48 protein-coding genes (2 of these 48 cut by a window edge) are annotated in these 57,671 nt (G+C 72.0%); 23 read left to right on the top strand and 25 right to left on the bottom strand.

The features are described from left to right. Both L3i22_RS37720 and gsmA read right to left on the bottom strand, forming a co-directional pair. A protein-coding gene (locus L3i22_RS37720; protein WP_221322241.1) for an ATP-binding protein crosses the window boundary here: on the bottom strand, positions 1-2,331 show its 5' portion. It extends 24 nt beyond the left edge of the window; the window shows 2,331 of its 2,355 coding nt (coding positions 1-2,331); it begins with the start codon at positions 2,329-2,331; its stop codon lies off the left edge, out of view. A 63-nt stretch (positions 2,332-2,394) separates the two neighbouring features. Beyond that, entirely contained in the window at positions 2,395-3,540 is a 1,146-nt protein-coding gene (gsmA, locus tag L3i22_RS37725) for a sporangiospore maturation cell wall hydrolase GsmA (RefSeq protein WP_221322242.1), read from the bottom strand. A 165-nt stretch (positions 3,541-3,705) separates the two neighbouring features. Between gsmA and L3i22_RS37730 the strand changes: the two genes are divergently transcribed. Further along, positions 3,706-4,608 carry a phosphatase PAP2 family protein gene (locus tag L3i22_RS37730; protein WP_221322243.1) on the top strand — a complete coding sequence of 301 codons (903 nt, stop codon included), beginning with the start codon at positions 3,706-3,708 and terminating at the stop codon, positions 4,606-4,608. Continuing rightward, positions 4,605-5,222 carry a general stress protein gene (locus tag L3i22_RS37735; RefSeq protein ID WP_255657472.1) on the top strand — a complete coding sequence of 206 codons (618 nt, stop codon included), beginning with the start codon at positions 4,605-4,607 and terminating at the stop codon, positions 5,220-5,222. The genes L3i22_RS37730 and L3i22_RS37735 overlap by 4 nt, the downstream gene beginning before the upstream one ends. A 241-nt stretch (positions 5,223-5,463) precedes the next feature. Here L3i22_RS37735 and L3i22_RS37740 read toward each other — a convergent pair whose 3' ends face one another. Further along, on the bottom strand, positions 5,464-6,237 hold the full coding sequence (locus tag L3i22_RS37740; RefSeq protein ID WP_221322244.1) for an RNA polymerase sigma factor SigF: 774 nt from the start codon (positions 6,235-6,237) through the stop codon (positions 5,464-5,466). 241 nt (positions 6,238-6,478) lie between these two features. Here L3i22_RS37740 and ppgK point away from each other — a divergent pair, with 241 nt between their 5' ends. Then, complete coding sequence (ppgK, locus tag L3i22_RS37745) at positions 6,479-7,321, top strand: polyphosphate--glucose phosphotransferase (protein WP_221322245.1); 843 nt, start codon at positions 6,479-6,481, stop codon at positions 7,319-7,321. Then, a complete protein-coding gene (locus L3i22_RS37750; protein WP_221322246.1) occupies positions 7,321-7,788 on the top strand; it encodes a PPOX class F420-dependent oxidoreductase in 468 nt (155 codons plus the stop codon). The genes ppgK and L3i22_RS37750 overlap by 1 nt, the downstream gene beginning before the upstream one ends. A 157-nt stretch (positions 7,789-7,945) precedes the next feature. On the opposite strand, the gene L3i22_RS37755 is transcribed toward L3i22_RS37750, so the two are convergent. After that, positions 7,946-8,551 carry a hypothetical protein gene (locus L3i22_RS37755; RefSeq protein ID WP_221322247.1) on the bottom strand — a complete coding sequence of 202 codons (606 nt, stop codon included), beginning with the start codon at positions 8,549-8,551 and terminating at the stop codon, positions 7,946-7,948. 654 nt (positions 8,552-9,205) lie between these two features. Between L3i22_RS37755 and L3i22_RS37760 the strand changes: the two genes are divergently transcribed. The 4 genes from L3i22_RS37760 to glgB all read left to right on the top strand — a co-directional run bounded on the left by L3i22_RS37760 (position 9,206) and on the right by glgB (position 16,424). Then, the gene (locus L3i22_RS37760) at positions 9,206-11,170 is read left to right on the top strand and encodes an alpha-1,4-glucan--maltose-1-phosphate maltosyltransferase (RefSeq protein WP_221322248.1); all 1,965 of its coding nucleotides are present in this window, start codon (positions 9,206-9,208) and stop codon (positions 11,168-11,170) included. A gap of 11 nt (positions 11,171-11,181) precedes the next feature. Beyond that, a complete protein-coding gene (treS, locus tag L3i22_RS37765; RefSeq protein ID WP_221322249.1) occupies positions 11,182-12,939 on the top strand; it encodes a maltose alpha-D-glucosyltransferase in 1,758 nt (585 codons plus the stop codon). Further along, positions 12,936-14,249, top strand: a complete 1,314-nt coding sequence (locus L3i22_RS37770) for a maltokinase (protein WP_221322250.1) — start codon at positions 12,936-12,938, stop codon at positions 14,247-14,249. Before treS ends, L3i22_RS37770 begins: the two co-directional genes overlap by 4 nt. Positions 14,250-14,318: 69 nt before the next feature. Continuing rightward, on the top strand, positions 14,319-16,424 hold the full coding sequence (gene glgB / locus L3i22_RS37775; RefSeq protein ID WP_221330362.1) for a 1,4-alpha-glucan branching protein GlgB: 2,106 nt from the start codon (positions 14,319-14,321) through the stop codon (positions 16,422-16,424). Positions 16,425-16,600: 176 nt separating this feature from the next. Here the strand turns inward: glgB and L3i22_RS37780 are convergent, their stop codons facing one another. Both L3i22_RS37780 and L3i22_RS37785 read right to left on the bottom strand, forming a co-directional pair. Beyond that, positions 16,601-17,173: a DUF4240 domain-containing protein gene (locus tag L3i22_RS37780; protein ID WP_221322251.1), complete on the bottom strand. Its 573-nt coding sequence runs from the start codon at positions 17,171-17,173 to the stop codon at positions 16,601-16,603. Between the two features lie 12 nt (positions 17,174-17,185). Beyond that, positions 17,186-17,734 (bottom strand): GNAT family N-acetyltransferase, encoded by a 549-nt coding sequence (locus L3i22_RS37785; protein ID WP_255658743.1) that lies wholly within the window; start codon positions 17,732-17,734, stop codon positions 17,186-17,188. A 42-nt stretch (positions 17,735-17,776) separates the two neighbouring features. On the opposite strand from L3i22_RS37785, the gene L3i22_RS37790 reads away from it, so the two are divergent. Beyond that, positions 17,777-18,025, top strand: a complete 249-nt coding sequence (locus L3i22_RS37790) for a hypothetical protein (RefSeq protein ID WP_221322253.1) — start codon at positions 17,777-17,779, stop codon at positions 18,023-18,025. Continuing rightward, positions 18,019-18,336, top strand: coding sequence for a type II toxin-antitoxin system PemK/MazF family toxin (locus tag L3i22_RS37795; protein ID WP_221322254.1), 318 nt, complete (start codon positions 18,019-18,021; stop codon positions 18,334-18,336). Before L3i22_RS37790 ends, L3i22_RS37795 begins: the two co-directional genes overlap by 7 nt. Here L3i22_RS37795 and L3i22_RS37800 read toward each other — a convergent pair whose 3' ends face one another. After that, positions 18,337-19,056 (bottom strand): PP2C family serine/threonine-protein phosphatase, encoded by a 720-nt coding sequence (locus L3i22_RS37800; RefSeq protein WP_221322255.1) that lies wholly within the window; start codon positions 19,054-19,056, stop codon positions 18,337-18,339. It abuts the gene before it with no gap. A 234-nt stretch (positions 19,057-19,290) separates the two neighbouring features. Here L3i22_RS37800 and L3i22_RS37805 point away from each other — a divergent pair, with 234 nt between their 5' ends. Further along, positions 19,291-21,771 (top strand): Tex family protein, encoded by a 2,481-nt coding sequence (locus tag L3i22_RS37805; RefSeq protein ID WP_221322256.1) that lies wholly within the window; start codon positions 19,291-19,293, stop codon positions 21,769-21,771. Positions 21,772-21,815: 44 nt separating this feature from the next. On the opposite strand, the gene L3i22_RS37810 is transcribed toward L3i22_RS37805, so the two are convergent. Next, a complete protein-coding gene (locus L3i22_RS37810; RefSeq protein WP_221322257.1) occupies positions 21,816-23,657 on the bottom strand; it encodes a serine/threonine-protein kinase in 1,842 nt (613 codons plus the stop codon). Between the two features lie 71 nt (positions 23,658-23,728). After that, positions 23,729-25,288 carry a hypothetical protein gene (locus L3i22_RS37815; RefSeq protein ID WP_221322258.1) on the bottom strand — a complete coding sequence of 520 codons (1,560 nt, stop codon included), beginning with the start codon at positions 25,286-25,288 and terminating at the stop codon, positions 23,729-23,731. Between the two features lie 214 nt (positions 25,289-25,502). On the opposite strand from L3i22_RS37815, the gene L3i22_RS37820 reads away from it, so the two are divergent. Together L3i22_RS37820 and L3i22_RS37825 are read left to right on the top strand one after the other, a co-directional pair. Next, positions 25,503-25,751: a PspC domain-containing protein gene (locus L3i22_RS37820; RefSeq protein ID WP_221322259.1), complete on the top strand. Its 249-nt coding sequence runs from the start codon at positions 25,503-25,505 to the stop codon at positions 25,749-25,751. A 34-nt stretch (positions 25,752-25,785) separates the two neighbouring features. After that, positions 25,786-26,058: a hypothetical protein gene (locus L3i22_RS37825; RefSeq protein WP_221322260.1), complete on the top strand. Its 273-nt coding sequence runs from the start codon at positions 25,786-25,788 to the stop codon at positions 26,056-26,058. A gap of 16 nt (positions 26,059-26,074) precedes the next feature. On the opposite strand, the gene L3i22_RS37830 is transcribed toward L3i22_RS37825, so the two are convergent. The 3 genes from L3i22_RS37830 to L3i22_RS37840 are packed head-to-tail and all read right to left on the bottom strand — an operon-like array spanning position 26,075 to position 29,827. After that, positions 26,075-26,596, bottom strand: coding sequence for a redoxin domain-containing protein (locus tag L3i22_RS37830; RefSeq protein ID WP_221322261.1), 522 nt, complete (start codon positions 26,594-26,596; stop codon positions 26,075-26,077). A gap of 55 nt (positions 26,597-26,651) precedes the next feature. Next, positions 26,652-28,130, bottom strand: a complete 1,479-nt coding sequence (locus tag L3i22_RS37835; RefSeq protein ID WP_221322262.1) for an NADH-quinone oxidoreductase subunit NuoF family protein — start codon at positions 28,128-28,130, stop codon at positions 26,652-26,654. After that, positions 28,127-29,827, bottom strand: a complete 1,701-nt coding sequence (locus L3i22_RS37840) for a translation initiation factor III (protein ID WP_221322263.1) — start codon at positions 29,825-29,827, stop codon at positions 28,127-28,129. The genes L3i22_RS37835 and L3i22_RS37840 overlap by 4 nt, the downstream gene beginning before the upstream one ends. Before the next feature lie 376 nt (positions 29,828-30,203). On the opposite strand from L3i22_RS37840, the gene L3i22_RS37845 reads away from it, so the two are divergent. Together L3i22_RS37845 and L3i22_RS37850 are read left to right on the top strand one after the other, a co-directional pair. After that, positions 30,204-31,004, top strand: a complete 801-nt coding sequence (locus L3i22_RS37845; protein ID WP_221322264.1) for a hypothetical protein — start codon at positions 30,204-30,206, stop codon at positions 31,002-31,004. A gap of 113 nt (positions 31,005-31,117) precedes the next feature. After that, positions 31,118-31,723, top strand: a complete 606-nt coding sequence (locus tag L3i22_RS37850) for a DUF3455 domain-containing protein (RefSeq protein WP_221322265.1) — start codon at positions 31,118-31,120, stop codon at positions 31,721-31,723. 162 nt (positions 31,724-31,885) lie between these two features. On the opposite strand, the gene L3i22_RS37855 is transcribed toward L3i22_RS37850, so the two are convergent. The 4 genes from L3i22_RS37855 to L3i22_RS37870 form a co-directional block, all read right to left on the bottom strand. Then, entirely contained in the window at positions 31,886-32,758 is an 873-nt protein-coding gene (locus tag L3i22_RS37855) for a PP2C family serine/threonine-protein phosphatase (protein ID WP_255657475.1), read from the bottom strand. A 282-nt stretch (positions 32,759-33,040) separates the two neighbouring features. Further along, entirely contained in the window at positions 33,041-33,652 is a 612-nt protein-coding gene (locus tag L3i22_RS37860) for a hypothetical protein (RefSeq protein ID WP_221322266.1), read from the bottom strand. Further along, positions 33,649-34,113, bottom strand: coding sequence for a MarR family winged helix-turn-helix transcriptional regulator (locus L3i22_RS37865; RefSeq protein WP_221322267.1), 465 nt, complete (start codon positions 34,111-34,113; stop codon positions 33,649-33,651). The genes L3i22_RS37860 and L3i22_RS37865 overlap by 4 nt, the downstream gene beginning before the upstream one ends. Before the next feature lie 99 nt (positions 34,114-34,212). Continuing rightward, entirely contained in the window at positions 34,213-35,991 is a 1,779-nt protein-coding gene (locus L3i22_RS37870; protein WP_221322268.1) for a glycoside hydrolase family 6 protein, read from the bottom strand. Between the two features lie 199 nt (positions 35,992-36,190). Between L3i22_RS37870 and L3i22_RS37875 the strand changes: the two genes are divergently transcribed. Together L3i22_RS37875 and L3i22_RS37880 are read left to right on the top strand one after the other, a co-directional pair. After that, positions 36,191-36,724: an RNA polymerase sigma factor gene (locus L3i22_RS37875; RefSeq protein ID WP_221322269.1), complete on the top strand. Its 534-nt coding sequence runs from the start codon at positions 36,191-36,193 to the stop codon at positions 36,722-36,724. After that, the gene (locus L3i22_RS37880) at positions 36,721-37,572 is read left to right on the top strand and encodes a hypothetical protein (RefSeq protein ID WP_221322270.1); all 852 of its coding nucleotides are present in this window, start codon (positions 36,721-36,723) and stop codon (positions 37,570-37,572) included. The genes L3i22_RS37875 and L3i22_RS37880 overlap by 4 nt, the downstream gene beginning before the upstream one ends. Positions 37,573-37,577: 5 nt before the next feature. Here the strand turns inward: L3i22_RS37880 and L3i22_RS37885 are convergent, their stop codons facing one another. Further along, a complete protein-coding gene (locus L3i22_RS37885; protein WP_255657476.1) occupies positions 37,578-39,011 on the bottom strand; it encodes a sensor domain-containing diguanylate cyclase in 1,434 nt (477 codons plus the stop codon). A 260-nt stretch (positions 39,012-39,271) separates the two neighbouring features. Between L3i22_RS37885 and L3i22_RS37890 the strand changes: the two genes are divergently transcribed. The 4 genes from L3i22_RS37890 to L3i22_RS37905 all read left to right on the top strand — a co-directional run bounded on the left by L3i22_RS37890 (position 39,272) and on the right by L3i22_RS37905 (position 45,673). Further along, positions 39,272-39,778 (top strand): hypothetical protein, encoded by a 507-nt coding sequence (locus L3i22_RS37890; RefSeq protein ID WP_221322272.1) that lies wholly within the window; start codon positions 39,272-39,274, stop codon positions 39,776-39,778. 430 nt (positions 39,779-40,208) lie between these two features. Next, on the top strand, positions 40,209-40,874 hold the full coding sequence (locus tag L3i22_RS37895) for an HAD family phosphatase (RefSeq protein WP_221322273.1): 666 nt from the start codon (positions 40,209-40,211) through the stop codon (positions 40,872-40,874). Between the two features lie 437 nt (positions 40,875-41,311). Next, positions 41,312-42,454 carry an acyl-CoA dehydrogenase family protein gene (locus tag L3i22_RS37900; protein ID WP_221322274.1) on the top strand — a complete coding sequence of 381 codons (1,143 nt, stop codon included), beginning with the start codon at positions 41,312-41,314 and terminating at the stop codon, positions 42,452-42,454. 279 nt (positions 42,455-42,733) lie between these two features. Beyond that, the gene (locus tag L3i22_RS37905; RefSeq protein ID WP_221322275.1) at positions 42,734-45,673 is read left to right on the top strand and encodes a glycine--tRNA ligase; all 2,940 of its coding nucleotides are present in this window, start codon (positions 42,734-42,736) and stop codon (positions 45,671-45,673) included. Positions 45,674-45,776: 103 nt separating this feature from the next. On the opposite strand, the gene L3i22_RS37910 is transcribed toward L3i22_RS37905, so the two are convergent. The 4 genes from L3i22_RS37910 to L3i22_RS53965 all read right to left on the bottom strand — a co-directional run bounded on the left by L3i22_RS37910 (position 45,777) and on the right by L3i22_RS53965 (position 48,429). Next, entirely contained in the window at positions 45,777-46,448 is a 672-nt protein-coding gene (locus L3i22_RS37910; protein ID WP_221322276.1) for a DUF2306 domain-containing protein, read from the bottom strand. A gap of 165 nt (positions 46,449-46,613) precedes the next feature. Beyond that, positions 46,614-47,264 (bottom strand): response regulator, encoded by a 651-nt coding sequence (locus tag L3i22_RS37915; protein WP_221322277.1) that lies wholly within the window; start codon positions 47,262-47,264, stop codon positions 46,614-46,616. Then, complete coding sequence (locus L3i22_RS37920; RefSeq protein ID WP_255657477.1) at positions 47,261-48,067, bottom strand: sensor histidine kinase; 807 nt, start codon at positions 48,065-48,067, stop codon at positions 47,261-47,263. The genes L3i22_RS37915 and L3i22_RS37920 overlap by 4 nt, the downstream gene beginning before the upstream one ends. Further along, complete coding sequence (locus L3i22_RS53965) at positions 48,061-48,429, bottom strand: hypothetical protein (protein WP_255657478.1); 369 nt, start codon at positions 48,427-48,429, stop codon at positions 48,061-48,063. The genes L3i22_RS37920 and L3i22_RS53965 overlap by 7 nt, the downstream gene beginning before the upstream one ends. A 56-nt stretch (positions 48,430-48,485) precedes the next feature. Between L3i22_RS53965 and L3i22_RS37925 the strand changes: the two genes are divergently transcribed. Together L3i22_RS37925 and L3i22_RS37930 are read left to right on the top strand one after the other, a co-directional pair. Beyond that, complete coding sequence (locus L3i22_RS37925) at positions 48,486-51,035, top strand: DUF6493 family protein (RefSeq protein WP_221322278.1); 2,550 nt, start codon at positions 48,486-48,488, stop codon at positions 51,033-51,035. A gap of 137 nt (positions 51,036-51,172) precedes the next feature. Then, a complete protein-coding gene (locus L3i22_RS37930; protein WP_221322279.1) occupies positions 51,173-52,270 on the top strand; it encodes a glycerophosphodiester phosphodiesterase in 1,098 nt (365 codons plus the stop codon). A gap of 129 nt (positions 52,271-52,399) precedes the next feature. Here the strand turns inward: L3i22_RS37930 and L3i22_RS37935 are convergent, their stop codons facing one another. From L3i22_RS37935 to L3i22_RS37950, 4 genes are all read right to left on the bottom strand, one after another. Beyond that, positions 52,400-52,708, bottom strand: a complete 309-nt coding sequence (locus L3i22_RS37935; protein ID WP_221322280.1) for a hypothetical protein — start codon at positions 52,706-52,708, stop codon at positions 52,400-52,402. A 12-nt stretch (positions 52,709-52,720) separates the two neighbouring features. After that, positions 52,721-54,085: an inorganic phosphate transporter gene (locus tag L3i22_RS37940; RefSeq protein ID WP_255657479.1), complete on the bottom strand. Its 1,365-nt coding sequence runs from the start codon at positions 54,083-54,085 to the stop codon at positions 52,721-52,723. A 193-nt stretch (positions 54,086-54,278) separates the two neighbouring features. Beyond that, positions 54,279-55,706, bottom strand: coding sequence for a hypothetical protein (locus tag L3i22_RS37945; protein WP_221322281.1), 1,428 nt, complete (start codon positions 55,704-55,706; stop codon positions 54,279-54,281). Positions 55,707-55,777: 71 nt separating this feature from the next. Continuing rightward, positions 55,778-57,671, bottom strand: the 3' portion of a protein-coding gene (locus L3i22_RS37950) for a PQQ-dependent sugar dehydrogenase (protein WP_255657480.1). It continues 140 nt past the right edge of the window; only the last 1,894 of its 2,034 coding nucleotides appear in the window; its start codon lies beyond the right edge, outside the window; the stop codon is at positions 55,778-55,780.

Genomic DNA, 57,671 nt, shown 5'->3' on the forward strand with positions numbered 1-57,671 from the left:
CACCGGGGCGCGCAGGCGGGCGGCCGCCGGGTCGTGGGAAGACGGCTCGGCGGCCGGGAGCGCGGACAGCCCGGGCAACCGGCTGTCCATGATCGCGGCCCGCTCGGCGAGCGCCCGGTCCAGCGCGGCGCGCACCTTCGCGTCGTCCTCTTCCACGGGTTCGGTCGGGATGTGCCTCATGTCGAGCTCCTCCTGGTTAGCGGCGACCGGCAGGGTGAAGTGGAACCGGGTGCCCCCGCCGGGGTTGTCCTCGACACCGATCTCGCCGCCGTGCCGCTCCACGACGCGGCGGCAGATGGCCAGGCCGAGCCCGGTGCCGTCGTACCCGGCCGAGCCCGGTGCCCGGTGGAACGAGTCGAAGACCCGGGGCTTGTCCGGGTCCGGGATGCCGATGCCGGCGTCGGCCACCACGATCCGCACCCAGCCCGGCGCGGCGTCGGCGGCGGTGACGTCGGCGTACGGCGCGGCGCCCGGCCGCACGTACTTGAAGGCGTTGCCGATCAGGTTGTCCAGCACGTGCCGGAGCATCGCCGGGTCGGCGCGGACCCCGGGCAGCGGGCCGACCGTCCACGACGGCCGCGGCCCCCCGGTGCTGCGCAGGCTCGCGGCCCGCTCCTGCAGCGCCTCCCGGACCAGCGGCTCCAGCGGCAGGTCGGCGAGGCTCAGCGCGGCGTCCCGGGCGGTGCTGTACGCCAGCAGCGTCTCGATCAGCGCGTCCATCCGGTCCACGGCCCGCATGATCCGCAGCAGCGAGCTCCGCACCTCGGCCGCGTCGCCGGGGTCGTCCAGGGCCAGCTCGCAGTGCCCCCGCACGATCGCCAGCGGTGACTTCAGGTCGTGCGCCACCACGCCCGCGAAGATCGCCAGGTCCTTCTCGTACTGCCGCAGGTCGGTGATGTCCCGGAAGACCGCGACCGCGCCGCGCAGCCCGGCGCTCGGGTCCAGCGGTCGCGCGTCGACCCCGAGCAGCACCCCGTCCGGCCGGTTGGCGTTGCGGATGAGCACCTCACCGGTCACGTCCGGCTCGCCGCGCATGGCCCGGATCAGCGGCATCTCGTCGACCGGCATCGGCGTGCTCCCGTCGGCCCGGAACGCCCCGTAGTGCTCCTGCCAGGCCCCCGGGTCGTCGTTGGACTCGGTGACCCCCATCAGCCGCTTGGCCGCCGGGTTCTCCAGCAGCACCCGGCCGGAGCCGTCCACGACGCTGACCCCGTCCCCGATCGTCGTCATGATCGCGCCGAGCAGCCCGGCCTGCCGGCGGCTCTCCGCCTCGGCGCCGCGCAGCTCGGCGGTGGCCTGCTCGACCCGTTCGCGGGCCCGGGTGCGGCCGGTGGCCAGCACGTAGACCAGCCAGGCCAGGATGCCGGTGAGGATCAGGCCGCCGGCCAGGACGGTGACCGGCAGGTGCCCGCCGGCCCCCGGGAGGCGGCCCGAGTCGGCGCGCAGGCCCAGCTCCCAGACGTGGTCGGCGACCGGCAGCGTCATCGACCGGGTCAGGTCCGGGTCGCCGGGCACCGGCTGCCGGGCGACCCGGGCGCGGCTGCCGTCGCTGTTGACCGCGACCAGGGTGCCGTCCAGCTGGCCCTGGCTGACCGTGGCCAGTACGCCGGAGAGGAAGTCGCCGCCGCGCAGGCCGAGGACCAGCCAGCCGCGGAAGACCGGATCGTTGGCGCGGGTCCGGACCGGGGCGGCGAAGACGAACGACTGCTGGCGCTCGGCGGCCGGCACCTTGCGGTCGCGGAGCAGGACGTACGTGTCGGACACCGTGCTGCCGCCGATCTGCCGCGCGGTCCGCAGCGCGTCGGCGGGCTGCGCCACCCCGCTCAGGTCGGTGCCGGCCGAGCCGGTGGCGGTGTCGTGCTCGTTCAGGATCCGGCTGAAGACCGGGAAGTAGTGCTCACTCGCGCCCGCCCGCGGGTGCAGGGTCAGCCCGCTCGCGCCGGCCGCCCGCCAGCGCTCCTGGGCGGCGGGCACGTCCGCGGTGGTGACCGGGACGACGTAGGCGATCGCCACCACCCCGAGCAGCCCGGCGCTGTCCAGCGGCGCGCTGGCCTGGTCGAAGTCGTCCCAGGTGACGGTCTCGTCGGTGGCCAGCCCGGCGGCGACGGCCTCCAGCAGGTCGCGGTACCGGTCGGTCTCGGCGTGCACCGCGGACAGCGCCATCTCGGCGCGCTGGTCCATCACCCGGCGGGTGTTCTCCCGCTGGGCGGCGCGCAGGCCGGCCACGGTGAGCAGGGTGGCGAGCAGGCCGCAGAGCACGACGGCGGCCGCCAGCGCCGGGCCGGTGTACCGGCTCCGAACAGGTCCCGCCGCCGACCGTCCCCCCACCATAAAGAGCGTAAGCCGCAAAACGCCCCCATCGACCGGCATTCGGCCAATGGGGGCGGGCGGTTGCTATTTCCAGGTGTCGTAGGCGTACAGGTTGTACGCGGTCATGATCCCGGTCACCTTGGTGTAGTAGTTCGGGTCGGTGGCGTACCCGGCCTTCCACACCTGCCAGATGAAGTTGTTCGCGTCCCTGGTGTAGGCGAACGCCGGCGTGTACCGCTTGTTGACCTTCAGGAAGTTCCCGTGGTCGCGGAACGAGTGGGCCATCGTGGCGTACGTCCGGAACGCGTCCGACATCGGGAAGCAGTTCCCGGCCTTGTCGCACTCGGTCGTCGCGTAGACGTGACAGCCGTTGGCGAGCGTCCCGTACGCGCCGTTCTGGCACTTGATCCCGAAGAAGTTCCGATCGGCCGCGGCCAGCCCGCTCCGGCCCCAGCCGGACTCCAGGATGGCCTGGGCGATCGTCACCGACGGCGGGACGCCGTACTGCCGCCAGCCGAGCTGGGCGCCGGCCACCGCGGCCGCGATGAACTGGGCCTGGGTCATGCTGGGCGTGGCCGGCGCGGTGGCCGAGGACGGCGCGCACGGCTTCAGGGCGGCGGAGACGACGTAGGCGTGCGCGAGGTACCGCCCGTCGGTCAGCTGGTCCCACAGGTTCGTGGTCCGGACCGTCCCGCGGACGCTGGACCCCGGCACGGAGCAGACCAGCTGCACCGCGCCGCCGTTCGCGACCTTGCGCACCGGCACGCCGCTGGCCGACGGCGTGGTCCGCACGTTCACCGGTCCGTCCGCGGTCTTCACCCGGCCGGCGACGTACGCCGGAGTGGTCTCGGTCTTGGGTTTGGGTTTGGTCTTGACCTTCTCGGCGACCGGCGCGGCGCCGCACGCGGGCGCCTTCCCGACCGTGGTCAGGTACGAGTCGGACACGTAGTACCCGCTGGACAGCTTGTCCCAGACGGCCGTCGTGCGCAGCTTGCCGCGCACGCTCTGCCCGGTCACCGTGCACGCCACGGTAACCTTCTGCCCGTCGTGCAGGGTTCCCTTGATCTCGGCCGCGAGCGACGGCCTGGCACGGACCTTGAGCTGGCTGTTGACGTCGACGACGGCGGTCACCCCGGCCGCCTGGGCGGCCGACGGGGCTACGCCCAGCCCGGCCCCGGCGGCAAGCACCAGCAGCGTGCCGGTGAGCAGTCGTCGGGAGCTGTGCCTCATGTAAACGTCCCCTTCGTTCCGGTCGGCATCGGTACGAAGATCCACGCCGCCCGGTGCGCGGGCGGAACGCAAACGGGAGCACGTGGGTTGCCAGGCATCAAAAGTCGCGGGACTGGGAAAGGGCGTGTCCACATCAGGAGCAACGGACAAGATCAGGGAGAGGCGATGACGGCGGTCACCACACGTCGCGTACGGCCCCGCGAGAAATCCACAACCGGCGGATGGCACGCGATATCTCCGCTGGTCATCGCGCTGCTGGCGGCCGGGGCAGCGTTCCTCGTCTATCGAATCTTCATTCGTACGGGGCTCGGCCAGACGATAGATAGCGTCTCGATGCGCGGCGGTGATATAAACCACCCGCAGGTCAACGAGGTGCTCAGCCGTACGCTCAACGCCACCCAGCTGGTCGTGCTCGGCATCGTCTGCCTGATCGCCGTCGTCGTCGGCATCCTGCGCCGGCGCTTCGACCTGTCGGTCGGCGCGGCCCTGCTGGTGATCTCCGTGAACGTCGCGGTGCAGCAGCTCAAGTCCCACCTGGACCGGCCCGACCTGGACGGCACGTCGATGCCGAACTCGTTCCCCAGCGGGCACACCGCGGCCGCCGCGTCGGTCGCGTTCGTGCTGATCCTGGCGTTCCCGCGGGCCATGCGCGGCGCGATGGGCCTGCTCGGCGCCGCCTACGTGGCGATCGTCGCGGTCGCCACCGTCTGGGCCGAGTGGCACCGCCCCAGCGACACCGTCGCGGCGCTGCTGATCGTGCTGGCCCTGGGCTCGCTGATCATGTGGGTGATCCGGCTGCGCCGCTCCGGCCCGCGCGCCTCGATCACCCCGGCCCGGTTCGCCACGCTGCCGCTCGCCCTGGTCGGCACCATCTGCACCGCGGCTTGCCTGTTCGGCCTGGCTTCGGTAGCGATGTCCGAGCGCGTCATGCCGGATCTGGTCTCCGGCCGGTTCGCGTTCCTGACCGGTGTGGCGGGGATCATGGCCGCCGTCGCCGGAACGTTCTATTTCTGGGTGCGGATCACCGCTGGTGACCCGTTGCCCGAACAGGGAGGCAAAACCCGATGACCACCCCCGACGACCAGTCCACCCCCGCCCCGGTGCCGCCGGTGCCGCCGGTCGACGACCCGGCCGCGGCCGCGCCGCAGGCCACCGGCACCGTTCCGCCCGGCCCGGCCGGCGTCCCCCAGCTTCCGGCGCAGACTCTCGGCGACCCGAAGCACGCCGGCCCCACCGTCGTGGTCGGCAGCTACCCCGAGTACGCCCTGGCCCAGCAGGCCGTCGACTACCTCTCCGACAACAAGTTCCCGGTCGAACGCACCTCGATCATCGGCACCGACCTGCGCCTGGTCGAGACGGTCCTGGGCCGCCTCACCACGGCCCGGGCGGCGGCGGCCGGCGCGGCCAGCGGCGCCTGGTTCGGCCTGTTCATCGGCGTGCTGTTCGGCCTGTTCAGCGACTCGAACTGGTTCGCGGTCATCCTGACCACGGTCCTGGTCGGCGCGGTCTGGGGCGCGGTCTTCGGCGCCATCGCGCACGCCGCGACCGGCGGCCGCCGCGACTTCACGTCCCGCAGTTCGCTGCAGGCCGCGCAGTATGCGGTGCTGGCCGACGCCGAGGTCGCCGACGAGGCCAAGACCCTGCTGATCCGCCTCAACTGGCAGGCCAGCGGCGCCCAGTAGCCCGCCGACCGCGCCGAGACGCCCGGAAACGACGCCGGGCCACGCTGCCGCTCATCGCGGTGCCGCGGTCCGGCGTCGTCGTTCCCGAAGATCAAATTCTTTTTTGCCTACGCTGCGGCCAATAACTGATCGTCGCTCCCGCGGGGACCCTTCCGGGCCTCGCAGGGCGCTGGCGCGCCCAGAACGCGAGACCCTCCAGGGCGACGTCCGCGGGTGGTCCCGGTTTAAAAGGACCAGAAGATCAGAGCTGGGCGTCGAGCTGGTTGCGGAGCTTGGCGAGGGCCTTGGTCAGCAGCCGGGAGACGTGCATCTGGGAGATCCCGATCTGGTCGGCGATCTGCGACTGCGTCAGGTTCCCGTAGAACCGCAGGGTCAGGATCCGCTGCTCACGCTCGTCCAGCGTGGCCAGCGCCGGCCCCAGGGCCACCCGGGTCTCGGCCAGTTCGTACTCGTGGTCCTCGCCGCCGAGCGTGTCACCCAGCTCGGTCGAGCCGTCGGCGCTGATCGGCGTGGAGAGCGACGTCGCGTTGTAGGCGCGGGCGCCTTCCAGGCCCTCCAGCACCTCCTCCTCGCTGATCCCGAGGTGCCCGGCGATGTCCGGCACCGTCGGCGACCGGCCCAGCTTGTGGGTCAGCGTGCTGTTCGCCTCGGTGATCGCCAGCCGCAGCTCCTGCAGCCGGCGCGGCACCCGCACGGACCAGGTCCGGTCCCGGAAGTGCCGCTTGATCTCGCCGATGATGGTCGGGATCGCGTAGCCGGCGAAGTCGACACCGCGCTCGGGGTCGAACTTGTCGACCGCCTTGATCAGGCCGACCGTCGCGGTCTGGACCAGGTCGTCGGTCGGCTCGCCGCGGCCGGAGTAACGGTTGGCGAGGTGGCGGGCGAGAGGCAGCCAGGCCTCGATCGCACGGTCCCGGATCCGGGTCCGGTCCCGGCCCGGGGTCATCACCGCCATCGCGTCGAGCAGTTCGGTCGCGGTGGTCTCGGGTGCGCTATGAACCTCGATCACTGTCATGGGTGGTCCTCCATCAGCGGGCAGAGAGCCGTGCCCGCACGCGGCGACCGTTCTGTAAAGCTGTCCTGACAAGCCACGCTAGCCGACAAGACTAGCTCTGACTAGCCGAAAGTATGAGTGACTCTACGTGAATGCGGGAACTACGGACTGAATTCACTCGTGGGAGCGCGGAGGATTCGGCGTGGAGCCTTCGTGGTAAACAGCACGGGCGAGTGACCAGCGGGAAGACGGGAAGACACGGATGACCATCCTCGGCATCGACATCGGCGGCTCGGGCGTCAAGGGAGCGCCGGTCGACACGGTGCTCGGCGAGTTGCTCGAAGAACGTTTCCGGGTGCCCACCCCACAGCCCGCCGACGTGGAGCGCGTCGTGGACGCGGTCGCCGAGGTGGCGGCCAAGTTCGACGGGTACGACAGCGTCGGCGTCACGTTCCCGGGCGTGGTCGTCGACGGCGTGACCCGGACCGCGGCGAACGTCCACAAGTCCTGGATCGACGCGCCGGCGGCGCAGCTGTTCACCGAGCGGCTGGGCAAGCCGGTCACGGTGCTCAACGACGCCGACGCGGCGGGCGCGGCCGAGGTGGCGTTCGGCGCCGGCCGCGACCAGTCCGGTCTGATCATGATGGTGACCCTGGGCACCGGCATCGGCACGGCGCTGTTCCTGGACGGCGTGCTGCTGCCCAACACCGAGCTCGGCCACCTGGAGATCGACGGCAAGGACGCGGAGCTGATCGCGGCCGACCGGATCCGCGAGGCCGAGGACATGAGCTGGGAGAAGTACGCCGGCCGGGTGACCAAGTACCTGCGGCACGTCGAGATGCTGCTCTCCCCGCGGCTGTTCATCATCGGCGGCGGGGTGAGCAAGAAGGCCGACAAGTACTTCCCGCTGCTGGAGATCCACACGCCGGTGGTGGCGGCCACGCTGCTGAACAACGCCGGCATCATCGGCGCCGCGGTCTCCGCCGGGCAGGCCGGCTCCGGGCACGGCCGGCCGCACCCGGGCGCGATCCCGGTCGACGCCGGCCGCCCCGGTGACCCGGCCGCGGCCGAGGCGCACACCGTGAACGCCGAGGAGGCGCACTGATGGCCCGCACGATCGCCACGAACACCCGGGCGAGCCGGGACGAGCTGGTCGCGTTCCTGCGCCCGCGGCACCACGCGATCCTGATGACGGTCCGCAAGGACGGGACCCCGCAGTCGTCGCCGAACACGTGTGGCGTCGACGCCGAGGGCCGGATCGTGATCTCCAGCTATCCGGAGCGGGCCAAGGTCGCGAACATCCGGCGCAACCCGCGGGTGACGCTCTGCGTGCTCTCCGACGAGTGGAACGGCCCGTGGGTCCAGGTCGACGGCACCGCCGAGGTGATCGACCTGCCGGACGCGGTCGAGCCGCTGGTGGAGTACTTCCGCTGCATCTCCGGCGAGCACTCGAACTGGGACGAGTACCGGCAGGCCATGCGTGACCAGGGCAAGTGCCTGATCCGCGTGACCGTCGACGCCTGGGGCCCGATCGCCACCGGCGGCTTCCCGGCCCGCCTCGCCGAGGACTAGAGAAGCCAAAAAAGGCCATACGGCCGGCACCCCCCAGGAGGTAAAGGGGTGCCGGCCGTACGGTTTCCCTACCCTCTTCGCAGGGGGTCAGGTGCGCTGTCCGGCGGGCGTCGGGGGACGCCCCAGCACACCGGAACGAAGAGGGCTCAACAAGTCATCAGGCGGTGCGGTCCCCGCCGAGCTGGGCGAGGCCCTCGGAGCCGGCGACCTCCGCGTCCAGCAGGTACAGGAGCGTGTCGCGGTGCATCGCGGCGATCGGCTCCAGCAGGTCGGGGTGGCGCAGCAGCGTGGCGGCCTCCCGGTCCCGGACGTCCGGCTGCAACAGCCGGCGGAACTCGCTGGGCAGCCCACCGGTGCGGCGAGCGTGCGGCCGAGGCCGCGGGTCCGACATCGGCACCGCGGCGATCACCGCGTCCACCCCGCGGCGGGCCAGCATCGGGTCGGCGAGCAGGCACGCGGCCCAGCTGACGACGACCTCGTCGACCCAGGTACGCCAGCCCTCGCCGTCGGCGTACTCGTCCTCGGGCTCGCTGCCGGCCTTCCAGTCCAGCAGCGCGGACCCGCCGGGCCCGGCGATGGCGACCAGCGCGGCGTCGATCTCGGTCGGGTAGCGCAGCCAGGCGGCGACCGTCACGGCCTGCCGGGCCTGCAGCTCGGAGAGCGTGTGCGCGACCGTGTTCGACTCCCCACCGGGGTACGCCCGGGCCAGCCAGTGGGTGCTGGCGGCGATCACCGGGGACAGTGCGGTCGACGGTCCGGCCACGACGTTCTCCTTACCTCAGGCGCCGGGCCGGTGTTCGGCTGGCGTCGAAGGGATAACTCGGTCGCGCGGGCGGCCCCTTGAGCCAGGTTCCTCGATGGCAACGCACGGCAACCGAGGCACACCCGAGGGCCGGGAGGACACCCGATCGGATGTACGTCGTGATCGCCGTGGCCGTCCGCGCCGCGCCGCGCCGCCCGCACGTCTCGGCCCGGTGCCGTTCTCGCGACATCCGCGGCGGGCGCCGTGACCGGGCGGACCGCGCGTGACCGAGGTGACGGATGGGCCCCCGACGACCCGCACGGGGATCAGGACAGCCACGGTGGCCAGCGCGTTCACCGGGACGGCCGGGTCCGCGGCGACGGCAGCGCGCGACGGGAACCCGATCTTGCTCGCTGGAGCGGTTCCCTCGCTGCGGGTGAGGCGCACTCGGAGCCTGTTGCCGGAAGGTGAACTTGTCGTGTTTTCCAGCAGCGCGCGGCCCCGTACGGATGCGAAGCGGTAGGGGTTCTCCGGTAGGTTTGGCGCATCGGCGATCGGCCGGTTCGCGGAACCCCCAGCGTTTCAGAATCTCCACTCCGGAGAAGTCATAGGACGACCGCGACGGTTTTTTCGGTCGCCGGGTCCTGCTGAGCCCCTCTGACTACGGTGGAGATCATGACCGGTCGCTTCCCCATCGAAGACGTGACACCGGCTGTGTCCGGTGGCCGCTACCCCGCCAAGGCGGTGGTCGGTGAACTCGTACCGGTTTCCGCGGTGTCCTATCGCGAAGGTCATCACGCACTGGGTGTGAACGTGGTATGGCGTGGCCCCGACGGGCTGACGCAGGCGTTCACGCGGATGACCCCCGGCGCGCCGGGCCTCGACCAGTGGCACGCGACGATCCGCCCGGACGAGGTGGGCCGGTGGACGTTCACGGTGGAGGCGTTCGACGATCCGTACCGGACGTGGCGCGACGCCGTGGTGAAGAAGATCGGCGCCGGCCAGGGCGCCGAGGACCTGGCGAACGACCTCGCCGAGGGCGCCGACGTGCTGGAGCTGGCGGTCAAGATCGTGCCGGCCGACCAGGAGGAGCGGGTCCGCGACGCGGCCGCGGCGCTGCGCGATCAGCAGCGGTCGCTGTTCTCCCGGGTCACCCCGGCGCTGGACCTGGAGGAGCTGCTCTGGCACAACCCGGTGCGGCAGCTGGTCACCACCACCCGCTCGTTCGCCGTCTGGGTCGATCGCGAGCGCGCCCTCTACTCGGCGTGGTACGAGTTCTTCCCCCGCTCCGAGGGCGCCGAGATCGGGCCGGACGCCACGCCGATCAGGCACGGCAACTTCCGGACCGCCGCGGAGCGCCTGCCGGCCGTCGCCGAGATGGGCTTCAACGTCGTCTACCTGCCGCCGATCCACCCGATCGGCAAGATCAACCGTAAGGGCCGCAACAACACCCTGGTGGCCCGTCCCGAGGACGTCGGCTCGCCCTGGGCGATCGGCTCGGACGAGGGCGGCCACGACGCGATCCACCCGCAGCTCGGCACGCTGGAGGACTTCGTGTTCTTCCGCGAGCGGGCCGAGGAGCTGGGCATGGAGGTGGCGCTCGACCTCGCGCTGCAGGCCGCGCCGGACCACCCGTGGGTCACCGAGCACCCGGAGTTCTTCACCACGAAGGCCGACGGCACCATCGCGTACGCCGAGAACCCGCCCAAGAAGTACCAGGACATCTACCCGATCAACTGGGACAACGACTACCGCACGCTGCGCGACGAGGTCTACCGCGTGGTGATGCACTGGGTGAACAACGGCGTGCGGATCTTCCGCGTCGACAACCCGCACACCAAGGCGGTCAACTTCTGGCAGTGGCTGATCCCCAAGGTCAAGGAGTCGCACCCGGACGTGCTGTTCCTGGCCGAGGCGTTCACCCGGCCGGCCATGATGAACGGGCTCGGCAAGATCGGCTTCACCCAGTCGTACACGTACTTCACCTGGCGCACCAGCGCCGCCGAGATGCGCGAGTACATGGAGCAGCTGCTCACCTCGCTGGACTGGATGCGGCCGAACTTCTGGCCCAACACGCCGGACATCCTGCACGAGTCGCTGCAGCACGGCGGCCCGGCGATGTTCAAGATCCGCGCGGTGCTGGCCTCGATGCTCACCCCGTCCTGGGGGATGTACTCCGGTTACGAGCTGTTCGAGCACGTGCCCCGGCCGGGCTCGGAGGAGTACCTCGACAACGAGAAGTTCGAGCTCAAGCCCCGGGACTACGCGGCCGCCGAGCGGGCCGGGCGCTCGCTCGCGCCGTACCTGACCAAGCTGAACCGGACCCGCGAGCGGAATCCTGCCCTGCACTGGCTCCGTAACCTGCGATTCCACGAGATCGACAACGGCGCGCTGCTGTGCTTCTCCAAGCGCGACGCCGAGACCGGCAACACCGTGCTGGTCATCGTCTCCTTCGACGCCACGAATGTGCAGTGGGGCAACACCACACTCGACATGCCCGCCCTCGGGCTCGACTGGCACGACCGCTTCACCGTGGTCGACCAGATCTCCGGGGCGACGTACGAGTGGGGGCAGTACAACGCGGTCCGGATCGACCCCTATGTCGAGCCGGCGCACATCTTCATCGTGCAGGCGGGGTAGGGGGAACAACTGTGGAGCTGACTGGCGAGCACGACCCGGCTGAGGGAAGTCACACCGAGGACGGGGTGGTCGAACACCCGGACTCGTCCGACTTCGGTCATGCCCGGGCGCTCCCGGCCGACCGGACCTGGTTCCAGCGTGCGGTCTTCTACGAGGTGCTGGTCCGGGCGTTCTACGACTCCGGGTCGGACGGCGGCGGCGACCTGCGCGGCCTGATCGAGCGGCTGGACTACCTGCAGTGGCTGGGCGTGGACTGCCTCTGGCTGCCGCCGTTCTACGACTCGCCGCTGCGCGACGGTGGCTATGACATCCGGGACTTCTACAAGGTGCTGCCGGAGTTCGGCACGGTCGAGGACTTCGTGGCCCTGCTGGACGCGGCGCACAAGCGCGGCATCCGGGTGATCACCGACCTGGTCATGAACCACACGTCGGACTCGCACCCGTGGTTCCAGGCGTCCCGGCACGAGCCGGACGGGCCGTACGGCGACTTCTACGTCTGGAACGACACCAGCGAGAAGTACCAGGACGCGCGGATCATCTTCGTCGACACCGAGGAGTCGAACTGGACGTTCGACCCGGTGCGACGGCAGTTCTACTGGCACCGGTTCTTCTCCCACCAGCCCGACCTCAACTACGAGAACCCGGCCGTCCAGGAGGCCATGCTCGACGTGCTCCGGTTCTGGCTGGACCTGGGCATCGACGGCTTCCGGCTGGACGCGGTCCCCTACCTCTTCGAGGAGGAGGGCACCAACTGCGAGAACCTGCCGCAGACCCACGCGTTCCTGAAGCACTGCCGCAAGGTGATCGACGACGAGTTCCCCGGCCGGGTGCTGCTGGCCGAGGCGAACCAGTGGCCGGCCGACGTGGTGGAGTACTTCGGCGACGCGAAGTCCGGCGGCGACGAGTGCCACATGGCGTTCCACTTCCCGCTGATGCCGCGCATCTTCATGGCCGTACGCCGGGAATCCCGTTTTCCGATCTCGGAGATCCTGGCCCAGACGCCGGCCATCCCGGAGAACACCCAGTGGGGCATCTTCCTGCGGAACCATGACGAGCTCACGCTCGAGATGGTCACCGACGAAGAGCGCGACTACATGTACTCGGAGTACGCCAAGGACCCGCGGATGAAGGCCAACGTCGGCATCCGCCGCCGGCTGGCCCCGCTGCTGGAGAACGACCGGAACCAGATCGAGCTGTTCACCGCGCTGCTGCTGTCGCTGCCCGGTTCGCCGGTGCTCTACTACGGCGACGAGATCGGGATGGGCGACAACATCTGGCTCGGCGACCGGGACGGCGTGCGCACCCCGATGCAGTGGACGCCGGACCGCAACGCCGGCTTCTCCACCGCCACACCGGGCCGGCTCTACCTGCCGGTCAACCAGGACCCGGTGTACGGCTACCAGGCGGTCAACGTGGAGGCCCAGCGGGACAGCGCGACGTCGCTGCTGAACTGGACCCGGACGATGCTCGCGGTACGCCGGCGACACGAGGCGTTCGCCGTCGGCACGTTCCGTGAGCTGGGCGGCAGCAACCCCTCGGTGCTGGCCTACCTGCGGGAGTACGGCGACGACGTGGTCCTCTGCGTCAACAACCTGTCCCGTTTCCCGCAGCCGATCGAGCTCAACCTGCAGCACTGGAACGGGTACACGCCGGTGGAGCTGACCGGTCACGTCAACTTCCCCCGCGTCGGACAGTTGCCGTACCTTCTGACCCTTCCGGGACACGGCTTCTACTGGTTCCAGTTGTGCGGGTCTGAGGAGAAGCAATGACGCTGCCTTATGCCGAGTGGTTACCGAAACAACGCTGGTACGCCGGGCGCAGCCGGGTGCTCGCGGACGTCAAACAGGCGTCCGCCACCCCGCTCGGCGACGATCTCGAGCTGGTGCTGATCGACGTCTCGTACACCGACGGCAGCTCGGAGCGCTACCAGGTGGTGGTCGCCTGGGGTTCGCTGCCGATCCCGGAGTACAGCGCGGTCGCCACGATCGGCGCCGACGACGAGGGCCGGACCGGCTACGACGCGCTCTACGACGCCGAGGCCGCCCGGTTCCTGCTGGGTCTGATCGACCGGTCCGAACCGGTCGGCGACCTGACCTTCGAGAAGGAGCCGGACGTCGAGCTGCCGCTGGAGAGCTGGCCGCGGGTGTTCGACGCCGAGCAGAGCAACACCAGCGTGATCTTCGAGCAGGACGCGATCCTCAAGCTGTTCCGCCGGGTCACCTGCGGGATCAACCCGGACATCGAGCTGAACCGGGTGCTCGGCCGGGCCGGCAACCCGCACGTGGCCCGGTTGCTCGGCTCGTTCGAGGCGTCCGACAACGGCGGCCAGTGCGCGCTCGGCATGGTCACCGCGTACGCGGCGAACTCGGCCGAGGGCTGGGCGATGGCCACCGCGTCGGCCCGCGACCTGTTCGCCGACGCCGAGTTCCGCGCCGACCAGGCCGGCGGTGACTTCCAGGGCGAGTCCTACCGGCTCGGCGAGGCGGTCGCCTCGGTGCACCTGACCCTGGCCGAGGAGCTCGGCGCCGGCCCGGCGCCGTTCCCGCTCGACGCGGTGCTGGCCCGGCTGCGGACGGCCGCCGACGCGGTGCCCGAGCTGCAGCAGTACGTGCCGGCCATCACCGAGCAGTTCACCGCCCGGACCGGCGAGCAGGTGATCGTCCAGCGGGTGCACGGCGACCTGCACCTCGGGCAGGTGCTACGCACCCCGGAGGCCTGGCTGCTGATCGACTTCGAGGGCGAGCCGGGCCAGCCCCTGGACGAGCGGCGACTGCCCGACTCGCCGCTGCGGGACGTCGCCGGCGTGCTGCGCTCCTACGAGTACGCGGCGTACCAGTTGCTCGTCGACCAGGACGACGACGAGCACCTGGCGGCCCGGGCCCGCGAGTGGGTGGACCGCAACCGGGCGGCGTTCTGCGACGGGTACGCGCACGCCTCCGGCGTGGACCCGCGCGATCAGGGTGCGCTGCTGGCGGCGTACGAACTGGACAAGGCGGTCTACGAGGCCGCCTACGAAGCCCGACACCGCCCCGGCTGGCTGCGGATCCCCCTCCGCTCCATCGCCCGGCTGGTCGGCTGACCCCCTATGTCAGAGGAAGCGAAGATGATCGGGCACACCACCTCCCGCCTGGCCGCCGACGAGCGCGCCATGAACGCCGTGATCGCCGGCGACACGCACGATCCGCACGCCGTCCTCGGGGCGCACCCCGGCGGGGGCCACACCGTCATCCGGACCCTGCGCAAGGGCGCGAAGGCCGTCACCGTCCTGCACGAGGACGAGCGGTACGAGACGACCCTGGTCCACCCGGACGGGATCTTCGCGGCCGAACTGCCCGGGCTGGTCCTGGACTACCGCCTCGACGTGGACGGGACGCAGGTCGACGACCCGTACCGGCATCTGCCCTCCCTGGGCGAGCTGGACCTGCACCTGATCGGCGAGGGCCGGCACGAGAAACTGTGGAAGGTGCTGGGCGCGCAGCCGCGCGGCGCCGGCGTGGCGTTCGCGGTGTGGGCGCCGAGCGCCCGCGGCGTGCAGGTGGTCGGCGACTTCACCGGCTGGGGGCCGTTCGACGGGTGGCCGATGCGGTCGCTCGGCTCCAGCGGGGTGTGGGAGATCTACGTCCCGGCCGCGCACGTCGGCTCCAAGTACAAGTTCAAGATCCTGGGCCGGGACGGGCAGTGGCGCGAGCACGCCGACCCGCTCGCCCAGCACACCGAGATCCCGCCGGCCACCGCCTCGGTGGTCTTCGAGTCGTCCTACGAGTGGCACGACGAGCAGTGGCTGCGCGAGCGGGCCGGCAAGGCCTGGCACCAGGAGCCGACCAGCTGCTACGAGGTGCACCTGGGCTCGTGGCGGCCCGGCCTCTCCTACGTCGAGCTGGCCACCCAGCTGGTCGACTACGTGGTCGAGACCGGCTTCACGCACGTCGAGCTGATGCCGGTGATGGAGCACCCGTTCGGTGGCTCGTGGGGCTACCAGGTCACCGGGTACTTCGCGCCGACCTCCCGGTTCGGGAACCCCGACGAGTTCCGCTACCTGGTCGACAAGCTGCACCAGGCCGGGATCGGCGTGATCCTGGACTGGGTGCCGGCCCACTTCCCGAAGGACGAGTGGGCCCTGGCCCGCTTCGACGGCACCCCGCTCTACGAGCACGGCGACTGGCGGCGCGGCGAGCACCCCGACTGGGGCACCTACGTGTTCGACTTCGGCCGCAAGGAGGTCCGCAACTTCCTGGTCGCCAACGCGCTCTACTGGTGCGAGGAGTTCCACGCGGACGGCCTGCGCGTCGACGCCGTCGCGTCGATGCTCTACCTGGACTACTCCCGCAAGGACGGGGAGTGGACCCCGAACCAGTACGGCGGCCGGGAGAACCTCGACGCGATCAGCTTCCTGCAGGAGATGAACGCGACCGTCTACAAGAACCACCCCGGCGTCGTCACCATCGCCGAGGAGTCCACCGCGTGGCCGGGCGTCACCCGCCCGACCCACCTCGGCGGCCTGGGCTTCGGCTTCAAGTGGAACATGGGCTGGATGAACGACACCCTCTCCTACATGGAGAAGGAGCCGATCTACCGGCAGTGGCACCACCACCAGATGACCTTCGCCACCGTGTACGCGTGGAGCGAGAACTACATCCTGCCGATCAGCCACGACGAGGTGGTGCACGGCAAGGGCTCGCTGACCGGCAAGATGCCCGGCGACCTGTGGCAGAAGCTGGCCAACACCCGGGCGCTGCTCGGCTTCATGTGGGCGTTCACCGGCAAGCAGCTGCTGTTCATGGGCGCCGAGATGGGCGACCTGCGGGAGTGGAGCGAGGAGCGCGGGCTGGACTGGGCGCTGCTCGACGACCCGCAGTTCGGCGGGATCAAGGGCCTGGTCGCCGACCTGAACCGGGTCTACAAGGAGACGCCGGCGATCTGGACGCAGGACACCTCCCCGTCCGGCTTCCGCTGGATCACCAGCGACGACTCGCAGCACAACACGTTCTCGTTCGTCCGGTTCGCGCCGAACGGCGACCCGATGGCGTGCATCGTCAACTTCGCCGCGGTCCCGCACGAGAACTACCGGATCGGCCTGCCCCGCGGCGGCCGCTGGCTGGAGGCGGTCAACACCGACAGCGAGCTCTACGGCGGCTCGGGGGTCGGCAACCTGGGCGCGGTCCAGTCCGACGACATCCCGTGGCACGGCTTCGACCACTCGGCCGCCCTGCGCGTGCCGCCGCTCGGCGCGCTCTGGCTCAAGCTCGAGAAGTGACCGTGTGATCGGCGGGGGACGGGCTCCGGCCCGTCCCCCGCCGCCGTCCAGTGGCGGCGCGCCCGCCCCGACAGCCCGGCCGGCCGGGCAACCGCTGCCGGACGGGGAAGCGCTGCCGGGCGGGGAAGCGCTGCCGGGCGGGGAAGCGCTCGCTCAGCGCGGAAAAGCCGGCGCGACTAGCGGTGGCGGCCGGGCGGGAACAGCTCGCTCAGCCGCGGAAAGCGCCGCCGCATCTCCGCCGCGTCGTCGAAGTCCCACTCGGGATCCACCGGCCCGGGGTCGAACCGCAACGGCCGGCCCCGCTCCCGCAGCAGGTCCCGAAGCTCCTTCACCCCGGTCCGCTCGTGGTAGACCGGACTCGCGACGTAGGCCAGGCTCTCCCACTCCGGCCACTCGTCGTCGGTCCAGTGCCGCGTCGTGCGACCGCCCAGCCGCTGGATCGCCGGCAGCCCGGCCAGCGTGTCCGGATCGGCGGCGGCCGCCTCGAACGCGGCCCGGCCCTGCCCGACCAGCCAGGGCTGGAAATACCAGAACCCGTCGCCCGAGCAGAGCCCGCCACAGATCAGGTAGGCCGCGCCCCACATCAGGTTGGTGTCGACCCGGTCGCGCAGCTCCTGCAGGCGGACCTCGAAATCCTCGATGTCCGCCGGGTCGAGCCCGCGCAGCGCCCCGGCCAGCCGCCCGTCACGATCGCCGGGACCCTCGCGCCCGCTGTCCTCGATCAGCCGCCAGAACCCGTCCATGTCCATGCGACGATCCCATCACGCCGGTACGACAGTTTCCCGGGCCAGCCACTCCGGGGCGAGAATCCCGAACAGCAGGTCGTCGGTCCACTCGCCCTTGATGAAGGTCTGCTGCCGCAGCAGCCCCTCCCGGGTGAACCCGAGCCGCGCCATCAGCGCCGCCGACGGCGTGTTCCGCGCGTCGCACTCGCCCATCACCCGGTGCAGCCCCTGCAGGCGGAACAACCGGTCCAGGACGGCGCTCACGGCCTCGGTCGCAAAACCCTTCCCCTGGTACGGCGTAGCCAGCGTGAACCCGATCTCGGCCTGCTTGTGGTTGTCGTGCAGCCGGACGGCCACGTCCCCGATCAGCTCCCGGGACGCGGTCAGCTCGATCGCGTACTGGAACCAGCCGGGCTGGTCGGGCGAGCCGGCCGCGAAGTTCCGCACCGCGGTCTCGGCCTTCCCGATCGGGAACGGCGCGTCCCAGGACTGGTAGCGCGCCACCGCCGGATCCGACCGGTACGCCGCCAGCGGCACCGCGTCCGCCGCCCGGAACCTCCGCAGGACCAACCGTTCCGTCGCCATCAGCACCCGCCGAGCCTACCCAAGCCTCGGTAGGATCAAAGTATGACCGTCAAACTCAGCATCAGCGTGCCCGACGACGTGGCCGCCTATCTGCAGAGCCGGGGCAACGCCTCCGCCGCGGTGACCGAGGCGGTCCGCCGCGTGCTGCCGGACGCCCGTCGGGCTCGCCAGCGCGCCGCGGCGCACGCGTTCGGCGAGTTCCTCCGCTCCCGCACGCCGGAGCAGGCCGACGCCGCCCGTGACCTGATCGAGAGCAGCAACGACATCGCGCTGCGCGACGCCGAATGGTGAACCGCGGCCAGATCTGGACGCTGCTGCGCGGTGGCGCCCAGCACCGGGTGCTGGTGATCAGCAACGACGAGTACAACGCGGTGGACGAACTCGCGATCTGGGCGCTCGCGGTGGTCCGGGACGTGCCGCACCCGAATCACCTGGCCGTCCGGCTGGAGCCCGGCGATCCGCTGGCGGGCGCCTTCGTCCGGATTCACAGCGTGGTCCAGATCCTCGACCGGACCGCGCTGCGCGACAACCACGGCTACGTCTCGCACCGGACCATGAACGCCGTCGAGCACGCCGTCCGCGAACTCCTCGACCTGCCGTGATCAGACCTCGACCACGTCCGCGATGATCACGGTGACGTTGTCCGGGGCGCCGTTCTCCAGCGTCCGGTTGATCAGCTCGGCCGCGCAGGTCCGCCGGTCCGGGTTGTCCCGCAGCGTCTGGGCGATCACCGCGTCCTCCACGTAGTCGGAGAGGCCGTCGCTGCACAGCAGGTACCGGTCGGCGACCCGGGCCGGGATCATCCGGCCGGCCGGGCGGAACGGGCCGCCCTGCACGGCCTGGGTGACCAGCGCGCGCTGCGGGTGCCGGCGGGCGTCGTCCGGCGTCAGCACGCCCTGGTCGACCAGCGCCTGCACATACGTGTCGTCCCGGGTGAGCTGCTGGAACTCGCCGTCGCGGAGCAGGTAGCAGCGGGAGTCGCCGACGTTGAGGGCGGCCAGCCGGTCCCCGGAGAGCAGCAGCGCGGTCACCGTGGTGCCCATGCCGTCCCGGGCGTCGTCCTCGGCGACCGACTTCTCGATCTGCTTGTTCGCCACCTGGAGCGCCTCGATCAGATCCTGCAGCGGCTCCCCGGTGTCCGGTTTCTGGTCGACGCCGCCGAGCACCTGCACCAGGATGTCGCTCGCCAGCTCACCGGCGGGCAAACCGCCCATGCCGTCCGCGACCACGAAGAGGCGATTTCCGACGAAAACCGAGTCTTCGTTGTTGGACCGGACCAGGCCCTGATCAGTGGCGGCGACCGCCCGGACAGCAAGCGTCATGCAGCAACAATGCCAAAGCCCCGAAGGGTTGTCTCTAGTAAACGTCCCACTCCACGCCGGCCGCGTCCGCCCGGAACGCGTTTCCGCAGGTCGCGACGGGGCACCCGGTCGGGCGGTTCACTCGGGAGCCAGACATCGGCTGGGCGCGTCGCGGGCGCCCTACGGGTGATCATCTACCGCCGGGTGTGCGGGGCGGCGCGACAAGCCGCCGCGGGCTCGGTAACAATCGTCGTCGTGACGACAGCGATCCATCAGCGCATTGCCTCCGAGCTCGGGGTCCGCGAAGGGCAGGTCACCGCCGCGGTCGAGCTGCTCGACGGCGGCGCCACCGTGCCGTTCATCGCCCGCTATCGCAAGGAGATCACCGGCACCCTCGACGACACCCAGCTGCGCACCCTCGAGGAGCGCCTGGGCTACCTGCGGGAGCTGGAGGACCGGCGGGCCGCGGTGCTGGAGTCGATCAGCTCGCAGGGCAAGCTGGACGACGCGTTGAAGCAGCAGATCCTCGAGGCGGACACCAAGGCCCGGCTGGAGGACATCTACCTCCCGTTCAAGCCGAAGCGCCGCACCAAGGCACAGATCGCCCGTGAGGCGGGCCTGGAGCCCCTCGCGGACGGTCTGCTGGGTGACCCCACCGTCGACCCGAAAGCGGCCGCTGAGGCGTTCGTGGACGCCGAGAAGGGCGTCGCGGACGGCCAGGCGGCGCTGGACGGCGCCCGGTCCATCCTGATCGAGCGGTTCGCCGAGGACGCCGACCTGATCGGCGAGCTGCGCGAGCAGATGTGGACGCGGGGCCGGCTGGTCGCGAAGGTGCGCGACGGCAAGCAGACCGACGGGGCGAAGTTCTCCGACTACTTCGACTTCGCCGAGCCGTACGCCAAGCTCCCCTCGCACCGCATCCTGGCGATGCTCCGTGGCGAGAAGGAGGAGGTCCTGGACCTCACCATGGAGCCGCACCCGGAGGAGGACGAGGGCTACTTCGAGGGCCGCATCGCCGGGCGCAACCAGATCACCGACCTGAAGCGTCCCGGCGACAAGTGGCTGGTCGACACGGTCCGCTGGGCCTGGCGCACCCGGATCCTCATCCACCTCGGCGCCGACCTGCGGGTCCGGCTGCGGGAGTCGGCCGAGGACGAGGCGGTCCGCGTCTTCGCGGCGAACCTGCGCGATCTGCTGCTCGCGGCTCCGGCCGGGACTCGCGCCACGATGGGCCTGGACCCCGGTTTCCGTACGGGCGTGAAGGTCGCCGTCGTCGACGCCACCGGCAAGTGCGTCGACACCGCCGTGATCTACCCGCACGTCCCGCAGAACAAGTGGGACGAGTCGATCCACAAGCTGGCCGCGCTCGCCTCCAAGCACAACGTCGAGCTGATCGCGATCGGCAACGGCACCGCCTCGCGGGAGACCGACAAGCTCGCCACCGAGCTGATCAAGAAGCACCCGGACGCGAAGCTGACCAAGGTGGTCGTCTCCGAGGCCGGCGCGTCGGTCTACTCCGCCTCCGCGTACGCCTCGCAGGAGCTGCCCGGCATGGACGTGTCGCTGCGCGGCGCGGTCTCCATCGCCCGCCGCCTGCAGGACCCGCTGGCCGAGCTGGTCAAGATCGACCCGAAGTCGATCGGCGTCGGGCAGTACCAGCACGACCTGTCCGAGGTGAAGCTGGCCCGCTCGCTCGACGCGGTCGTCGAGGACTGTGTGAACGGCGTCGGCGTGGACGTCAACACCGCCTCCGCGCCGCTGCTCACCCGGGTCTCCGGGATCACCGCCGGCCTGGCCGAGAACATCGTGCTGCACCGCGACCAGAACGGCCCGTTCAAGAACCGCAACGAGATCAAGAAGGTCGCCCGGCTCGGCCCGAAGGCGTTCGAGCAGTGCGCCGGCTTCCTCCGGATCCGCGAGGGCGAGGACCCGCTGGACTTCTCCAGCGTGCACCCCGAGTCGTACCCGCTGGTCCGGACGATCGCCGCGGCGGCCGGCTCGGACGTCAAGACGATGATCGGCAACAGCCCGCTGCTCAAGGGCATCCGGCCGGACCGGTTCGTCACCGACACGGTCGGCCTGCCGACCATCACCGACATCCTCAAGGAGCTGGAGAAGCCGGGCCGGGACCCGCGGCCGGCGTTCACCACCGCCACCTTCGCCGAGGGCGTCGAGAAGATCGCCGACCTCAAGCCCGGCATGGTCCTGGAGGGCCAGGTCACCAACGTGGCCGCGTTCGGCGCGTTCGTCGACATCGGCGTCCACCAGGACGGCCTGGTGCACGTCTCGGCGCTGTCCGAGAAGTTCGTCCAGGACCCGCGCGAGGTGGTCAAGTCCGGCGACGTGGTGAAGGTCCGCGTGCTGGAGGTCGACCCGGTCCGCAAGCGGATCTCGCTGACCATGCGCCTCTCCGACGAGCCGAACCGGAACCGCCCGCCGCGCGAGGACCGCGCCCCGGGCGCCCCGGCGGGCCAGGGCGGCGGCCAGGGTGGTCAGCGCGGCGGTCAGGGTGGCGGTCAGGGCGGCCAGCGCGGCGGTCAAGGCGGTGGCCAGGGCGGTCAGCGCGGCGGCCAGCGCGGTGGTGGTGGCCAGGGCGGCGGCGGTCAGCGCGGCGGCCAGCCCCGGCAGGGCGGCGGCGGCCAGGGCGGTCAGCGCGGCGGCAGCAGTGGCGGTGGCAACTTCGGCAACGACGCGATGGCCGACGCCCTACGCCGGGCCGGCCTCGCCAAGGACTGAGGACGGGGAGCCCGCGCTGTCGTGGACGGCGCGGGCTCCGTACGTCAATCCCAGATTTTGATGTCGCTGAAAGCGACCTCGAACGGCCCGGTCCGGGCCGGCGTGGCCAGGTCGTTGCTGACCCCGAGCACGACCCGCCCGCGGGCCAGCTCCGGCTCGGTCAGCGGGAACGTCCCGGCGGACTGCCCGTCCTGGAGCACCTCGACCGAGTCGCCCCGGACCCGCACCCCGATCCGGACCGGCTTGCCGTAGAGCGCGATCGGCCGGCTCAGCACCAGAGTGTTCTTCAGAACGATGTCGCTGTCGGTGTGCACGCTCAGGTACGCGTGCTTCTCGCACACCCGCAGCTGGTAGCCGCCCGGCTTCCCGGCGAACGCCTTGTCGTCGAAGTGGAACCAGATCGCGGCGCAGCTGTACTCGGTGTCCAGGCGCACGCCGACCTCGGCGGTCATGTCGGTCACCGCGTCACGCGGGCCCCGGCACCGGTACGTCCCCGCGGTCTCCCGCCGGGCGACCAGCACCCCGCCGGCGAACGCGCAGCTCGCCTGGGCGTCCGACTGCGCGGTCGCCTGCCAGAGCCCGGCCGAGGCCAGCCGGTCGGTGAGCCGGGGCGCCGCGGCCGACGTCGTGGCCGACTCCGGGGTGGCCGGCGCGCCGCCGTCCGCCGCCGTGCCCCCGTGGTTGAACCGGTCCCGCAGCAGGTAGCCGATCATCCCGACGCCGGCCGCGATGACCAGCACGGTGACCGCGGCGAGCAGGGCCGGCAGCACCCGGCGGCGGGGGCGCCCGGCCGGCCGCGCGCCGAGCAGCGTGGTGTCCCGGACCGCCTCGATCGGCACCGTGACGATCGAGTTCTCGTTGTAGCCGACCAGGCCGGGCGGAATGTCCAGGGCGGAGGCCGGGGCGAGCGCGGCGGCCGCCACCCGGGTCGACGGGCCGGTGTCCGAGGGCAGCGCGAACCCGGTCACCGCCTGGGCCTCGGCCGCGGCGGCGCGCAGGTCGGGCTGGTCGGCCAGGGCGGCCGCGACGGCCACCGGCCGCTCCCCGGAGATCAGCAGGTCGAGCAGCTCCCGGGCGCTCGGCCGGTTCGCCGGATCCTTCTCCAGGGCGTGCGCGACCAGGTCCCGCAGCGGCTGGGAGAGCCCGTCGAGGCGGGGCGGCTTGGTCAGGATGCGGGCCGCGGTCGCGGTCGGCGAGTCGGCGTAGAACGGGGTCTTGCCGGTCCCCGCGTACGTCACCACGCCGCCCCAGGCGAACACGTCGGCGGCCGGCGTGACCTCCGGGGCGTCGTCGGTGTCGAACCGCTCCGGCGCCATGTAGGCCACCGTGCCGACCATCTGGTCCGGGCGGGTGTTGCCGCTGGTCGCCGACATCGCCCGGGCGATCCCGAAGTCGATCACCTTGGGGCTGCCCGGCGCGAGCAGCACGTTGCGCGGCTTGAGATCGCGGTGGATCACGCCGGCGCCGTGGATCGCGGTCAGCGCGGTGGCCACCCCGATCGCCACGCTGTGCAGGTTCGCCGAGGTCAGCGGGCCGCGCTCCTCGACCACCTCGGCCAGGGTCGGGCCGTCGACGTACTCCACCACCAGATACGGCTGCTCGTGGTCCGGGTCGGCGTCGAGCACCTCGGCGGTGCAGAACGGCGGCACCTGCCGGACCCGTTCCACCTCGCTGCGGAACCGCCGGCGGAACTCGTCGTCGTGCGCCAGATCGACCCGCACCACTTTGACCGCGACCAGGATCGTGCTGTTCCGCTTGCGGCCCAGGTAGACCGTGCCCATGCCGCCCTCACCGAGCCGGCCGAGCACCTCGTAGTCGCCGAGCTCGCGCGGATCGTGGGGACGCAACGGTTGCGTCCGTTCGCCCGGCACCGTGCTGTCGACCATGTTCTTCCTGCCCCCCAGGTTCCCGCTCGCAGCACTGTATAGGGCAGGTTCGACATCAAGTTGCCCCGGTGTCATGGACAACCGTTCCTATCCAGCGCGCCCATGAGTACGTCTTGGGTGCTGGGCCTGTCCCGAACGGTGTTGGACAGGCTGGTTGCCCGCTTTCGCTGGCCCGGCGGCTGTACCGATCGTGTCGGTGCAGCCGGTCGGGCCGGGCGGGGTCCCTCGCGCTCAAGGTGGGCTGTGGCCGGGGCTGGGCGAGGCCGCACTCCATCACTGCGGTGGGGTGCGGGCGTTCCAGTCCGTCGCCGGGCAGCGTGCCCTTGCGCGCGCCGTCCGATCACGAGCGATGCCGCCTCGTGCCGGGAGGTCTTGTGATGTGGGGTGCTGGTCGGCCGTTGCCAATGCTCCGCTCCCCACTTCGAGGTGTACGCCGGATCGACCGCCACGATCGTCACCCCGGCCAGGTCGGCCTGGGCGATCAGCCGGGCGCGGAGTCGGGCGGCCGGGAACCGGGAGACCAGCCTGCGGAACCGTTTGTTACGGCCGAACCGCTCACGACCTCTACTGTCCGTGAAGTCGAGGTTCTCGATCGCGATCGTGGTCACGCCCTGCTGCCGGGCCCAGTGCAGCAGCCGCGTGGTGGCATGCCGGATCTGCCCGTCACGGTGGTCGGCGTTCTCGGACAGGTCGTAGCCGAACCGGCGCGGCGCCCCGACCGGATTCCCGTGCGTGTCGAGGCGCCAGGCGGCGTAGTGGTCATCGTTGGTGTCGACGCCGATCACCGTGCCGGCGACCGCGGCCGCAAGGCTGGGCTGCACGGTCGGGGCGAGCTGCCACGCGGCGGTCAGATACCAGCGGTCCCGGCCGGGATCGTGGCGGATCGTGTACGCCACCGCGAGGTTCGCGTTTACTCGGTCCCGCCAGTCGGCGCCGCGATGAGCGAAAGCGGCCGGGATGGCCAGCACATAGCGGCTGCGGGGCGCATTGGCCAGATGCGCCAGCCGGGCCGGGAGTCTGATGCTGACCTGACCGTCCGGGGTGACCCGAATCGTCTCGTTGCCGAACCGCTTGCCGGACTCTCCGTCAGCGGTGAGGAACATTCGTGCGTCGGCCCACCGCTGCCGCCACTGGTCGAGGGTGAGTCCGGCCTGGTCGAGGTGATGGCGGGCGGTCACGAGGCGCCGGGCTTTCCGGAACCATTCCTGCCGGCTGGCATACCCGGCCGGCGGCCGTTTCCGGGTCTCGGGTGCTCGGGTGGGACGGCCCAGCGGCAGGCCCAGCCGAGTATCGATCGCGGCGATCCCGGCCGCCAGGTCGGCCAGATGCGCCGTTTGCGCCCGGCGGGCGAGGGCCCATTGGGCGTTGGTGGCTTTGGTGATCGCGCCCGCCCACCGCGCCGACGACTCGCCGGTCAACTCCCGCTTGCGGCGTGCCCAGTCCTGGCTGCTGTGACCGGTCCCGCCCGCGCACCGGGCCGCCAGATCCCGGGCAGCGAGGGTCCCGAGGAACACCCCGACCTCACGCATCACCTGCTGCTCACCAGCAGAGAGCCGCAACCTCGTGCGGACAGCCACACCGGACGGACCCGCCGCCACGAACGGCGGCGCCAACGACCGCAACACCGACACCCCGAAAACGCTAGCGCGTACTCACGGGTGCACCTGAACAGCACAAGGCACTGAACCGTGGTGCTGCGCATACCCAGAGATCGGGTCATACCCTGAGATCCGGGTCCGGGTGGGATCCGGGCGTTGCCGGATGGAAAGTGTCGTAGCCGGGTAGCAAGCTTGAGGCATCACCTCCTCACCGGGGAGGGCAACCAAGGAAAGTGAGCGACCCGCCATGAACGCCGTGCACGACACGATGGCCCGCCAAGGTCTGGTCCGCCCGCGTGACGGCCGCATGCTCGGTGGCGTCTGCGCGGGCCTGGGGCGCCGATTCGGGCTCGACCCGTGGATCGCCCGCCTGCTCTTCGTCCTGATCCTCTTCATCATCCCGGGCAGCCAGATCCTGATCTACCCGGTCCTCTGGGTCCTGATGCCGTCCGAGGCGACCGACTACAGCCCGCACACGCCGCCGACCACCTGGTGACCCCGCCCGGCCCGGCCCTTCCTGGGAGTCGCTCATGACCGTCGTCGGCACGCTCATCGTCGAGGGGCCCGCGCGGTCACTCACCACCCTCGCCCGGGCCGTCCCGATCACCGTGGACGGCGCGGTCAAGGGGCAGGTCCGGGCCGGGAGACGACTCGCGCTGGCGCTCGCGCCGGGCACGCACTCGGTGCGGGCCGGCGGGGGCACGCCGCTGCCGGTCCGGCTCGGGCCGGGCCTGACCACCCGGGTCCGGGTCGAGCGCGACGGCGCCGGCAAGCTGCACCTCACGGAGATCAACCCCGATTGAGGGGTACGGCCGCGGGTCAGCCCACCAGCTTCTTCAGGGCGCCCGTGAGCTGCAGGTCGTCGAGGTAGCTCCGGGTCACCATCGTCCCGGCGGCGTCGAGCAGGACGTAGGTGCTCTGCTCGACGATGGTGAACTTGGTCCAGATCCTGAGTTTCGGATCGTTCAGGTGGGTCACCGCGCCCACCTTCATGTCCGACACGAACTCGTGCATCGCCTTGACCGTGCCCATCCCGGCGACGCCCAGGAACGTGAGCCGGTCGCCGTACTCCTCGTGGAAGTCGCCGACCGACTGGGCCTGCCCGGCGCACGTCGCGCACCACGGGGCCCAGAACCAGAGCACGGCCGGCTTCCCGGCGAGCTGGGCGGCGTCGTAGGGGGCGCCGTCCAACGTCGTACCGGTGAATCGCAAGGCATCCGGGAGTGGCGCGCCGGAGCCGGACCCGGCAGTGACCGGGGCCGAGGTCGCCGCGGGCGGCGCGGCGCAGCCGGCGGCGAGCATCGCCAGCGGCAGGGTCAGCAGGGCACGACGGGTGGTCATGGGCACCTCGAGGGTGAGGGCCGGCGGCCCGGGCGGGCCGCCGGCGGCGACGAACTCAGTGCGCGGACGCGGCCGGGTCGATCAGGCGCAGGGCGAGCGCCGGGCAGACGTTGACCGCCTTGCGCGCGCCGTCCTCGAGCCACGGCGGCAGCGGCGTCTGCGGGAACGCCGGGAAGCCGTTGTGGTCCAGCCGGATGATCTCCGGGGCGACCGCCGAGCAGAGCCCGTGCCCGTCGCACCGCGACCAGTCCAGGGCCAGCTTCCTGGCCCCCTTCTCGGCGGTGTACGGCAGCGGCAGGATGCCCTTGGTCTGCTTGCCGCAGCCCTCGCCGTTGGCGTGCGCCTCGACGTCCTTCTGGAACACCTCGAGCGCGGAGAGCGCGAACCGCGACGTGCCGTCCGGGTGGCTGCACGCGCCCCGGCCCTTGACCAGGCCGGCCGCCTGGCGGACCTGCTCCAGGGCGGATCCGCCGAGCGACACCAGGGTGACCGCCCGGGCCAGGTCCGGCAGGCCGAGCCGGCACGGGCCGCACTGGCCCGCCGACTCGCCGGCCAGGTACTGCACGACCTGGGCGACCTCGCCGAGCGCGCACGTCTTGGAGCCGATCGGGATCAGCATGCCGGCGCCGAGCGTGCCACCGACCTTGGCGAAGCCCTTACGGGAGATCGTCACGGTCTTCGCCTGCTCGGCGGTGATCCACTTGCCGTGGTAGCCGCCGACCAGCAGGCCCGGGCCGATGTCCGCGCCGCACATGGTGAGCACGTCCATCAGCGGGGTGCCGCTGGGCGCCTCGACCACCGCGGGGGCGCTGGACGCGCCGCCGACGGTGAGCATGACGGTGCCCGGCTCCTCCGGGATGCCGACCGAGTTGTACTCCCACGGGCCGAGCCGGGCCGCGATCGCCAGCTGCGAGTACGTCTCGGCGTTGGAGAGCAGGGTGGGCAGCCCCATCACGCCGTTGTCGCTGGACCGGACCTTGCGGCCGGGCGGGATGTGCGCCTCGCCGTTGATCCCGCGGACCAGCGCGCCGCCCTCACCGGAGATGAACCGGTGCGGGACCGTGACGATCCGGGTCGGGCACGGCATCTTCCGCTCGGCGAGCGCCGCCATCAGCGAGTTCTGCCCGATGCCGTCGTCCGCGACGCCGATCACGATCTCCTCGGCGTCCAGGGCGGCGGCGGCCAGCGCCGCGCCGTCCAGGATCAGGTGCGGCCCGCGGGTCAGGATCGCCTTGTCCTTCCAGGACGGCGGCTCCCCCTCGGTGGCGTTCACCACGATCACCGGGGGCAGGTCCTGACGCTTGCACGAGTCGATCACGGCGCGGACCTTGCGGGCGAACGGGAAGCCCGCGCCGCCGCGTCCGCGCAGCTCGATCCGGTCGGTGAGCCCGATCAGCTCACCGGAGGACAGGGCCGCGAACCCGCCGTGCACCTCCTGGTGCGCCTGCAGGTCGAGGCGGCCGTACTCGTCGTAGCCCGCGGTGATCCGCGGGACGCCGATCGACGTGACCGGCGGAACCTGTGCGGTGCTCAACTCCGGTCACCGCGCAACTGCGAGAAGTACGAGTCGTCGTCGTCCCGGGCCCGGCCCCGGCCCACCGGCGCGTCGCCCCGGCCCGGGTCGGCGGCCGGCCGGCGACGCCGGGTCCCGGTGTCGACCAGCGACTCCTCGTCCTCGGCCAGGTCGACGAACTGGCTGCGGCTGTGCCGGCCGTCGTCGGCGCGGCGGCGGCCACCGCTGCGCGGCTCGTCGTCGTCCTCGAAACGCGGGGCGCGCTGACGCGGGACGTCCTCGTAGCGGGGCTCGTCGTCGGCGCGGCGGCGGCCCGCCGGGGCGGGGGCGCCACGGGGACGTTCGTCCTCGTAGTAGTCCTCCTCGGCGTACCGGCGCATGCGGGTCTGGGTGTCCTCCATCCGCATCCGGGTCTGCGTGTCGTCCATCCGCATCCGCGTCCCGGTCTCCTCGGGGCGCATCCGCGTGCCGGTGTCGTCCGGGCGCAGCCGGGTGCCGGTGTCCTCGGGACGCAGCCGGGTACCGGTGTCCTCCATCGAGGTGCGGGACCGGCGGGCGCGCGGCTCCTCCTCGTCGTCGGCGAAACGGCGGCCACGTGGGCGCGGGCCGTCGTCGTAGTACTCGTCCTGGCGACGCGGGCGCGGGGCGGGCTCCTCGTACCGGTCGTCGTCGAAGTCACGCCGCGACACCGCCCGGGTCGGCTCGTCGAAGCGGTCGTCGTCGGCGGCGCGGCGCTGGCGCGGGGCGGGCGCCTCGAGCTCACGCATGTCGCGCCGGTCGGCGATCGGCTCCTGGGCCATCGGGGCCACGGCCGGGCTGACCGGGGCCGCGGGCGGCGCGGCCGGGGCCGCGGCGGGCACCCAGCTGTTCACCGCCGGAGCGGCCTGGACCAGGTCGCCACCCGGCTGCTCGCGGTCGCGGCCGCCACCCCACCGGTTGCGCGGGGCGCTGGAGGTGGGCACCACGCCGGTGCTGGCGGACGGCTTGGGGGCGCCGATCCCGGCGGCGGACGAGAAGTCCTTGCGCCGGTTCAGGCTGACCGAGAGCCGCACGGCCAGGCCGATGAGCACCATCAGCACGCAGACCACGTAGCTGACGATGACCCAGGTCGCCGCGGCGCGGCCGGCGCTGAGACCGTGGACCAGGGCGGTCGGCCAGATCAGGTACGAGATCGAGTGGATCGCGCGCCACATCCACGGCTTGCCGCGGCCGATGAACCGGGCCCGCATCAGGCCGGTCCAGGTGACCAGCACCATGATGTAGCCGGAGAGCTGGCCGAGGCCGATGTACAGCGTGTTGGTCGGCGTGATGAACGGGATGAAGATGTCGATCACACGGATGTGAGATTCGACGGTCTTGGTCCAGAGGTGGAACGCCAGCGCGGACATCGCCATCACGCCGGTGGTCCGGTGGGTGGACTGGAGCAGCACCCTCTGCCGGATGGTGAGGACCAGGCGGTCGGTGGAGACCAGGCCGACCATGATGGTGATCGAGAGTGACACAAGGGTGAGGACACCCATGTAGTACTCCGAGTACATGAAGAAGTAGACGTATCCGACGCGACCGGGGCCGGTCATCATCGCGACCGCCCAGACTGCCGCCAGGACGCTTACCACCAGCAGGATGACCGCGCCTGTGGGCACGGAGCCCTTACCGGTGGAGCCGATGTCGACCGCGACCCTACTCGCGGCGCCTTCTTTGTTCTTCGACCGGGCCATTAACTCCTCGTTTTCCGCAACGGTCACGTCCCGTGGGCGGTGGGACGCCGGCGCTCGTGGGGAACGCCCCGTGCTCAAGTTGTTCCGGACCCGTCCGTGGCGTCGCTTTCCCCTGCATTGCCCCGGCCGCGTCCTCCCCGGATTACGTGCCGGGCGGGGCTTCGGTTGAACGCGTGCGAAATTTCTGGGCGACTCTTTTTAGTGATCGCCTCGCTACTTTTCGCACATGCCGTGTGACCTGCGGGAATGACGATTTTCCAGGGTTCTTAAGCAAGAAATAAGGTGCGCCGGGGAGTGACCGCCACCACCCGGTGAACCATTCGGGCCGACCCGGCGAACTTACTGGTGAAGGGGACGTCCGAGAAGGGGGATCGACGTGCGGCATCTCACCGCGCTGCTCTGGGCCACGCTCGCCGGGGCCGCACTGGGCGCCGGCGGCCTGACCGCGCCGGCCGACGCCGACGTGCCGGGGTTCAGCGTGCGCCTGACCACGCCCGCCACATTCCAGGCCGGCGGCACTACGAAGACGATCACCGCGGTGGCCTCGTCGGACCAGACGCGGTGCCGGAAGGTGCGCTGGACGCTGGTGGTGACCGGCGGCAAGGTGCCACTGAACCAGATCCGGGTGACCCGCGTCGAGAACAACCGCGAGTTCGCCACCCAGGTCAGCACGTCCGGCAACACCGCCACGATCATCGACGACCAGGTCGACCCGGGCACGCTCTGCCGCGGCCGCACGGTCACCGGCCAGTGGCTGGTCGGCTTCACCGGCCGGGACGGCGGCGAGGTCCGCTTCGAGGCGCAGGCCGACGACGCGCAGAACACCCGGCTCACCTCGATCAGCAGCACCACCGAGGTGACCACCAAGGTCGCCACCGCCTCACCCGCGCCCACGCCGACGAAGACCACCAAGGCGCCCACGGCGTCGGCGTCGCCCACCGAGGACGACCCGATCGAGGAGGTCACCGAGCCGACCCAGCCGGCCAACCGGACGACCAGCGCGTCGGCCCTGGTGCCCGCGTCCACCGACCAGAGCAACCTGCTCGGCCCGGGGCTGATCGTCGGCGGCGTGTTCTTCTTCCTCGGCCTGATCCTGCTACTGCGTCTGCGCTCCCGGACGAAGGAGGCGCGCCGCCAGTCCCAGACCTTGCCGACCGGTTTCTACACGATGCCGTAATCCGTCCGGTTATTCCCATATCTCCCGGGTGATTTGCCCACTAAACGGGGCTTTGGGGTCTACGGTGCCTTTACCGTGATCCACATCGTCACCGTCCACCCGGGAAGGCCTTCGTGACTCGTACCGCCAAAATCGCGGGCGCGGTCGGCGCACTAGCCCTCGCCGCCGTCGCCGTGCCCGCCGGCGTCTCCTTCGCCGGCACCGACCGGACGTCCGCCGCACCCGCGCCGGACACCCGGCCGGCCACCACCCAGGAAGAGAGTTTCCTGGGTGGCGTGCCCCAGGTCCCGGCCGCGCTGCAGCCGCCCGCCGGCAACGAGCTGCACGCGGTGCTCAAGGCCCGCGGCGTCCAGGTCTACGAATGCAAGCGCGGCACGTGGCAGCCGCTCGAACCGGCCGCGTCGCTGACCGGCGTGACCATGAGCCCGGTCAAGAAGGTCACCGCCGTCCACTTCCGCGGCCCGGCCTGGGTCTCCGACCAGGACGGCTCGATGGTCCAGGGCATCGACCCGATCACCACGCCGGCCCCGGACCCCGCGAACGTCCCGCAGGTCCTCTACAAGGCCACGGCCAACCGCGGCGGCGGCCTGTTCGGCGCGGTCACCTACATCCAGCGCATCGACCCGCACGGCGGCGCCGCCCCCTCGACAAGCTGCGGCGGCAACGACCCGGTGGCGGTCCCCTACCGAGCCGTGTACCGATTTTTCACGAAAAAATAGCCCAGACCTTAAAGATCTTCATTGCCTCGGCTGCGGCCAATAACTGATCGTCGCTCCCGCGGGGACCCTTCCGGGCCTCGCAAGGGCGCGGGGCGCCCAGAACACGAGACCCGCAAGGGCGATGTCCGAGGGTGGTTGCGGTCTAAAACCCGGCACCCCGGATCAGGTGACAGTCAGGACTATGGCGGTGGCGTTGTCCTGACCGCCGGCCGACAGGGTGGCTTCGAGCAGGGCGTTCACCGCGGCGGTCGGGGAGCCTGCGGCAAGGAGCCCGGTGAGGGACTCGTAGTCCAGCTGGCCCGAAACGCCGTCGGTGCACAGGAGCAGACGGTCCCCGGGGTGCAGCGGGACGTCGAGAACGTCCGGCGGCGGCTCGTCCGGGTGCCCGGCGTAGCGGGTCAACCGGTAACCGTCGGCGTGCGCCCGGGGGTCGGTGGCGGCATACCAGCCGTGGATCAGACCCAGCCAGGCGATCGTGTGATCGACGGTGAGGAGTTCCAGGAGGCCGCCCCGCAGGCGATACGCCCGGGAGTCGCCGAGCTGCACGATCCGGACAGCGGGTTCGGACTCCGGCAGGTCGGCCGGCACCTCGGCAGGTTCGGGCGCCGGCGGGTCGGCCCGCACGTCGGCAGGCGGGACCGGGCCGCGACCGGAAGCCCGGGAACCGTCGAGAGCCGCGGAACGGCCGGGGCCGTCCGGGGGGACTCCGATCAGGGCGGTGAGGGTGCAGCCGGTGAGGTCGTGCAGGGTGCGGGCTTTACGCCGTACGGCGGAATGCACTTGGGCGACAGCGGCCCGCAGCGCGGACGGGGATGGACCACCGCATTCCCTCGCGAAGGTGTCGACCGCGATGCGGCCGGCGGCCGCGCTGCCCTCCCCCGCGCCCATCCCGTCGGCGACGATCGCGAGCGGCCGATCCGGGTCGAGATGCAGCACGTCGTAGTTCCGGTCGTACCGATCCCCGGTCACGCTCCCGGCCGCCGCGCGCACGGACCGCTTCCCGATCCGCCACACGACCCCATCGGAACCGCTCACGCCAGACCCTCCACCCAAATCCGATAAATCCGCACACGCCCCAAGCCCGCGGTCACCGGCCCAGTGAAGCGCCCGGCGGCAAGGCCCGCGCAATCGGGCCGGCCCCGGAACCACCGGCGGCGAGACCCCCGGCAGCAGGTCCCGGACGCACCGCCGGCCGGGCCCCGGCAACGAGCCCAGAAACCGGCGGCGGGACGGGTGGCCGCGCAGGGCCACGGCGGGACGGGGTGGCCGCGCAAAGACCGCGGCGGGACGGGGTGGCCGCGCAGAGGCCGCGGCGGGTCAGGGCTCGCCGACGGTGAGGGTGAGGGTGAGGGTGAGGTGGGCGCGGGCGGCCTCGACCAGCGCCTCCGGCTCGTCCGCATGGAAGCGGATCTGAGTCACCGCCTCCCCCCGGGTCTTGCGGACCGGAACCACCAGCGGCCCCACCAGCCGCACGTCGACGCTGGTCTGACTGGCCATCCCCAGCGACAGCACCCCGTCCTCCACCTGTGTCTGCCCACCCGGCGGCAGCGACCGCCGGCGCACCTCGAGCCCGGCGATCTGATCCCACCGCAGCGGCAGGTCGAGCGTGATGCTGTTGCGGATCCGCAGCCCGGACGGCCCGACGACATGCTGGTGGACGTGCATCGTGGCGAGCAGCCCGACCATCCAGATCAGCCCGTAGACACCGAGCCCGAGCGCCACCCCGCGAACCGCCGCCCACGGCAGGATCAGGTGCAGGATCGGCAGCTCGATCGCGGAGACGACCAGGAACGCGCCGAGGATCAGGTTGACCGCGCGATGGTAGGTGAAGCGTCGCGCCCCGGCCTCGATCGCGACCGGCCGGCGGAAGACCCAGCGGAACAGCGCGGCCCAGAGCCGCAGCTCGTAGCGGATCACCGAGCGGATCACGAGGTCACCCCCGGCTGGTGGACGAGGCCGAGCCCGTGCAGCGTGGCCAGCACGTCGTCGAGGCCGGCGAGCAGCGCGTCGAAGCGCGCGGCCGGCATGTGCGCGAACAGCTGCCGCCCGAACTCCCGCTGCTGGGCGGTGATCCCGGCGAGCAGCTCGGTGCCCCGGGCCGTGCAGGTGACCAGGGCCGCGCGCCGGTCGGTGGGGTGCGCCTCGCGGGTCACCAGGCCGCCGGCGACCAGCCCGTCGACCAGGCCGGTGATCGCCCGCGGGGTCACCTTGAGCGCGTCGGCGAGGGCGCGCTGCGGGCTGGGACCCATCTCGCGCAGCGCCCAGAGCAGCGTCATCCGGGAGACGCTGAGCCCCTGCGCGGCGAGGCTCTTGGTCATGTCGTCGTTGAGCAGCACGACCAGCTCGATGATCCGGTCGAGTCCGGCGGCGTAGCGTTCGTCGTCACCCATATCGTGAAGGTACAACATCATGTAGGGCCTACACAATACTCGGAAAAAGAACCCCCGCCCCGGGCATGAACGGGGCGGGGGTCCGGTCGTGCGGCCGGGCTACAGCGCCGGGTAGGCGTTCGCCATCAGCTGCTGGAACTGGGCGGAGAACCAGGCGCCGGAGATCGGCGCGTTCGGCAGGGCGCCGCTCATGCTGTTGCCGTTGCGGGCGTTACCGGTGTAGGTCGGGTCGCACATCCGGTCGAAGCCCTTGCCCTCGTCGTTCGGGATCAGCGAGGAGGAGCCGTCCGACTCGCCCGGGGGCTTGACCCAGACGTAGGCGTCGATGCCCGCGGCCGGGGCGGCCTTGGGACGCTCGCCGAGGCCGGCGCCGGACTGGTTGCACCAGTTGCCGGCGTGGATCCGGCGGTCGATGCGGGAGCCGTCGACGTACGTGTTGACGTCGGTCGAGGTGCTCGCCGCGGTGGGCCGGGCCGAGCCGCCCCAGCCGTTGCGGGAGGTGTCGATCAGCATCCCGATGTTGCTGTTGAAGCCGATCGAGACCAGCTTGGTCCGGAACGCCTGGGCGAACGTCAGCTCGTCGGTGTACTGGTTCCAGTCCACCCACTTCGACTGCCGGACGCTCTGGCCACCGACCGTGGTGGTCGGCTGGACCCACGGCTCGGACAGCGCCGAGTAGTTGGCCGTGTTGGTGATGAAGCCGGTGACGTTGTTGACGCTGCCGGACGCCTGGGCGGCCTGGAGCATGATGTCCGCGGTCGGGCTGAAGTTCGAGTCCCAGCCGATCCAGCCGTGGTGCGCGGCGTCGACGTAGTTGTAGGTGTTGCTCAGCGCGCCGAGCTTGTTCAGGGCGTAACCGATGCCCTGCACGTACCCGCCGTTGGCCTTCATCGTGTCGCACATCGCCGTGCCGCCGGCCTGGCCGGAGGTGTTGGTGACGAGGTTCGGCAGCGAGTCGATCTCGACGATGTTGATGATCCGCAGGCTCTTGTACTTCGCGTCGGCCTGGATCGCGGCGATCGGGTCGATGTACTCGGTCTTGTAGCGCGGCAGGTCGTTCGGGCCGAGCTCACCGTTCGAGGCGAGAGCGGCGCAGTCCCGGCCGGGCAGGTTGTAGATCACGAACTGGATGTAGCCGGCGCCCTGCGCGAGAGCCGCGTCCAGGTGCGCCCGGACCCCCATCGCGCCGTTCGAGCTGCTGCTCGTGGTGCCCTCGATCGCGGCGATCCGGTCCAGCCAGACCGCGGTCGGGTTGTTCGAGACGCGGCTGCCGCCGGTCTCGGCGTCGGCCTTCGCCTTCCACTCCGGGTTCACGTAGCCCTTGACGCCGGCGTACGGGTTGTCCACCTTCACGCCCGGGCTCGTCGAGGTCGACGGCGACACGCTGGTGGAGGGCGACACGCTGGTCGACGGGGAGACGCTGGTGGACGGGCTCGACGAGGGCGAGCCGGGCGTCGTGGCGCCGGTGCAGGCGGTCCCGTTCAGCTTGAACGTGGCCGGGGTGGCGTTCGTCCCCGAGTAGTTCGCGTTGAAGCCGAAGTTCGCCGTCCCGTTGGTGGCGAGCGAGGCCGCCCACGACGGGTTCGTCGCGGTCACGTTCTGCCCGGACTGGGTGATCGTGGCGCTCCAGCCTTGCGTGATCGTCTGGTTACCGGCGAAGGCCCAGGTCAGGTTCCAGCCACCGGAGATCGGGTCGCCGAGGTTGGTGACGACGACGTTGCCGGTGAAGCCGGTGGACCACTGGTTCACCGTGTAGTCGACACGACAGCCGGCGGCCGCGCTGGCATCGGTCGACATCGCGACCGCGCCGGCGCCGGCCACGACACTCACGACGGCGGCTGCCGTGAGGGCTCGTGCCCGGGTGGAGATGGATCTCATCAGGACTCCTCGAGGCGTGCGGCGGCGCCAGAGATCAGCGCCTATGGGAGCGGCGGCCGACACATCGGTGGGGATCGTTGGCCGACGCGGACAGCATTACATGGGAGCGCTCCCAGCGCAACGATCCCGAAACAGAAGGGCAATGGGGCGTTCATGGTGCAACAACCGGGTCCCCGGCGGCCATAGGTGTGATGTGACCATGCTGACCGTGACCGACGAGGACATCGGGACTCTCTTCGACCGCCATGCCCGGGCCGTCTACAACCACGCCTTCCGGCTGACCGGCTCGTGGTCCCTCGCCGAGGAGATCGTCCAGGCCACCTTCCTGACCGCCTGGCAGCGCCGGGCCGGCATCCGCCTCGTCGACGGCTCGCCGCTGCCCTGGCTGCTGGTCACCGCCGGCAACCACGCCCGCACCGAGCAGCGCACGCTGGCCCGCTGGCGCCGCCGGCTGCTGCACTCCCCGGTCGCGGACGTCGAGGCCGATCCGGCGGACGACGTGGCCGGGCGCCTCGACGACGAGCGCCGGATGCGGGACCTGCTCGACGCGATGCGGAAACTCCCGCGCGCCGAGCGCGAGGCGGTCGCCCTCTGCCTGTGGTCCGGCGTCGGCTATCCCGAGGCCGCGGCCGTCCTCGGCGTCTCCGAGACCGCCGTGCGCAGCCGGGTCAGCCGGGCGCGCTCCCGATTGAGCCGGCTGCTCGCCACCGCCGTACCGGAAGGAATTCGATGATCGCCAACCTTGAGCCGCCGGCGGAGCGTGACCTGCCGCCCGCTCGCGCCGCGCGAATGCGCGCCACGCTCCTGAGCGCCGCAAAACCGAAGACCCGGCGCTGGGTGCGCCTCGCGGTGGCGGCCTCGCTCACGGCCGCGGTCGCTGTCGCGATTGCCGGGGTACGGCCGCAGCGGCTGCCCACCACGCTCGCGCTCGGCCCGGACCAGCTCTCGTCAACCCTGGAAGCCGTCGTCGACCACTGCCTCGGGCAGCGCTACGACCTGGCCGAGCGGACAGCCGTGGCCGACATCCCGGTGGTCACCGCACGGGACGTCGCGGTCGCCGCCGAGTCGCGGGGCCAGGCGATCGCCCTCTTCGTCACCGACCAGGGCTTCTTCGCCTGCACCCTGGACCAGATCGTCCGCCCGATCATCGGCGTGCGGATCCAGGCCGGGGGCGGCCTCACCGGCGGCGGGTGGAACGGCGGGCGCGACTGGCTGCCCGGCCCGGTGCAGGTCCTGATGAGCGGCGCCGCGGTCCCGGAGACGGGCCCGGCCGAGATGAGCCTGGTCGGGCGGGTCAGCTCCCGGGTCGCCCGGCTGGTCGCCGAGGACGGCACGCACACCGTCGAGGCGCGGCTCGCGAACGGCATGTTCGGCCTGCTCGCGGGCACCGACGAGGTGGCCTACGCGGGGCAGCTGGTCGCCTACGACGCGGGCGGCGCGGAGATCTCCCGGGAGCCGATGTTCCCGCAGGCCACCGACGACCGCTGCTGGACCGGCCCGGACGGCGCGATCCTCTACCCGGATCCGAGCTACCCCGGACCGGCCGGGAGGTGCCTCCCGGCCGAGCCCTGGGGGCACTGACCGCCCTACGGCGTCAGGTGGACGCCGCCGCCACCGCGCTTGGCCTCGTACATCGAGGCGTCGGCGTGCTGCATCAGGACCCCGAAGTCGATCGCGTGCCGCGGGAACAGTGACACCCCGATGCTCGCGCCGATCTGCACCGAGCGGCCGTCGATCTGGAACGGCTCGCGCAGCCGCTCGCAGATCCGCTCGCCGACCCGGACCGCCCCGGCCTCGTCCGGGTTCGCGGTGACCAGCACCGAGAACTCGTCGCCACCGAGCCGGGCGGCCAGGTCCGGCTTGCGGATCAGGCCGTCCAGGCGCTTCGCCACCAACTGCAGCAGCACGTCGCCGGCGTGGTGCCCGATCGTGTCGTTGACCTGCTTGAACCCGTTCAGGTCGAGCAGCAGCAGGCCCAGCCGGGTGCCGGTGGCCATGGCGATCTCGACCGCCTGCTCACCCCGGTCCAGCAGCGCCTTGCGGTTCGGCAGGCCGGTCAGCGAGTCGTGGAACGCCTGCCGGGTCAGCTCCTGCATGTGCTGCCGGTTCGCCTCCCGCATCCGGGCGCTGTCCATGATCAGCGCGCCCTCGGCGGCCAGCTGCTGGGCCAGGATCCGGTCCCGCGCGGTCCACTCCCGGGCGCCCGACGAGTCCCCGCACATCACCATGCCGACCGGTCCGAAACCGGTCATCAACGGCATCGCGATGAACGAGCCCAGCTCCAGCGTCTGCGCCATCCCACCGGGCCGGGTCTTGGCCGTCGCGGTGTTCCCGACCAGCACCGGCTCGCCCGACTCGACCGTGCTGCGCCACACCGGCGACTCGATCGCGGACTTGCCGACCAGGTTCTCCCGCAGCGTGCCGAGCCGTTCGTCGGGGCAGCCGACGCCGTAGACGTACCGGATCCGGCCGTCGTTGTCGATCAGGTGCAGGGCGGCGTGCTCGGTGCGGAACGCCGTGGCGCACGAGTGGGTCAGCAGCTCGGCCGCCTCCTCCACGCTGCCCGCGGTCATCCCCTTCTCGAACAGCTCCTGGATCGTCGAGCTGGTGTGCGCCACGAACTGCCGGGCCTTCTCCGCGAACAGCCCCTGCAGGGTGGTGGCGAAGTGCAGCGCGACCGTCGAGATGGTGTCCTGGCGCAGCTCCGCCAGCAGGTCCCCGGTCAGCAGCAGCACGCCGACGGTCTGGCCGCCGATCCGCAGGCGGATCGCCATCTGCTGGCCGCTGACCACCGGCGGTCCACCGGCCGCGGCCCGGAAGACCTTGCCGGCGACCAGTTGGTCCCGCCGGCCCGGCTCACCGAACTGGGCGGTCGCCCCCATCAGCCCGCTCTCCGAGTCCAGCTCGAAGACGGTCGCCGCGGTCAGCCCGGCGAGCTCCCGCAGGTGCGGAGTCATCAGGTCGAGCACGTGCTGCACCGAAGGGGTGTCCTTGGTCATGAAGCCGACCAGCTCGGCCAACAGCAGAACCTGCCGGTCAGGTTCCGCGCCAGTAACGCCGGCGGCCTCCACCAGAGGTCCGGCTGTGTGCAATCCGCTGCCCACGCTCATGGCCCTATGGTCGGCGTCAACCGGGCGGGGTTGAGCCGGGATGGCCGTGTGCGTGGTCGCAGTTCGGGAGCGACGCGGTTCCCGGATGGCTGAAAACGCCGTATGTCCTGGTCATCGACATGCTGGGCGGTTACCGTCAGGACACCTCGTCAGGGTGACCGGAGGGGACTGTGAACGCGTACCGGAAACTGGTGGCCGTCGCGGCGGTCACCCTCTTCCTCTCGGCCGCCGCGGCCGCCGCCGTGCTGTCCCGCGTCGACCGGACGGCGCCGGCCTACGTCCCGGTCGCCCTGCCACGCACCGGCTTCGGCGCGCGGCCGGAGCCCTGGCCCAGCGCGTCCGGCCCGGCCGCCGAGCTGGAGTTCACCCACCGGGACGACCTGGCCACGCTCGACCTGACCGGGCAGTACGCGGCCGAGCTCGCCGCTGCCGCCGGCGACCACACCGACCCGGCCTCGATCCTCGCCGAGCACCAGCGGCTGCGCCGGGCGCTGGCCAGCGACGAGCACCCGGTCGTCCTCCTCCGGACCACCGACCTGCGGCATCCGGCGAGCGACCCCGGGACGTGGCTGACGGTCGCCCTCGGCGACTTCCCCAGCTCGGCCGCCGTGACCGCCTGGTGCCACTCGGTCCCCACCGCCCACTGCCTCCCCCGCCGCCTCGACCCACCCCGCTGACCCACCCCGCCGCACGCTCCCCTCCCCCGCCGCACCGCGCCCCGTCGCACCGCACCCCGCGCCCCGTCGCACCCGCGCGGCACCGCACCCCGCGCCCCACTGCCGCGCCTCGCCGCACTGCCGCGCCCCGCACCACCCCGCGCCGCGCCGCGCACCGCCGCCCCGCACCGCCCCGCACCACCCCGCACCACCCCGCGCCGCGCACCGCCGCCCCGCCACGCGCCGCGCACCGCCGCCCGCGCCAGCTCCGCACCACGCCGCGCCCCGACCCGGCCCGCGCGGCCCCGGGCCCCGCCGCGCCCGCCCCGCCACACGCCGGCCCGCGCCACCACGCCGCCGCACCGCGCCGCCACGGCCCGGCCCGCGGCGGCGCGGCACACTGTGTTCCGCGTCGCGTCGGGCCGGCCCGCTCATCCGGGATACTGCGTCGATGACGATCGAGGCGCTGATCTTCGACTTCGACGGCCTGCTGATGGACACCGAGAGCACGCTGCTGGACAGCTGGCGCTGGGAGTGGCGGCAGCACGGCCTGGAGCTCGACGAGGCCGGGTTCTTCGCGGAGCACGGCGGGGACGTCAGCGAGCTGCGCTACACCGTGCTGGCCGCCGCCGTCGGGCCGGACTTCGATCGGGCGGCCAGCCACGCCCGCCGCCGCGCCTACCGCGAGCGGGTGCACGCCGGCCTGGCCCTGAACCCCGGCATCGCCGCCTGGCTCGACGAGGCCGGACGCCTCGGCCTGCGGCTCGCGGTGGCCAGCAGCTCCCCGGCCTGGTGGGTGCGGGGCGAGCTGGCCCGGACCGGTGACCTGGCCCGCTTCGAGGTCCTGGCCTACGGCGACGAGGTCGCCGCGCACAAGCCGGACCCGGCGGTCTACCACCTGGCACTGGCCCGCCTCGACCTGAAGTCGGAGCAGGCGGTCGCCTTCGAGGACAGCCCGCACGGCGTCACCGCCGCCCAGTCCGCCGGCCTGCGCTGCGTCGCGATCCCGAACCCGTTCACCCCGGCGACCCGGTACACCCACGCGGACGTCGTGCTGCCGAGCGCCACCACGACAACCCTCAGCGAGGCCCTGACCCGCGCAACCCACGACTTCTAGCCACCCCCACAACCCACGCGACCCGCAGCTTCTGGCCACCCGCGCAGCCCGCACAACCCGCGCAGCCCGCGCAGCCCGCGCAGCCCGCGCAGCCCGCAACTTCTAGCCACCCGCGCGACCTTCTAGCCACCCGCCGAGCCAGCCACCTGCCGAGCCGGGGACGCCCGCCGCCTCGCAAACCCCTCAAATCTCGCCTATCCGGAAAATCCCCCACGGCTCAGGACGCTGGAAGGCGGCGGGCCACGAAGACCCACACGACGCGACGGGCCACGAAGACCCACACGACGCGACGGGCCACGAAGACCCACACGACGCGACGGGCCGCGAAAGCCCACACGACGCGACGGGCCGCGAAAGCCCACACGACGCGACGGGCCGCGAAAGCCCACGCGACACGGGACTCTTAGATTTCCGCGGGACGGGGAATGTAGGCCCGCATGCTCGTCGGAGATCTTTACGCGTTTCAGGGACTGCTGTCCGAGGACGAGGCCGCGACCGTGCACCGGGTCCGCGACTTCCTGGCGGCCGAGGTGACCCCGATCGCCAACGAATACTGGGCCCGGGCCGAGTTCCCGACCCACCTGATCAAGCAGTTCGCCGGCCTCGGCCTGGCCGGCCAGGAACGCTCGTCGCTGCTCAACGGCTGGCTGGCGCTCGAGATGGCGCACGCGGACGCCTCGATGGCGACGTTCTACGGCGTCCACGCCGGGCTCGCGATGGGCAGCATCCAGTCCTGCGGCTCGCCGGAGCAGCGCGAACGCTGGCTGCCCGGGATGACCGCGTTCGATCAGGTCGGCGCGTTCGCGCTGACCGAGCCGACCGGTGGCTCGGACGTGGCCGCCGGGCTGCGCACCACGGCCCGCCGGGACGGTGACACCTGGGTGCTGAACGGGCAGAAGCGCTGGATCGGCAACGCCACCTTCGCCGACCTGATCGTGGTCTGGGCCCGGGACGTCGAGGACGACCAGGTGAAGGGCTTCGTCGTGCCGGGCGGCACGCCCGGCTTCACGGCCACCAAGATCGAGAACAAGATCGCGCTGCGGATCGTGCAGAACGCCGACATCACGCTCACCGACGTGCGCGTGCCCGAGGCGGACCGGCTGCAGAACGCGAACTCGTTCAAGGACACCGCCAAGATCCTGCGCCAGACCCGCAGCGGGGTGGCCTGGGAGGCGGTCGGGGTGATGCTCGCGGCCTACGGGATCGCCCTGAAGTACGCCGGCGAGCGCGAGCAGTTCGGCCGACCGATCGCGAAGTTCCAGCTGGTCCAGGACCTGCTCGTACGGATGCTCGGGAACGTCACCGGCTCGCTCGGGATGTGCGTGCGGCTGGCCCAGTTGCAGGACGCCGGGCAGTACCGGGACGAGCACTCGGCGCTGGCCAAGGCGTACTGCACGACCCGGATGCGCGAGGTCGTCGGCTGGGCCCGGGAGCTGCTCGCCGGCAACGGCATCGTGCTGGACTACGACATCGGTCGCTTCGTGGCCGACGCCGAGGCCCTCTACTCCTACGAGGGAACCCGGGAGATCAACACGCTGATCGTCGGACGCGCGATCACCGGCCACGGCGCCTTCGTGTAGCGGCCGGGGTTTCCGCGGCCACCCGCGGATGAGGAGAGCGGTGAACCCGTACACGGGTTTTGTGGGTTGACCGCAACCACCCACGGACGTCGCCCTGTAGGGTCTCGCGTTCTGGGCGCCCCACGCCCTGCGAGACCCGGAAGGGTCCCCGCGGGAGCGACGATCAGTTATCGGCCGCAGCCGAGGCAATAAAGAACTTGAATTTGATCTTTGTGACGCGTGCCGGACGCGGCGAATGCGATTGCTCACCCTCCGTCGCCTCCCCCTAGACTTCGGCGCATGCTCACCATGCAGGAGGCTCTGACCCGGTTGACGGCGTACTGGACGGAGCACGGCGCTCTGATCGTCCAGCCGATGAACACCGAGGTCGGAGCGGGCACCCTGAACCCGGCCACCTTCCTGCGCGTGCTCGGTCCCGAGCCGTGGCGGGTCGTCTACGTCGAGCCGTCGGTGCGCCCCGACGACTCCCGGTACGGGGAGAACCCGAACCGGTTGCAGACGCACACCCAGCTCCAGGTGATCCTGAAGCCCGACCCGGGCAACCCGCAGGAGCTCTACCTCGGCAGCCTGACCGCGCTCGGGATCGACGTCGCCGCGCACGACGTCCGGTTCGTCGAGGACAACTGGGCCTCCCCCGCGCTCGGCGCCTGGGGTCTGGGCTGGGAGGTGTGGCTGGACGGGTTGGAGATCACCCAGTTCACCTACTTCCAGCAGGCCGGCGGGATCAACCTCGACCCGGTGTCGGTGGAGATCACCTACGGCATCGAGCGGATCATCATGGCGCTGCAGAACAAGCAGCACTTCAAGGAGATCGAGTACGCGCCCGGCGTCAGTTACGGCGAGGTGTTCGGCCAGGCGGAGTACGAGATGTCCCGCTACTACCTCGACGACGCCGACATCGAGGCGAACCGGCGGCTGCTCGACCTCTACGCCGGCGAGGCGCAGCGGATGATCGACGCGGGGCTGCCGGTGCCCGCGCACAGCTTCGTGCTCAAGTGCTCGCAGGCGTTCAACGTGCTCGACTCGCGCGGCGCGGTCTCCACCGCCGAGCGGGCCGCCGAGTTCGGCCGGATGCGCCGGCTCGCCGGTGAGGTCGCCCGGCTGTGGGTGGACCGGCGCGCCGAGCTCTCGCACCCGCTGGGCCTGACCCCGGCGCTCGAGCCGGTCCGGCCGGCGGCCGCCGTGCAGACCGGTGACCGGCCGCGCACGCTGGTCTTCGAGATCGGCACCGAGGAGCTGCCGCCGGCCGAGCTGCGCAGCGCCCGGGAGCAGGTGCTGCGCCTGGTCACCGAGGGGCTGGCCGGGACCCGGCTGGCGCACGGCGCGGTCCGGGTCTTCGGCACGCCGCGGCGGCTGATCGCCGTAGTGCCGGAGGTCGCGGCCCGCGAGGAGGACCACGTGCGGGTCGTCCGCGGGCCGAAGACGCAGGCGCCGGCCAAGGCCGTCGAGGGCTTCGCCCGTGGGCAGGGCGTCGACGTCGCGAGCCTCGCGACCGAGGAGCTCAACGGCGCCGAGCACTACGTCCTGCGCAAGCAGGAGATCGGTCAGCCCGCGCCGCAGGTGCTCGCCGAGGTGCTGGCAAAGGTGGCCGGTGGCCTGCGCGCGGCCAAGAACATGCGGTGGAACGACCCGAAGCTGGCGTTCAGCCGCCCGGTCCGCTGGCTGACCGCGCTCTGGGGTGACGACGTGGTCCCGGTCGCGGTCTCCACCCTGGCCGCCGGCCGGCAGACCCGGCTGCTGCGCACCGCGACCCCGCCGGTGATCGACATCGCGTCGGCCGAGTCGTTCCTGGAGACGCTCGGCGTGAACGGGATCGTCGCCGACCACGAGGACCGCCGCGAGCTGATCGTGGTCGGGGCGCAGGATCTCGTCTACCCCGACGGGACCGTCGACGTGACGGGCGAGGCCGCGCTGATCGACCAGATCACCGACCTGGTGGAGCAGCCGTTGCCGCTGCTCGGCACGTTCGACGAGGGTTACCTGACGCTGCCGGACGCGGTGCTGACCACGGTGATGCGCAAGCACCAGCGGTACCTGCCGGTCCGGGACGCGGACGGCAAGCTGCTGCCGATGTTCGTCACGGTGGCGAACGGGCCGGTCGACGTGGAGCTGGTCCGCACCGGCAACGAGGCGGTGCTGCGGGCCCGGTACGAGGACGCGCGCTTCTTCTACCGCGCCGATCTGGAGACCCCGCTCGAGCGGATGAAGGCCCGGCTGACCCGGCTCACCTTCACCGACAAGCTCGGCTCGATGGCCGACCGGGCCGGGCGGATCGGGGCGCTGGCCCAGACCCTGGGCGAGCGGCTCGGGCTCGGCTCCGCGGTGCTGGCGCGGGCCGCCGAACTGGTCAAGTTCGACCTGGGGTCGCAGCTGGTCACCGAGATGACCAGCCTGGCCGGGGTGATGGCGCGGGATTACGCGCTGCACGCCGGCGAGTCGCGGGCGGTCGCGGAGGCGATCTTCGAGGCGGAGCTGCCGCGCAACACCGGTGACTCGCTGCCGCGCACCGTCCCGGGCGCGCTGCTCTCGCTGGCGGACCGGCTGGACCTGGTGGCCGGGCTCGCCGCGACGGTCGGGCTGCCGACCGGGTCCAGCGACCCGTTCGCCATCCGCCGGGCCGTGCTCGGCCTGCTCGCGGTGCACCGGTCGACGCCCGAGTTCGCCGCGCTGTCGCTGGTGGACGCGCTGGCGCTGGCCACCCAGCCGGTGCCGGTCACCGCGGAGGTGCTCGCGGCGGTCGGCGACTTCCTGGCGAAGCGCCTGGAGCAGGCGCTGACCGAGGAGGGCCAGCCGGTGGACCGGGTGCGGGCGGTGCTGCCGCACTTCGCCCGGCCGTCGGTCGCGGACACCCTGCTGGGGCAGCTCGCGGTCGCGGTGGGCGACGCGGACTTCGCCGCGGTCACCGCGGCGATCCAGCGGGCCCGGCGGATCGTGCCGGAGGGGACCCCGGCGGGTTACGACACCGGCGCGCTCAAGGAGCCGGCCGAGCTGGCGCTGCACGACGCGGTCACCGCGGTCCGCGCGGACCTGGACGGGTCGGTGGACCTGCCGCGCTTCGTCGCCGCGACCGGGCGCCTGGTCGGGCCGGTCAACACGTTCTTCGACGACGTGCTGGTGATGGCCGAGGACCCGGCGATCCGGGCGGCCCGGCTCGGGCTGCTGGTGGCCGTCCGGGACCTGGGCGACGGCCTGCTGGACTGGCCGCAGCTGCGCCTCTGAGCTCCCCCGGCCGGCGCGGCGGACCTTCCCGCCCGCGCCGGCCGGCCCGCTCGCCCCCGCCGACCTGCTCGACCCCGCCGGCCCGCTCGGCGCGGGTGGGCGGTCAGGCCGGGCGGAGCGCATGGAGACCCGGCCGGCCACGGATGATCCACTCGGCGACGACGATGTTGATGATCCAGCCGGCGGCCATCGCCACCGCGCGCCCGCCCATCCCCGGCGTCACCCCGGCGACGGCGAACGGCAGGTGCGTGAAGACCTGCGTGCCCGCGCCCTGGGCCAGCGCATACGCCCGGATCATCCAGGCCCGGTGGCTCGCGATCTCCCGCCGCCGGATCGTCGTCACGGCCAGCACCAGCGACGCGAGCATCCCGCTCCCGACGATCAGGCGGGTGACCTCGACGACCACGCCGTCGACCGGCGGCACGTCGTAGAAGACCGCCATCCACATCCCGCTGACCGCGACCACCACCCCGGCCGCGACCAGGCCCCGGCCGGCAATCCGGTGCCAGCGGCGATGCCGGTTGCGGAAGCCGGGGGCGAACTGGAACGCCCCGGCCACGCAGTACAGCACCGCGGCGATGATGTGCGCGACGACCGGCAGCGGCATGGCGAAGAAGCGCGCGTTCTCCTCGGTGACCGGCGCGCCGGTGGCCAGTTGGCCGAGCCGGATCACCCCGGCGAGCGAGGGCACCAGGCTGAGCGCGATCAGCGCCGCGGGAATCCGCCACCCGCCTCGTCCGGACCGTCGCCGCACCAGCCCCGCATTCGTCGTCATGCGTCGATGGTGCCGCCGGAAAAAGGCTCCGACACCGGTCCAAAGAACGGTCTTGAAACCGTTCTTTCGGCCGGTTACCACCAACCGGCCCAGCGTGCTCAAACCCCGGTCAACACCGACCGACCCGGGCGTGCTCAACCGCCGGTCAGCACCAACCGATACCGGTCACCGCCGGCCGGTCTGATACGCCCACATGGCGATCTCGACCCGGTTCCGCGCCCCGATCTTCCCCATCAGGCTGGCCACATGCGTCTTCACGGTACTGAGGCTGATGAACAGCGCCCCGGCGATCTCGTTGTTCGTCCGCCCCTCCGCCACCGCCTGCAGCACCTCCTCCTCCCGCTCGGTCAGCGGCTCCCCCGGCTGCGGCAACGGCCCACCCGGCCCGCCACGCGCGAACGTCTTCAGCAGCCGCGCGGTCACCGCCGGCGCGATGATCGCGTCCCCCGCGGCCGCCGCCCGCACCGCCTGGCCGAGCAGCTCCGCCCCGGCCTCCTTGAGCAGGAACCCCCGGGCGCCCGCCCGCAACGCCCCGTACACATGCTCGTCCAGGTCGAACGTGGTGATCACGACGACCGCGATCGGGTCGGCGACGCCCGGCCCGGCCAGTTCCCGGGTCGCGGCGATGCCGTCCACCCCCGGCATCCGGATGTCGAGCAGGCAGACGTCCGGGCGCAGGCGACGGGCCAGCTCGACGGCCTGGTGACCGTTCGCCGCCTCGCCGATCACCCGGATGCCCGGCTGCGCATTCAAGATCATTACCAATCCGGTACGGACGATCTCCTGATCGTCCGCGACCAGCACGGTCACGGTCACGCCGGCAACACCGCCTCGACGTGCCAGCCGCGTTCCGGGCCGGGCCCGGCGGTACACGTGCCGCCGAGCAGCTCGGCGCGCTCACGCATGCCGTTCACGCCGTACCCCGCAAGCTTTTTGGACCGCAGCGGACCCGGCGCCGAACCGTCGTCGGTGACCACCAGCCTGATCTGGTCTTTTTCGGCCATCACCCGGACCAGGATGTGGGTCGCGCCGCGCGCGTGACGCCGCGCGTTGGTGACCGCCTCCTGGGCGATCCGGAAGATCGCCGCACCCGCCGCCGGAGCGACCGCGCCCAGGTCATCACCGATCTCGATGGCGACCGCCGGCCCGGCCCCGGCGGACAGACCGGCCAGGTCGGCGAGGCGTGGCGCGTCCGGCTCGTCGGTGCGCAGCGCGCGGATGACCGTGCGCATCTCGGTCAGCGCCTCCTTCGCCTCGCTCTCGATCAGGCGCAGCGCGTCGGCCGCCGCGTCCGGATCCGCACCGGAGGTGGCCAGGCCCGCCTGCGCCCGGATCGCCATCGCGGAGACGTGGTGCGCGACCGTGTCGTGCAGGTCACGGGCCAGCCGCTCGCGCTCCCGGAGCCGGACCTGCTCCAGCTCACGGGTCCGCGCGCCGGTACGGAACCGGACCGCCGCACCGAGCGCGAGCACGGCGACCAGCAGAACCGCCCCGCCCGCCGAGTCGCTCGCGGGCTCCTGGCCCAGGGCGAGCGCCAGCGCCTGCTTGCCGAGGATCACCGCCAGCCCGATCGCCGCCTCGGGGCCGGAGCCCCAGCGGAACAGCGCGTAGATCAGCAACAGCAGGTAGACCAGGGAATACTCCTCCGGCTTGACCCCGCCGGTGAGGAGTGGGGCGAGCAGCGTGGCGCCGAACGCGAGGGTGACCGCTTGACCCCGCCGGTGAGGAGTGGGGCGAGCAGCGTGGCGCCGAACGCGAGGGTGACCGCGAGCAGCGGGCGGCTGCGCCGGATCAGCAGGACCGGGGCCAGCCCGACGGCGAGCACCACGGCGACCGCGCCACCCGGCTGATCCGGGCGCAGGGCGCCCTCGACCGCGGCCGTGGCGGCGCAGACGGCGACCAGGAGCCAGTCGAGCCGGGACGGACCGGAGGCGCCAGGAGGACGCGGTTCAGCGAGGAGCGAACGCAGCGGGCCGGGCACGCCCCGATCGTACGGCCGCCCCGGTTTTTGTCGGACCCTCGCTCTAGCTTGTCCGCATGTCCGAACTGACATGGTCATCGATCCTGGAGCGGGCCGACCATCCGGCCGCGCTCGCCGAGCTGCTGCTCGCCGCGGGCGAGCCGGCCCGGCTGGCGTTCGGGCCCACGCTGACCGCCCGGCTCCGGGCCATGCGCCCGGACGACTTCTGGGGTCCGGTCCACCTCGGCCCGGCCGTCGCGCTGACCGCGATCGCCTGCCTGCCCACCGCGGCCAAGGTCGCCACGGTGCTCGGCCGGGCCGACGTGCTGGACTGGCCGGGCGTGCCGGCCGTCCCGTTCGTCGACATCGCCCGGGCCCGGCAGCTGCCCTGGCTCGGCGACCTGGGCCTGCGCCTGGCCCGGCGGATCGGGCCGGCCGGGCCGCTCGTGCCGGAGTGGCGGCTCGTCGCCGAGCTGCTGCGCGAGAGCGGGACCCCGCCACCGGTCACCGTCGGGGTGGTCCGGGGCTGGCTGCGCCACCTGCACCGGCGGCGCGACGCCTCGCCGCCGGCCCTGGCCGGTCACCTGCGCGACGATCCGTGGCTGGACATTCTGCTCCCCGCGGTCTTCGACCTCGACGGCGTCGGCAGGGAGCTCGCCCCGGCCTTCGCCCCGGCGGTCGCGCAGCTGGTGGCGGAGCAGCGGCTGGATCGCGCGACGATCCTCGCCGCCACGGTCGACCGGCTGGCGCGCGGCGACCGGCCGGCCTTCCTGCGGGCGTTCGTGCTGCTCCACGACGAGTTGCGGCCGTCGGCCGAGGAGGCGGCCGGGCACGCGGCGGACTATGCGCGGATGCTGAGCGACGGCCCCTCCGCGGTGGCCGGCCTGGCCCAGCGGGTGCTGCGCGAGGTGGACGCCGCCGGGCTGCTCGACCGGCCGGTGCTGCTGGCGGCCAGTGCGGAGGTGCTGGTCCGCCCGGCGAAGGCGCTCGCCCTGGCCCAGCTCGCCTGGCTGCGGAAGGTGGCCGCCCGCGAGCCGGCCGACGCCGACGCGATCGCGGCGGCGATGGCGGCCGGGTTCGGGCATCCCGCGCTGGACGTTCAGGACCGGGCGCTGCAGGGCATCGGTGACCTCGCGCCGCGGCTCGCCGGCCCCACCCGGTCCGCGATCCTGGCCGCGGCCGGGGCACTGCCCGGCGGGCTCCCGGCCCGGGCGGCGGCGCTCCTGGGCTCCGGCCCTGGAGAGACCGCCGTGCCGGACCGGCTGGCGCCCACCCCGAGACCTGCCGAGCCGACGCCGATGCCACCGCCGATCGCGAGCCCGGCCGAGCTGGTCGAGGAGATCATGGCGCTGCTCCACGAGGAGACCGCGGTCGGCTGGGAGCGGGTGCTGGCCGCGGTGGTCACCTTCGGCGCGACGATCGACCGCGAAGCACTGGCCCCGGTGCTGCCCCGGCTGCCCGGCGGCTTCGGCTGGTCCCGGATGATCTTCCTGGCCGAGGCGATCCGGGCGATCCTGGACGGCGCCGAGGCCCCGATGGCGGCCCGGGTCCGCTGGGCGGCGCTCTACGACGGCACCGACGACTCCCTCCTGCACAACCCGGACGACCTGCTGAAACTCCGGATCGCCGAGGCCGCCGAGCGCTGGTCCGCGACGCCGGTCCCGGTCCTGCTGGCCACCCCGTCCCGGGTCGACGGCAGCCTGGACGCGGCGGTGCTGGCCGACCGGCTGGAGCGGGCCGAGGCGGAGGGCTGGGAGCCGTGGCCCCTCGACTACGAGCAGGCGCTGCTGCGGGTGGTGATCGACCGGTCGGTGCTGCCCCGGGCCGGGCGGCTGACGTCGTCGCGGGGCCGCCAGTTCGCCGCCTGGCTGGCCACCGGTGGCCTGCCCGATCCGGTCAGCGTCCGGTTCGAGCAGCGCGGCCTGGCCGTCCACCGGGTGGTGGCGAGCCTCGACCCGGCCCGGGCGGACGGGCCGGGCCTGGTCCTGGAGGGCGCGCTGACCAGGCTGTCCCCGTCTCCCCGGCCGCAGTGGGGCAGCAGCGGCGACTACTCGAACGACGTGCTGGTGATGGCGATGCCGCACCACCGGGAGGTGACCGCCGCCTGGGCGCTGCCCGACCTGGCCGCGCTCGCCGACCAGGACGCCCGGGACGCCTCGCTGCTGCCGATGCTGGCCGAGGCGGGTGGCCCGGTCGGCCCGGCGATGGCGCTGGCCGTGGTCTACGGCCTGGCCGCCCGGTTCGACGTGGACCGGGTCGCGGCGGTCGACGCGTTCCTGACCCTGGCCGGGCGGCCGGAGCCGTTCGCCGCGGCGGTCGGCGCCGAGCTCGGGGCGCTGGGCCGGGACAATGTGATCAAGCTGCTCCGGGTCGCGCCCGCGCTGGCCGACGCCGAGCGGGCCGGCGCGAGCCACGCGGTCTGGGCGGTGCTCGCCACCGCCCTGCCGATCCTGCTGCCGGCCGCGCCGCGCGGGCTGGCCGACCTGCTGGAGGTCGCCACCCGGGCCGCCACCGCCGTCGGCGCCCGGGCCGAGCTGCCGGGGCTGGCCGCCGTCGCCGACCGCACCGGCGGCGCGCGGGTGATCCGCGAGGCCCGCCGCCTGCGCGACGTGCTGAGGTCACGATGAGCTGTCGAGAGCGACCATTGGCCGGGCGTTCTCGGACACGCCACGAGATCGTCGCTTGGGCGACGAATACGTCACCTGGACTGCGTTTCGGTGATTCCGGCAACCAGGGCCGGACCCAGGACTCCGTGGAGGAAATCGTGGCAGATCGCCGTCAGGTGCTGCGCTTCGGCGCGGTGGCCGCCGCAGCGCCGGCGCTGGGTGGGGCCGTGGCGTCCCCGGCGTTCGCCGACGCCGGGAAGCACAGGCCCGTGACGACGCTGGTCGTCGGGCACCGGGGCGCCTCGGGTTACCGTCCCGAGCACACCCTGGCGTCGTACGAGCTGGCCGCCCGGATGGGCGCCGACTACATGGAGCCCGACCTGGTCAGCACGAAGGACGGCGTCCTGGTCTGCCGGCACGAGCCGGAGATCGGCGGCACCACGAACGTCGCGTCGCACCCGGAGTTCGCCGACCGCAAGCGCACGGTCGTCCTCGACGGCGTCACCGTGACCGGCTGGTGGACGCAGGACTTCACGCTCGCCGAGCTGAAGACGCTGCGCGCGGTCGAGCGCATCCCGGGCACCCGTCAGCACAACACGCTGTTCGACGGCCGGTTCGAGGTGCCGACCTTCCAGGAGCTGCTGGACCTGCGCAAGCGCCTGGTCAAGGAGCTGGGCCGGGACATCGGCGTCTTCCCGGAGACCAAGCACCCGACGTTCTTCCGCAACCTCGGGCTCGAGCTGGAGACCCCGCTGGTCAAGATCCTGCGCCGCAACAGCCTGGACCACCGCGGCGCGAAGGTCTTCATCCAGTCGTTCGAGGCGAAGAACCTGAAGACCCTCGCCGACCACTACCGGGTCGAGGTCCCGCTGGTCTTCCTGAGCAGCGCGGCCGGCACGCCGTTCAACGACACCCGCACCTACGCGGACTACCTGACCCCGGCCGGCCTCAAGGAGCTGTCGGAGTTCATCGGCGGCATCGGCCCGGACAAGAGCCAGATCATCCCGCGCAACGCGGACGGCACCCTGGCCACCCCGACCAGCCTGGTCAAGGACGCGCACCGGGTCGGCGTCAAGGTCATCCCGTACACGTTCCGCGCGGAGAACACGTTCCTCCCCACCGAGCTGAAGGTCGGCACCGACCCGAACGGCTACGGCAAGGCGATCGACGAGCAGATCACCTTCCTGCGCACCGGCATCGACGGCCTCTTCACCGACCAGTCCGACATCGGCGTCCTGGCCCGCAGTCTGGTCTGACCTGCCCCGGGATCCCACGGGATCCGACATGGAGACGGCCCGGCGGTTCGCCGCCGGGCCGTTGCACGAGCAAAATCAAGATCAAGATCCGATTTGGGTACGGCCGGAGCCGCCGAACTCAGCAGCCGCCTACTTGGGGACGATCGTCGGGTAGACGTGCTCGAAGCTGAGCTTGTTCCCGAACCCGGATGCCACGATGAACGTGAGCCCGAGCACCACCCCCGCCACCACGACCGCGAAGAGCAGGTAGCCGAGCGCCGTGCCGAGCGGCCGCCTGGTCCCCGCGGTGACGCCGGTGGTGTTCACCGACGCCTCCCCGGCACCCCAGGCCAGCGACCGGATGCCGAGGGCGAACAGCACCGGCAGCCCGGCCCCGAGCACGAGCCCGGCGAGCAGCACCCGCCACGCGCCGTCCAGTGCGAATCCGAAGTTGTGCATCGTCGTCCCCGCTCAGTTCGCCGCGGCCACGCGGGCCGGGTCGGTCGCCACTGATTCCGCCGCGGCGGTGTCCACGCCGTGCCCCGCCGCCGGCCGCTCCGGCCCGGCCGCACGGCTGTCCGGGTCGGCCGCGAGGCTGTCCTCCGGGTCGGCCGCGGGCTCGGTGAGCAGGCCGGCCGGGTCCGACACCGGCGTCCCGGCGTCCCACTCGTCGTTGACGTTCTCCGCGGAGACGTGCTGCCGGCGCGAGCGCAGCCACATCGCCACCGAAGCGGCGATCAGCAGCAGGAACACCGCGATGGCACCGGCCAGCCCGCCGATCAGGTGACCGATCCACCACATCACGGCGCCGATCAGGCCGGCCGCCGGCAGCGTGATCAGCCACGCGGCGACCATCCGCCCGGCGACCGCCCAGCGGACCGTCGCACCGGGCCGGCCGAGACCGGAGCCGAGCACCGAGCCGGTGGCGACGTGCGTGGTGGAGAGCGCGAAGCCGAGCTGGCTGGAGGCCAGGATCACCGCGGCCGCGCCGGACTGCGCGGCGGTGCCCTGCGGCGGGCTGATGTCGGTGAGGCCCTTGCCCAGCGTGCGGATGATCCGCCAGCCGCCCAGGTAGGTGCCGAGCGCGATGGCCAGCGCACAGGCGACCTTGACCCAGAACGGGATGTTCTTGGTGTCGCTCCAGTCGCCGCTGGCGATCAGCGCGAGCGTGATGACGCCCATCGTCTTCTGCGCGTCGTTGGTGCCGTGCGCGAGCGAGACCAGCGAGGCCGAGCCGATCTGGCCCCACTTGAAGCCGCGCTCGGTGAACCGGGCCGCGATCCCGTTGGTGATCTTGAAGATCAGCCAGGTGCCGGCCGCGGCGACCAGGGCGGCGATCACCGGCGACAGCACCGCGGGCAGCAGCACCTTGCCGACCACGCCGTCGAGCTTCGACCCGTCGCCGTTCCAGTTGACGCCGGCCCAGCCGAGCCCGGCCACGGTCGCGCCGATCAGGCCGCCGAAGAGCGCGTGCGAGGAGCTGGACGGCAGCCCGACCAGCCAGGTCAGCAGATTCCAGACGATCCCGCCGACCAGACCGGCCAGGATGATCAACAGGAGTCCGGACCCGCCGTGGGCGAGCAGTTCGGCCCTGGGCGCGCCGGACTTGTCCTGGATCTTCACGACCGCGTTCGTGACGGTGAGGGCGACCTCGACCGAGAGGAAGGCGCCGATCAGGTTGAGCACCCCGGAGAGGGCTACGGCGGTCTTGGGCCGTAGGGCTTTGGTGGCGATGGAGGTGGCCATCGCGTTCGCCGTGTCGTGGAACCCGTTGGTGAAGTCGAAGGCGAGTGCCGTCATGACCACCAGCGCGAGGATCACGGATGTTTCAGTCACGGGCTGATCGTGAAGGGTCGGACCGCTCCACGGCCAGAGAGCGAACGCAACATGTATAAGATTCCGCTCTCGTTAACCTCACGTTTCCTAAAGTGCACTTCTGCGTAGTTGCCTGACTACTCGGAGCATCTGTCAACATCGGAATCGTGAACTTTGGCGTACATCGGAGCTGTGATCGACGTCATGGCACGGGTCAATCCCGGTGGAGCCTGCGGGCCACCCCGGCGGCCGCCGTCGTCGCGAAGAGCAGCCCCGCACCGATCAGGACGTAGGCGATCCACGCCGTCCAGCCGCGCGGCAGGTAGGCCGACTGCTGCCCCAGGTCGACGACGGGAAGCAGCAGGTCAGCGGCGTAGGCCAGGGCGTGGAACTCGGGCGCCTTGGGCGCCTCGGCCGCCCGCGGCGGGACCGCGCCGAAGACCGCCCAGCCGAGCCCGAGCAGCGCGAGCAGCCAGGCGCCGGCCCGCCGCGGCCGGTAGCCGTAACCGACCGTGAGATCCTGCAGCCAGCCCCAGACGCGGCCGGTCCGGGGCAGCGACTCCCGGCGGCGCCGCTCCCCGGCCAGCCGCACCACCCGGGCGTCGTCGTCCCGCCCGGCGGCCTGATACATCGCGGCCAGCCGGCCGTAGACCTGGGGCCGGTAGCCGCCCGGGTCCAGCCGCAGCCAGCGCAGCCGGTCCTCGACCGGCACCGACCCGGCGATCATCTCGTAGGCGAAGCCGTCCAGGCTCAGCTCGGCCGGCCAGGTCTCCGGGGCGTCGCGGAGCAGGCCGATCCGGGCGTACCGGAGATCGGCCAGCCCCGGAACCGGCCCGCCGAACTCGAAGAGCGCCTCGGCGGTGACCAGGTTCCGCAGGTCGAGGCACTCGCCGGAGCGCGGCTCGGTGAGGATCGTGCCGCGCATCGACAGGACACTGCCGACCACCGCGTTGCTGAGCCGGATGCCACCGGCGACCCGGGTCCCGGAGAAGTCGAGGACCGCACCCACCCGGACGCCCTGCGCCTGGACCGCCCATCCGCCGGGGCTGTCCAGCACGGCGTCCTTCAACCGGACCGACCCGGTGATGTCCGCGCCGCCGAGCAACAGGTCACCGTGGCACTCGAAGCCCTTCTTGGCCAGGATCGACCGGGTCACCGTCAGGTGGGTGGCGTCGAGCGCGATCGGGCCGCCGCTCAACCGGGCCCCGTCCAGCTGCAGGACACCCTCGACCCGGGCGCCGACCAGCGAGATCGGGCCGGTGACCACGGTCTCGGAGAGATCCATGCTGTTCTCGACGACGATCCCCTGGGCTTCCAGGCCCGGGAACTCGCTGCCGTGCAGGGTGAATCGGCGCAGCCGGGCGCCGTAGACGACGATCGGCTCCTCGATCCGGGAGTCACATATGGTCACCGGCACGCTGATGTCGGCGTAGGTGAGCCGCAGCGAACCGGTGACCACCGCGCCGGCGATCCGCAGGGCCGGCAGGTGACCGGGCTCGGCCGGCCGGGCGCCGAGAACCAGCGCGCGCAGCACCTCGGCGCGGACCCGCCGGTCCGGCCGCCCGGCGAGATCGACCCGCTCCCCGACCGTGAACGCCTCCCAGATCAGACGTTCGGTACCGGTCAGATCACTGAGGTCCATGTCGGACAACGTAGCGGCATCTGTCACTGGGAGGCACCGGGCAGTGCCCCCCAGTGACAGACGCGGGACGGTCAGGTGGTCGGGGTGAGGACGACCGTGGCGGAGCCGGTCTGGGGCGGGGTGCCGGTGTCCGTGTAGGACGCGACGAAGACCGCGGTCAGGTTGTCCGCGCCGGCGTGGCCGGCGTCGACGAACGTGGTGATCGAGCCGGTGCAGCCCGACGACGTCGACAGCGGGTGACCGTGCTGGTCGTGCCCGAGGATGTACGTCACGGTCACCCGCGCGCAGTCCACCGGGGCGTCGTCGGCGACGGTCACCTCGTAGGTCACCGTCTGCCCGAACGAGAACGGCTGCCCGGCCACCGGCGTGACGAACGTGACCTGCGGCGCGGCCGTCCCGACCGGCAGGATCACCTCGGCGGACGCCGACCGGCCGGTGCTGTCGGTGACCTTCAGGGTCGGCCGGTAGTTCCCGTTGGCCACGAACGTGAAGACCGGGTTCGGGTCGGTCGAGTCCACCCGCCCGTCCGCGTCGAGGTCCCACGCGTAGGTCAGCGCGTCGCCGTCCGGATCCACCGTCCCGGCGCTGGAGAACCGCACCATCAGCGGCGCCTGCCCGTTGCCCGGGTTCGCGCTGGCCCGCGGGATCGGGGTGCGGTTCCCGCGGACGTAGTCGATCCGGGCGAGCTGGGCGTCCGGGTTCTCGCTGAAGTACCCGTCGCCGTACTCCAGGACGTAGAGCGCGCCGTCCGGGCCGAACTCCAGGTCCATCGGGTTGTCGAAGACGATCTCCGGCAGCACCGGGTCGATCCGGGTCACCTGGTTGCGCCGGTCCAGGTGGAACGCCTTGACGTAGTCGCGGGTCCACTCGGCGAACAGCGGCAGCCCGTCGAACGACGCCGGCCACTTGACCCGCGACCGGGAGCGGGCGTCGTAGTCGTACGCCGGCCCGCCCATCGGCCCGATGCCGCCGGTGCCCAGCTCGGGCCAGGCGGAGCTGGCGCCGTACGAATAAATGATCTGAGCCGTCGCCACCGGCGGCAGATCGCGGAGGCCGGTGTTGTGCGGCGAGTCGTTCTTCGGATGGCGGCAGTCGAACGGCGCGCCGGAGACCCCGGTGGCGAAGTCGTAGTCCACGTAGGGCAGGTCCGGCGACACGCAGTACGGCCAGCCGTAGTTCGCCGGCTTGTCGATCGCCATCCAGCGGCCCTGCCCGGCCGGCCCGCGCAGCGGATCGGCGGCCTGCGCGTCCGGCGAGTAGTCGGCCAGCAGAACCATGTCGGTCTGCGGGTCCAGGGTGAACCGGAACGGGTTCCGCAGGCCCATCGCGTAGATCTCCGGCCGAGTCTTCGGCGTGCCGGGCCGGAACAGGTTGCCACGCGGGACGGTGTAGCCGCCGTCCCGGCCGACCCGGATGCGCAGCAGCTTGCCGCGCAGGTCGTTGGTGTTGCCGGCGGTCCGCTGGGAGTCGAAGGCCGGGTTGCGGTTCGCCCGCTCGTCGAGCGGCGCGTAGCCGCTGGAGAAGAACGGGTTGGTGTCGTCGCCGGTGGACAGGAAGAGGTTGCCGGCCCGGTCGAAGTCGATCTTGCCGCCGACATGGCAGCACATGCCCCGATCGGTGGCCACCTCGATGATCTTCTGTTCGGTCGCCAGCCGCAGGGTGTTGCCGCTCAGCTTGAACCGGGACAGCCGCATCACGCCCTTGAACGGCGCGAAGTCGGCGGCGGTCCCCTCGGCGGGCGCGTCACCCTCGTTGACGGCCGGCGTCGCCGGGTCGTCGACCGGCGTGTTCAGCACCGGCGAGTAGTAGAGGTAGACCCATTTGTTGTGCTCGAAGTCGGGGTCGATCGCGACGCCCTGCACGCCCTCCTCGTCGTGCAGGTAGACCGGGATCTTGGCGGCCAGCACGTTGCGGCCGGTCGACGGCTCGTGGATGCGTACCTCGCCGGAGCGGGCGGTGTGCAGC

Origin of the sequence: Actinoplanes sp. L3-i22 (genome assembly GCF_019704555.1) — a bacterium.
In the GTDB taxonomy this organism is placed as follows: Bacteria; Actinomycetota; Actinomycetes; order Mycobacteriales; family Micromonosporaceae; genus Actinoplanes.

Excerpts from the sequence above, each read along its gene's own strand:
- gsmA (WP_221322242.1), bottom strand. The coding sequence starts at position 3,540 with ATGAGGCACAGCTCCCGACGACTGCTCACCGGCACGCTGCTGGTGCTT.
- L3i22_RS37730 (WP_221322243.1), top strand. The coding sequence starts at position 3,706 with ATGACGGCGGTCACCACACGTCGCGTACGGCCCCGCGAGAAATCCACA.
- L3i22_RS37735 (WP_255657472.1), top strand. The coding sequence starts at position 4,605 with ATGACCACCCCCGACGACCAGTCCACCCCCGCCCCGGTGCCGCCGGTG.
- L3i22_RS37740 (WP_221322244.1), bottom strand. The coding sequence starts at position 6,237 with ATGACAGTGATCGAGGTTCATAGCGCACCCGAGACCACCGCGACCGAA.
- ppgK (WP_221322245.1), top strand. The coding sequence starts at position 6,479 with ATGACCATCCTCGGCATCGACATCGGCGGCTCGGGCGTCAAGGGAGCG.
- L3i22_RS37750 (WP_221322246.1), top strand. The coding sequence starts at position 7,321 with ATGGCCCGCACGATCGCCACGAACACCCGGGCGAGCCGGGACGAGCTG.
- L3i22_RS37760 (WP_221322248.1), top strand. The coding sequence starts at position 9,206 with ATGACCGGTCGCTTCCCCATCGAAGACGTGACACCGGCTGTGTCCGGT.
- L3i22_RS37770 (WP_221322250.1), top strand. The coding sequence starts at position 12,936 with ATGACGCTGCCTTATGCCGAGTGGTTACCGAAACAACGCTGGTACGCC.
- glgB (WP_221330362.1), top strand. The coding sequence starts at position 14,319 with ATGAACGCCGTGATCGCCGGCGACACGCACGATCCGCACGCCGTCCTC.
- L3i22_RS37780 (WP_221322251.1), bottom strand. The coding sequence starts at position 17,173 with ATGGACATGGACGGGTTCTGGCGGCTGATCGAGGACAGCGGGCGCGAG.
- L3i22_RS37785 (WP_255658743.1), bottom strand. The coding sequence starts at position 17,734 with ATGGCGACGGAACGGTTGGTCCTGCGGAGGTTCCGGGCGGCGGACGCG.
- L3i22_RS37790 (WP_221322253.1), top strand. The coding sequence starts at position 17,777 with ATGACCGTCAAACTCAGCATCAGCGTGCCCGACGACGTGGCCGCCTAT.
- L3i22_RS37795 (WP_221322254.1), top strand. The coding sequence starts at position 18,019 with ATGGTGAACCGCGGCCAGATCTGGACGCTGCTGCGCGGTGGCGCCCAG.
- L3i22_RS37800 (WP_221322255.1), bottom strand. The coding sequence starts at position 19,056 with ATGACGCTTGCTGTCCGGGCGGTCGCCGCCACTGATCAGGGCCTGGTC.
- L3i22_RS37810 (WP_221322257.1), bottom strand. The coding sequence starts at position 23,657 with ATGGTCGACAGCACGGTGCCGGGCGAACGGACGCAACCGTTGCGTCCC.
- L3i22_RS37820 (WP_221322259.1), top strand. The coding sequence starts at position 25,503 with ATGAACGCCGTGCACGACACGATGGCCCGCCAAGGTCTGGTCCGCCCG.
- L3i22_RS37825 (WP_221322260.1), top strand. The coding sequence starts at position 25,786 with ATGACCGTCGTCGGCACGCTCATCGTCGAGGGGCCCGCGCGGTCACTC.
- L3i22_RS37830 (WP_221322261.1), bottom strand. The coding sequence starts at position 26,596 with ATGACCACCCGTCGTGCCCTGCTGACCCTGCCGCTGGCGATGCTCGCC.
- L3i22_RS37840 (WP_221322263.1), bottom strand. The coding sequence starts at position 29,827 with ATGGCCCGGTCGAAGAACAAAGAAGGCGCCGCGAGTAGGGTCGCGGTC.
- L3i22_RS37865 (WP_221322267.1), bottom strand. The coding sequence starts at position 34,113 with ATGGGTGACGACGAACGCTACGCCGCCGGACTCGACCGGATCATCGAG.
- L3i22_RS37870 (WP_221322268.1), bottom strand. The coding sequence starts at position 35,991 with ATGAGATCCATCTCCACCCGGGCACGAGCCCTCACGGCAGCCGCCGTC.
- L3i22_RS37875 (WP_221322269.1), top strand. The coding sequence starts at position 36,191 with ATGCTGACCGTGACCGACGAGGACATCGGGACTCTCTTCGACCGCCAT.
- L3i22_RS37880 (WP_221322270.1), top strand. The coding sequence starts at position 36,721 with ATGATCGCCAACCTTGAGCCGCCGGCGGAGCGTGACCTGCCGCCCGCT.
- L3i22_RS37895 (WP_221322273.1), top strand. The coding sequence starts at position 40,209 with ATGACGATCGAGGCGCTGATCTTCGACTTCGACGGCCTGCTGATGGAC.
- L3i22_RS37900 (WP_221322274.1), top strand. The coding sequence starts at position 41,312 with ATGCTCGTCGGAGATCTTTACGCGTTTCAGGGACTGCTGTCCGAGGAC.
- L3i22_RS37905 (WP_221322275.1), top strand. The coding sequence starts at position 42,734 with ATGCTCACCATGCAGGAGGCTCTGACCCGGTTGACGGCGTACTGGACG.
- L3i22_RS37910 (WP_221322276.1), bottom strand. The coding sequence starts at position 46,448 with ATGACGACGAATGCGGGGCTGGTGCGGCGACGGTCCGGACGAGGCGGG.
- L3i22_RS37925 (WP_221322278.1), top strand. The coding sequence starts at position 48,486 with ATGTCCGAACTGACATGGTCATCGATCCTGGAGCGGGCCGACCATCCG.
- L3i22_RS37935 (WP_221322280.1), bottom strand. The coding sequence starts at position 52,708 with ATGCACAACTTCGGATTCGCACTGGACGGCGCGTGGCGGGTGCTGCTC.
- L3i22_RS37945 (WP_221322281.1), bottom strand. The coding sequence starts at position 55,706 with ATGGACCTCAGTGATCTGACCGGTACCGAACGTCTGATCTGGGAGGCG.